57 protein-coding genes (1 of these 57 cut by a window edge) are annotated in these 55,462 nt (G+C 70.7%); 30 read left to right on the top strand and 27 right to left on the bottom strand.

Annotated elements, in window-relative coordinates:
- A protein-coding gene (locus ABZU25_RS19020; protein WP_355030713.1) for an ABC transporter ATP-binding protein crosses the window boundary here: on the bottom strand, positions 1-164 show its beginning. Its footprint begins 892 nt before the window's first position; the window shows 164 of its 1,056 coding nt (coding positions 1-164); its start codon is at positions 162-164; its stop codon lies off the left edge, out of view.
- A 278-nt stretch (positions 165-442) separates the two neighbouring features.
- On the opposite strand from ABZU25_RS19020, the gene ABZU25_RS19015 reads away from it, so the two are divergent.
- The 6 genes from ABZU25_RS19015 to ABZU25_RS18990 all read left to right on the top strand — a co-directional run bounded on the left by ABZU25_RS19015 (position 443) and on the right by ABZU25_RS18990 (position 7,976).
- Positions 443-991, top strand: a complete 549-nt coding sequence (locus tag ABZU25_RS19015; RefSeq protein ID WP_355030663.1) for a Uma2 family endonuclease — start codon at positions 443-445, stop codon at positions 989-991.
- Positions 992-1,024: 33 nt separating this feature from the next.
- A complete protein-coding gene (locus ABZU25_RS19010; protein WP_355030662.1) occupies positions 1,025-2,461 on the top strand; it encodes a TldD/PmbA family protein in 1,437 nt (478 codons plus the stop codon).
- A gap of 58 nt (positions 2,462-2,519) precedes the next feature.
- Positions 2,520-3,926, top strand: a complete 1,407-nt coding sequence (locus tag ABZU25_RS19005; protein WP_355030661.1) for a metallopeptidase TldD-related protein — start codon at positions 2,520-2,522, stop codon at positions 3,924-3,926.
- Positions 3,927-4,167: 241 nt separating this feature from the next.
- Positions 4,168-4,974, top strand: coding sequence for a hypothetical protein (locus ABZU25_RS19000; protein ID WP_355030660.1), 807 nt, complete (start codon positions 4,168-4,170; stop codon positions 4,972-4,974).
- Between the two features lie 12 nt (positions 4,975-4,986).
- Entirely contained in the window at positions 4,987-6,915 is a 1,929-nt protein-coding gene (locus ABZU25_RS18995; protein WP_355030659.1) for a fumarate reductase/succinate dehydrogenase flavoprotein subunit, read from the top strand.
- A complete protein-coding gene (locus tag ABZU25_RS18990; RefSeq protein WP_355030658.1) occupies positions 6,912-7,976 on the top strand; it encodes a succinate dehydrogenase/fumarate reductase iron-sulfur subunit in 1,065 nt (354 codons plus the stop codon). Before ABZU25_RS18995 ends, ABZU25_RS18990 begins: the two co-directional genes overlap by 4 nt.
- 219 nt (positions 7,977-8,195) lie before the next feature.
- Here the strand turns inward: ABZU25_RS18990 and ABZU25_RS18985 are convergent, their stop codons facing one another.
- Positions 8,196-8,636 carry a (deoxy)nucleoside triphosphate pyrophosphohydrolase gene (locus ABZU25_RS18985; RefSeq protein ID WP_355030657.1) on the bottom strand — a complete coding sequence of 147 codons (441 nt, stop codon included), beginning with the start codon at positions 8,634-8,636 and terminating at the stop codon, positions 8,196-8,198.
- A gap of 183 nt (positions 8,637-8,819) precedes the next feature.
- On the opposite strand from ABZU25_RS18985, the gene ABZU25_RS18980 reads away from it, so the two are divergent.
- Positions 8,820-9,128: a 4a-hydroxytetrahydrobiopterin dehydratase gene (locus ABZU25_RS18980; RefSeq protein WP_355030656.1), complete on the top strand. Its 309-nt coding sequence runs from the start codon at positions 8,820-8,822 to the stop codon at positions 9,126-9,128.
- A gap of 274 nt (positions 9,129-9,402) precedes the next feature.
- Here ABZU25_RS18980 and ABZU25_RS18975 read toward each other — a convergent pair whose 3' ends face one another.
- Positions 9,403-9,804 (bottom strand): VOC family protein, encoded by a 402-nt coding sequence (locus ABZU25_RS18975; protein ID WP_355030655.1) that lies wholly within the window; start codon positions 9,802-9,804, stop codon positions 9,403-9,405.
- A complete protein-coding gene (locus ABZU25_RS18970) occupies positions 9,801-10,154 on the bottom strand; it encodes a DUF1801 domain-containing protein (RefSeq protein ID WP_355030654.1) in 354 nt (117 codons plus the stop codon). The genes ABZU25_RS18975 and ABZU25_RS18970 overlap by 4 nt, the downstream gene beginning before the upstream one ends.
- Before the next feature lie 114 nt (positions 10,155-10,268).
- Here ABZU25_RS18970 and ABZU25_RS18965 point away from each other — a divergent pair, with 114 nt between their 5' ends.
- The 3 genes from ABZU25_RS18965 (at position 10,269) to ABZU25_RS18955 (ending at position 12,644) form a co-directional block, all read left to right on the top strand.
- Positions 10,269-11,153 (top strand): LysR family transcriptional regulator, encoded by an 885-nt coding sequence (locus ABZU25_RS18965; protein WP_355030653.1) that lies wholly within the window; start codon positions 10,269-10,271, stop codon positions 11,151-11,153.
- A 169-nt stretch (positions 11,154-11,322) separates the two neighbouring features.
- On the top strand, positions 11,323-11,685 hold the full coding sequence (locus tag ABZU25_RS18960; protein WP_355030652.1) for a PH domain-containing protein: 363 nt from the start codon (positions 11,323-11,325) through the stop codon (positions 11,683-11,685).
- Positions 11,686-11,912: 227 nt separating this feature from the next.
- Positions 11,913-12,644 (top strand): class I SAM-dependent methyltransferase, encoded by a 732-nt coding sequence (locus ABZU25_RS18955; RefSeq protein ID WP_355030651.1) that lies wholly within the window; start codon positions 11,913-11,915, stop codon positions 12,642-12,644.
- A gap of 95 nt (positions 12,645-12,739) precedes the next feature.
- Here the strand turns inward: ABZU25_RS18955 and ABZU25_RS18950 are convergent, their stop codons facing one another.
- Complete coding sequence (locus ABZU25_RS18950) at positions 12,740-13,066, bottom strand: hypothetical protein (protein ID WP_355030650.1); 327 nt, start codon at positions 13,064-13,066, stop codon at positions 12,740-12,742.
- A gap of 150 nt (positions 13,067-13,216) precedes the next feature.
- Between ABZU25_RS18950 and ABZU25_RS18945 the strand changes: the two genes are divergently transcribed.
- Entirely contained in the window at positions 13,217-14,497 is a 1,281-nt protein-coding gene (locus ABZU25_RS18945; RefSeq protein WP_355030649.1) for an MFS transporter, read from the top strand.
- Here ABZU25_RS18945 and ABZU25_RS18940 read toward each other — a convergent pair.
- The 3 genes from ABZU25_RS18940 to ABZU25_RS18930 are packed head-to-tail and all read right to left on the bottom strand — an operon-like array spanning position 14,481 to position 15,732.
- Complete coding sequence (locus tag ABZU25_RS18940) at positions 14,481-14,924, bottom strand: SRPBCC domain-containing protein (protein ID WP_355030648.1); 444 nt, start codon at positions 14,922-14,924, stop codon at positions 14,481-14,483. The two genes, ABZU25_RS18945 and ABZU25_RS18940, sit on opposite strands and share 17 nt — an antisense overlap.
- Before the next feature lie 2 nt (positions 14,925-14,926).
- Complete coding sequence (locus ABZU25_RS18935; protein WP_355030647.1) at positions 14,927-15,277, bottom strand: metalloregulator ArsR/SmtB family transcription factor; 351 nt, start codon at positions 15,275-15,277, stop codon at positions 14,927-14,929.
- Entirely contained in the window at positions 15,274-15,732 is a 459-nt protein-coding gene (locus ABZU25_RS18930; RefSeq protein WP_355030646.1) for an SRPBCC domain-containing protein, read from the bottom strand. Before ABZU25_RS18930 ends, ABZU25_RS18935 begins: the two co-directional genes overlap by 4 nt.
- Positions 15,733-15,847: 115 nt before the next feature.
- On the opposite strand from ABZU25_RS18930, the gene ABZU25_RS18925 reads away from it, so the two are divergent.
- Complete coding sequence (locus tag ABZU25_RS18925) at positions 15,848-16,222, top strand: VOC family protein (protein WP_355030645.1); 375 nt, start codon at positions 15,848-15,850, stop codon at positions 16,220-16,222.
- 56 nt (positions 16,223-16,278) lie between these two features.
- Here ABZU25_RS18925 and ABZU25_RS18920 read toward each other — a convergent pair whose 3' ends face one another.
- From ABZU25_RS18920 to ABZU25_RS18910, 3 genes are all read right to left on the bottom strand, one after another.
- Positions 16,279-17,469, bottom strand: a complete 1,191-nt coding sequence (locus ABZU25_RS18920) for a helix-turn-helix domain-containing protein (protein WP_355030644.1) — start codon at positions 17,467-17,469, stop codon at positions 16,279-16,281.
- Positions 17,459-17,626, bottom strand: coding sequence for a hypothetical protein (locus ABZU25_RS18915; protein WP_355030643.1), 168 nt, complete (start codon positions 17,624-17,626; stop codon positions 17,459-17,461). Before ABZU25_RS18915 ends, ABZU25_RS18920 begins: the two co-directional genes overlap by 11 nt.
- Positions 17,627-17,796: 170 nt before the next feature.
- Positions 17,797-18,945, bottom strand: a complete 1,149-nt coding sequence (locus ABZU25_RS18910) for a helix-turn-helix transcriptional regulator (protein ID WP_355030712.1) — start codon at positions 18,943-18,945, stop codon at positions 17,797-17,799.
- A 326-nt stretch (positions 18,946-19,271) separates the two neighbouring features.
- On the opposite strand from ABZU25_RS18910, the gene ABZU25_RS18905 reads away from it, so the two are divergent.
- Positions 19,272-20,078 carry a hypothetical protein gene (locus tag ABZU25_RS18905; protein ID WP_355030642.1) on the top strand — a complete coding sequence of 269 codons (807 nt, stop codon included), beginning with the start codon at positions 19,272-19,274 and terminating at the stop codon, positions 20,076-20,078.
- 8 nt (positions 20,079-20,086) lie between these two features.
- Here ABZU25_RS18905 and ABZU25_RS18900 read toward each other — a convergent pair whose 3' ends face one another.
- Entirely contained in the window at positions 20,087-20,857 is a 771-nt protein-coding gene (locus ABZU25_RS18900) for a class I SAM-dependent methyltransferase (protein ID WP_355030641.1), read from the bottom strand.
- Between the two features lie 55 nt (positions 20,858-20,912).
- Complete coding sequence (locus ABZU25_RS18895) at positions 20,913-21,467, bottom strand: hypothetical protein (RefSeq protein ID WP_355030640.1); 555 nt, start codon at positions 21,465-21,467, stop codon at positions 20,913-20,915.
- A 164-nt stretch (positions 21,468-21,631) separates the two neighbouring features.
- Between ABZU25_RS18895 and ABZU25_RS18890 the strand changes: the two genes are divergently transcribed.
- Entirely contained in the window at positions 21,632-22,558 is a 927-nt protein-coding gene (locus tag ABZU25_RS18890) for a phosphotransferase (protein ID WP_355030639.1), read from the top strand.
- A 117-nt stretch (positions 22,559-22,675) separates the two neighbouring features.
- Here ABZU25_RS18890 and ABZU25_RS18885 read toward each other — a convergent pair whose 3' ends face one another.
- Positions 22,676-23,275 carry a TetR/AcrR family transcriptional regulator gene (locus tag ABZU25_RS18885; RefSeq protein ID WP_355030638.1) on the bottom strand — a complete coding sequence of 200 codons (600 nt, stop codon included), beginning with the start codon at positions 23,273-23,275 and terminating at the stop codon, positions 22,676-22,678.
- Between the two features lie 93 nt (positions 23,276-23,368).
- Between ABZU25_RS18885 and ABZU25_RS18880 the strand changes: the two genes are divergently transcribed.
- Together ABZU25_RS18880 and ABZU25_RS18875 are read left to right on the top strand one after the other, a co-directional pair.
- Positions 23,369-23,770: a nuclear transport factor 2 family protein gene (locus ABZU25_RS18880; protein WP_355030637.1), complete on the top strand. Its 402-nt coding sequence runs from the start codon at positions 23,369-23,371 to the stop codon at positions 23,768-23,770.
- Between the two features lie 162 nt (positions 23,771-23,932).
- Positions 23,933-24,247, top strand: coding sequence for a hypothetical protein (locus tag ABZU25_RS18875; RefSeq protein ID WP_355030636.1), 315 nt, complete (start codon positions 23,933-23,935; stop codon positions 24,245-24,247).
- A 629-nt stretch (positions 24,248-24,876) separates the two neighbouring features.
- Here the strand turns inward: ABZU25_RS18875 and ABZU25_RS18870 are convergent.
- The 3 genes from ABZU25_RS18870 to ychF form a co-directional block, all read right to left on the bottom strand.
- On the bottom strand, positions 24,877-25,119 hold the full coding sequence (locus ABZU25_RS18870) for a hypothetical protein (protein WP_355030635.1): 243 nt from the start codon (positions 25,117-25,119) through the stop codon (positions 24,877-24,879).
- A gap of 41 nt (positions 25,120-25,160) precedes the next feature.
- Complete coding sequence (locus ABZU25_RS18865; protein WP_355030634.1) at positions 25,161-25,727, bottom strand: dihydrofolate reductase family protein; 567 nt, start codon at positions 25,725-25,727, stop codon at positions 25,161-25,163.
- 230 nt (positions 25,728-25,957) lie between these two features.
- Positions 25,958-27,043: a redox-regulated ATPase YchF gene (gene ychF, locus ABZU25_RS18860; RefSeq protein WP_355030633.1), complete on the bottom strand. Its 1,086-nt coding sequence runs from the start codon at positions 27,041-27,043 to the stop codon at positions 25,958-25,960.
- Positions 27,044-27,243: 200 nt separating this feature from the next.
- On the opposite strand from ychF, the gene ABZU25_RS18855 reads away from it, so the two are divergent.
- Positions 27,244-27,813, top strand: coding sequence for an exonuclease (locus ABZU25_RS18855; protein ID WP_355030632.1), 570 nt, complete (start codon positions 27,244-27,246; stop codon positions 27,811-27,813).
- Between the two features lie 13 nt (positions 27,814-27,826).
- Here ABZU25_RS18855 and ABZU25_RS18850 read toward each other — a convergent pair whose 3' ends face one another.
- Together ABZU25_RS18850 and ABZU25_RS18845 are read right to left on the bottom strand one after the other, a co-directional pair.
- Entirely contained in the window at positions 27,827-28,585 is a 759-nt protein-coding gene (locus tag ABZU25_RS18850; RefSeq protein ID WP_355030631.1) for a peptidase E, read from the bottom strand.
- Positions 28,586-28,728: 143 nt separating this feature from the next.
- Positions 28,729-29,235, bottom strand: a complete 507-nt coding sequence (locus ABZU25_RS18845; protein WP_355030630.1) for a hypothetical protein — start codon at positions 29,233-29,235, stop codon at positions 28,729-28,731.
- A 140-nt stretch (positions 29,236-29,375) separates the two neighbouring features.
- Here ABZU25_RS18845 and ABZU25_RS18840 point away from each other — a divergent pair, with 140 nt between their 5' ends.
- The 8 genes from ABZU25_RS18840 to valS all read left to right on the top strand — a co-directional run bounded on the left by ABZU25_RS18840 (position 29,376) and on the right by valS (position 40,645).
- On the top strand, positions 29,376-29,885 hold the full coding sequence (locus ABZU25_RS18840) for a SigE family RNA polymerase sigma factor (protein WP_355030629.1): 510 nt from the start codon (positions 29,376-29,378) through the stop codon (positions 29,883-29,885).
- A complete protein-coding gene (locus ABZU25_RS18835) occupies positions 29,882-30,466 on the top strand; it encodes a collagen-like protein (protein ID WP_355030628.1) in 585 nt (194 codons plus the stop codon). Before ABZU25_RS18840 ends, ABZU25_RS18835 begins: the two co-directional genes overlap by 4 nt.
- A gap of 274 nt (positions 30,467-30,740) precedes the next feature.
- Positions 30,741-32,174 carry an FAD-binding oxidoreductase gene (locus ABZU25_RS18830; RefSeq protein WP_355030627.1) on the top strand — a complete coding sequence of 478 codons (1,434 nt, stop codon included), beginning with the start codon at positions 30,741-30,743 and terminating at the stop codon, positions 32,172-32,174.
- Positions 32,175-32,252: 78 nt separating this feature from the next.
- Positions 32,253-33,695 (top strand): AlkA N-terminal domain-containing protein, encoded by a 1,443-nt coding sequence (locus ABZU25_RS18825; RefSeq protein WP_355030626.1) that lies wholly within the window; start codon positions 32,253-32,255, stop codon positions 33,693-33,695.
- Positions 33,692-34,201: a methylated-DNA--[protein]-cysteine S-methyltransferase gene (locus ABZU25_RS18820; RefSeq protein WP_355030625.1), complete on the top strand. Its 510-nt coding sequence runs from the start codon at positions 33,692-33,694 to the stop codon at positions 34,199-34,201. Before ABZU25_RS18825 ends, ABZU25_RS18820 begins: the two co-directional genes overlap by 4 nt.
- Before the next feature lie 36 nt (positions 34,202-34,237).
- Positions 34,238-36,094 (top strand): ABC transporter ATP-binding protein, encoded by a 1,857-nt coding sequence (locus tag ABZU25_RS18815; protein WP_355030624.1) that lies wholly within the window; start codon positions 34,238-34,240, stop codon positions 36,092-36,094.
- The gene (locus ABZU25_RS18810) at positions 36,091-37,971 is read left to right on the top strand and encodes an ABC transporter ATP-binding protein (protein WP_355030623.1); all 1,881 of its coding nucleotides are present in this window, start codon (positions 36,091-36,093) and stop codon (positions 37,969-37,971) included. The genes ABZU25_RS18815 and ABZU25_RS18810 overlap by 4 nt, the downstream gene beginning before the upstream one ends.
- A 55-nt stretch (positions 37,972-38,026) precedes the next feature.
- On the top strand, positions 38,027-40,645 hold the full coding sequence (gene valS / locus ABZU25_RS18805) for a valine--tRNA ligase (protein ID WP_355030622.1): 2,619 nt from the start codon (positions 38,027-38,029) through the stop codon (positions 40,643-40,645).
- A gap of 46 nt (positions 40,646-40,691) precedes the next feature.
- On the opposite strand, the gene ABZU25_RS18800 is transcribed toward valS, so the two are convergent.
- The 5 genes from ABZU25_RS18800 to ABZU25_RS18780 all read right to left on the bottom strand — a co-directional run bounded on the left by ABZU25_RS18800 (position 40,692) and on the right by ABZU25_RS18780 (position 44,865).
- Positions 40,692-41,336: a hypothetical protein gene (locus tag ABZU25_RS18800; RefSeq protein ID WP_355030621.1), complete on the bottom strand. Its 645-nt coding sequence runs from the start codon at positions 41,334-41,336 to the stop codon at positions 40,692-40,694.
- 93 nt (positions 41,337-41,429) lie between these two features.
- Positions 41,430-42,140 carry an ABC transporter permease subunit gene (locus tag ABZU25_RS18795; protein ID WP_355030620.1) on the bottom strand — a complete coding sequence of 237 codons (711 nt, stop codon included), beginning with the start codon at positions 42,138-42,140 and terminating at the stop codon, positions 41,430-41,432.
- A gap of 1 nt (position 42,141) precedes the next feature.
- Positions 42,142-43,053, bottom strand: coding sequence for an ABC transporter ATP-binding protein (locus ABZU25_RS18790; RefSeq protein ID WP_355030619.1), 912 nt, complete (start codon positions 43,051-43,053; stop codon positions 42,142-42,144).
- The gene (locus ABZU25_RS18785) at positions 43,053-43,958 is read right to left on the bottom strand and encodes an ABC transporter permease subunit (RefSeq protein WP_355030618.1); all 906 of its coding nucleotides are present in this window, start codon (positions 43,956-43,958) and stop codon (positions 43,053-43,055) included. Before ABZU25_RS18785 ends, ABZU25_RS18790 begins: the two co-directional genes overlap by 1 nt.
- Positions 43,951-44,865, bottom strand: coding sequence for an ABC transporter ATP-binding protein (locus tag ABZU25_RS18780; RefSeq protein ID WP_355030617.1), 915 nt, complete (start codon positions 44,863-44,865; stop codon positions 43,951-43,953). Before ABZU25_RS18780 ends, ABZU25_RS18785 begins: the two co-directional genes overlap by 8 nt.
- Before the next feature lie 385 nt (positions 44,866-45,250).
- On the opposite strand from ABZU25_RS18780, the gene cysC reads away from it, so the two are divergent.
- From cysC to galT, 3 genes are all read left to right on the top strand, one after another.
- Positions 45,251-46,780 (top strand): adenylyl-sulfate kinase, encoded by a 1,530-nt coding sequence (gene cysC, locus ABZU25_RS18775; protein WP_355030711.1) that lies wholly within the window; start codon positions 45,251-45,253, stop codon positions 46,778-46,780.
- Between the two features lie 110 nt (positions 46,781-46,890).
- On the top strand, positions 46,891-47,715 hold the full coding sequence (locus ABZU25_RS18770; protein ID WP_355030616.1) for a DeoR/GlpR family DNA-binding transcription regulator: 825 nt from the start codon (positions 46,891-46,893) through the stop codon (positions 47,713-47,715).
- Positions 47,712-48,788 carry a galactose-1-phosphate uridylyltransferase gene (gene galT, locus ABZU25_RS18765; protein WP_355030615.1) on the top strand — a complete coding sequence of 359 codons (1,077 nt, stop codon included), beginning with the start codon at positions 47,712-47,714 and terminating at the stop codon, positions 48,786-48,788. Before ABZU25_RS18770 ends, galT begins: the two co-directional genes overlap by 4 nt.
- 295 nt (positions 48,789-49,083) lie before the next feature.
- Here galT and ABZU25_RS18760 read toward each other — a convergent pair whose 3' ends face one another.
- Positions 49,084-50,301, bottom strand: coding sequence for an NADP-dependent isocitrate dehydrogenase (locus tag ABZU25_RS18760; RefSeq protein ID WP_355030614.1), 1,218 nt, complete (start codon positions 50,299-50,301; stop codon positions 49,084-49,086).
- A 136-nt stretch (positions 50,302-50,437) separates the two neighbouring features.
- Here ABZU25_RS18760 and ABZU25_RS18755 point away from each other — a divergent pair, with 136 nt between their 5' ends.
- A complete protein-coding gene (locus ABZU25_RS18755; protein WP_355030613.1) occupies positions 50,438-51,235 on the top strand; it encodes an MBL fold metallo-hydrolase in 798 nt (265 codons plus the stop codon).
- Between the two features lie 197 nt (positions 51,236-51,432).
- Here ABZU25_RS18755 and ABZU25_RS18750 read toward each other — a convergent pair whose 3' ends face one another.
- A complete protein-coding gene (locus ABZU25_RS18750) occupies positions 51,433-52,383 on the bottom strand; it encodes a malate dehydrogenase (RefSeq protein WP_355030612.1) in 951 nt (316 codons plus the stop codon).
- Positions 52,384-52,478: 95 nt separating this feature from the next.
- A complete protein-coding gene (locus tag ABZU25_RS18745; RefSeq protein ID WP_088950132.1) occupies positions 52,479-53,339 on the bottom strand; it encodes a bifunctional methylenetetrahydrofolate dehydrogenase/methenyltetrahydrofolate cyclohydrolase in 861 nt (286 codons plus the stop codon).
- Positions 53,340-53,763: 424 nt separating this feature from the next.
- Between ABZU25_RS18745 and ABZU25_RS18740 the strand changes: the two genes are divergently transcribed.
- Positions 53,764-55,365 (top strand): ABC transporter substrate-binding protein, encoded by a 1,602-nt coding sequence (locus ABZU25_RS18740; protein ID WP_355030611.1) that lies wholly within the window; start codon positions 53,764-53,766, stop codon positions 55,363-55,365.
- Positions 55,366-55,462 lie beyond the last annotated feature (97 nt).

Below are 55,462 nucleotides of genomic sequence, written 5' to 3'. Positions count from 1 at the left end.
CTCTTGCCCGAGCCGGACTCGCCGACGATGCCGAGGGTGCGGCCCCGCTCGACGGCGAACGACACCCCGTCGACCGCGCGCACCACGCCGTCCTCAGTGTCGAACCGGACCCGCAGGTCACGTACCCGCAGGTAGGCGTCCTCGTCGGAGCGCTGCGCCGGCACGGTGGGGCGGTCGTCCGGTTCCCCGGACCGCACCGGTTCCGAGCTGTCCACGGCCACCTCCCTCAGTGACGAAGAGAACTTACAGGAAAGTCCTGAGGGTGAAAATAAGCTACAAAGCCGGCACCTGTCAGCGGGCCCGAGCGTAACGAGTCCGCATCGACCCCGCACCCCCCGTCACCTCGCCATCCACCGCCGTTCATGCCGAAACCGCACCTCAAGTGCGACCATGGCGAGAGCAGCCAGCAGAGGATGTCCGTAGCGCGAGGTGGAGGTGACCCATGACCGCGGCAGTGTTCGATCACGGAGGTCCGTGGACCGAAGAGGAGTTCCTCGCCCTCGGCGAGACGCAGGATCGCGTCGAACTCTTCGACTGGAGCCTCCACGTGACCCCAGGACCCACCCCCCGGCATCAAAGAATCTCCCGCAAGCTCGGCAATATCCTCGAAGCAGCCGCGGAGGCGGCGGACCTTGAGCTGCTGGAAGCAGTGAACGTCCGGCTCCGGCCAGGTCGAATACCGATTCCCGATCTCGTCGTCACCAACGCAGTCGATCTCGACGAGCCCAACATCGAGTCGGCTGATGTGCGACTGGTCTGCGAGATCATCTCGCCGAGCAACGCGTCCACCGACAAAGTCCTCAAGATGCATTACTACGCCGCAGCCGGCATCGAGTGGTACCTGCTGGTGGAGCAGAGGACGGGTGCCATGCGCCTTTACCAGCGGCGGGGCGGCCACTACGTGGAGACGGCGACGGCGAAGCGCGGCGAGGTGTTGGAGCTGACCGAGCCGGTGCGGGCCACGATCCGGCCGGAGGATCTCGTCCCCTGACGGGTGTCGGTCGGCTGGCCTAGGGTCGGTCGCATGACCGAGTTCGACGCGGCCACCGCCGCCGTCCAGGCCGCCCTCGACGCGGGCGCCCGGTACGCCGACGCCCGGGTGATGCACCGCCGCTACGAGTCGATGACCGCGCGCAACGGCGACGTGGAGGAGTTGACCCAGGACGAGAGCATCGGGATCGGTGTCCGAGCGCTTGTCGGTGCGAGTTGGGGCTTCCACGCCGTACCCGATCTGTCGGACGCCGCCGCCCGCGACGCCGGGCGGCGCGCGACCCGGACCGCCATGGCGAGCGCACGCGTCCCCGGCCCGGCGGTCGACCTGGTTCCGGCGCAGGCGGTCACCGCGAGCTGGGCCTCCGGCTGCGAGATCGACCCGCTCGCGGTGTCCCTGTCGGACAAGGGCGACCTGCTTGTCGGCGCGACCCGCACGATGGCCGAACACGGCGCGGACCTGGCCGAGGGCCTGTACCAGATCTGGGACACCGCGAAGTGGTTCGTCTCCAGCGAGGGCCACCGGATCGACCAGCGGATCCGCGAGTGCGGCGGCGGCATTTCCGCCACCTCCATCGGTGCCGGTGAGACGCAGCGCCGGTCCTGGCCGAGCTACCGGGGGCAGTACGGGACCACCGGCTGGGAGCTGGTCGAGTCGCTCGACCTGGCCGCGCACGCCGCACAGATCGCCGAGGAGTCCCGGGCGCTGCTCACCGCGCCGCTCTGCCCGGCCGGTGAGACGGATCTGATCCTCGGCGGCGAGCAGCTGGCCCTCCAGATCCACGAGTCGGTCGGGCACGCCATCGAGCTGGACCGGATCCTCGGCTGGGAGGCCGCGTTCGCCGGCACGTCCTGGCTGGACCTGGCGCAGCTCGGTTCGCTGCGCTACGGCTCCGAGCTGATGAACATCACAATCGATCCGACCATCCCCGGCGCGCTGGGCAGCTTCGGTTACGACGACGAGGGCTCCCCGGCGGTCAAGCGGGACGCGGTCCGCGACGGGCGCTGGGTGGGGGTGCTCGCCGGCCGGGACTCCGCCGCCATGGCCAGCCTCGACTACGGCGGCAGCGTACGGGCCGACGGGTGGGCCCGGCTGCCGATGGTGCGGATGACAAACGTCGGCCTGGAACCCGGCCCGCACACCCTGGAGGAGATCATCGCGGCGACCGACGACGGCGTATTGATGGACCTCAACCGGTCCTGGTCGATTGACGACAAGCGGCTCAACTTCCAGTTCGGCTGCGAGGTCGGCTGGGAGATCAAGAAGGGTCGGCGGGGGCGGATGCTGCGCAATCCCACGTACACCGGGATCGGTCCGCTCTTCTGGCGCTCGATGGACATGCTCTCCGGCGAGACGGTCTCCTGGGGCACGCCGAACTGCGGCAAGGGCCAGCCCGGCCAGATCGGGCACACCGGCCACCCGGCCGCGCCGGCCCGCTTCCGCAACGTCCGGGTGGGAGTGTCCGCGTGAGCGCGAGGAGTGAGCCGGTTTTGCGAGCCCCGCAGTCGCGAACGAAAGGTGACCCCGCGTGAGCGCGAGGAGCGAGTCGGAGCTGGCTGGGCAGGTCATCGAGCTGGTCCGCCGCCTCGGTGGGCCGGGGGCGCAGGCCGAGGTGGTGGTGACGCGGGCGGACCTGGCGCTCACCCGGTTCGCCAACTCGGCCATCCACCAGAACGTCGCGGAGTCGACCGTCGGGGTCCGGCTACGGCTGCACGTCGACGGTCGGACCGCCGCCGGCAGCGGCAGCGTGGTCACCGCCGACGGGCTGGGCGCACTGGTCGCGCGCACGCTGGCCGCGGCGCGACTCTGCCCGCGCGACCCGGGCTGGCCGGGGCTGGCCCCGCCGGTGCCCGCGCCGGCCGCGCCGGGAGTCGACGAGGCCACCGCGCACGCCGAGCCGGATCAGCGGGCCGACCGGGTCGGCGCTTTCGTGGCCGCCGCCGGGGGCCTCAGCACGGCCGGCTACTGCCGCACCGCGCACCGCTCGTCGGCGTTCGCCAACTCGGCCGGGCACACGGCGGCCGGCCGCTCGGCCGAGGCGGCGATGGACGGCATCGCGCGTCGCGACGGCGCGGACGGGGTGGCCCGACGCCACGCCGACCGACTCTCCGACCTCGACGGCGCCGAGCTGGGCGCGCAGGCGGCGGCGAAGGCCCAGGCCGCGGCCGACCCGGTCGAGCTGCCACCGGGACGCTACGAGGTGGTGTTCGAGCCGGCCGCCGTGGCGGACCTGTTGCAGAACCTGTCCTTCTACGGCTTCAACGGCAAGCGGTACGCCGAGCGGCAGTCGTTCGCCGAGCCGGGCACCGCCCAGTTCGACCGGGCGGTGACCCTGGTGGACGACCCGCAGGGCGCGTCGGGGTTGCCGTTCGACGCGGAGGGCACCGGTCGACGGGCGCTGACCCTGGTCGAGGCGGGCACCACCCGGGCGGTGGCGCACGACCGGCGGACGGCCGACGCGGCTGGCGCGCAGTCCACCGGGCACGCGGTCGCGGGTGGCGCCACCTGGGGGCCGATGGCCCGCAACCTGCGGCTGTCCGGCGCGACGGCCGGCCCGGTCAGCGCGACCGGCCGGAGCACCACCGGTGGGGCGGCCGGCGCGGTGGTCGACGCGGACACCGCGGCGCTGGTCGCCGACGTACGCCGAGGGTTGCTGGTCACCGACCTCTGGTACACCCGGGTGCTCGACCCGAAGAGCCTCGTCGTCACCGGACTGACTCGCAACGGCGTCTGGCTCATCGAGGACGGCACTGTCGTGCGGGCGGTACGTGACCTGCGGTTCACCGAGTCGTACCCGCGGGCGCTCGGGCCCGGGGCGGTGCTCGGGCTGGGCGCTCGGGCGGCGCGCCAACCGGATCGGGTGGACGGTGTGTGGTGGGCGGCCCCCTCGCTGCGACTGGCGTCCTGGCACTTCACCGGAGGTGCCTCGGGATGACCGCCGCGGTCCGCCGTCGACCGGCGTACCAAGGCTTTTCCGCAGGCCAGACACACGGGACACTCCCTTGCGCGGACGGCCCGCAGAGATCGGCGTAACGTGTGTCACTTAGCTGCGTCGGTCGATCCGGCGTGGTCGTTGGTGTGCGCAGGACGTGGCAGCGGGTGCGGGTTCGCCGGTCCGCGTGCCGACCGGAGAAAGATCAGCCCGCCCGTACGGGCCCGTCGAGGAGACGACTCGAATGACTTCAACGGCAACGAAGCCGCGGGGAGCGCGGGCGCGCGCCGCGATCGCGGCGAAGACGTTGCGTACCGACCGCTGGTGGTTCGCTCCGCTGATCACCGTGATCGGCCTCAGCGCCTGGGTCGCGTACGCGACGGTCCGGGTGTTCATGCACGACTTCTACTGGGTCGCGGACTACCACTACCTGACCCCGTTCTACTCGCCCTGCGTCACGGAGCGGTGTGTCGAGGGCGCCTCGCACTTCGGCCGGTTCCTGCCCGGCTGGTGGATCATTCCGGACGCGGCGCTGACCCTGCCGTTCCTGCTGCTGTTCCGGCTCACCTGCTACTACTACCGCAAGGCCTACTACCGGTCGTTCTGGCTGTCGCCGCCGGCCTGCGCCGTGCCGGACGGCCACAAGGAGTACGCCGGTGAGACCCGCTTCCCGCTGCTCGGTCAGAACCTGCACCGCTACTTCTTCTACGCCGCCGCGATCATCTCGCTGATCAACACCTGGGACGCGATCCTCGCCTTCCACTCGCCAAAGGGCTTCGGCTTCGGGCTCGGCAACATCATCCTGCTGCTCAACGTGGTGATGCTCTGGGCGTACACAATTTCTTGCCACTCCTGCCGGCACATCATCGGCGGCCGGCTCAAGCACTTCTCCAAGCACCCGGTGCGGTACAAGGCCTGGACGGTCGTCTCGGCGTTGAACGTCCGGCACATGCAGCTCGCCTGGATCACCCTCGGCACCCTGGCGCTGGCCGACTTCTACATCATGGCGCTCGCGGCCGGCTGGTTCTCCGACCTGCGGTTCATCAACTAAAGGGCCCCTGACATGACCACTACCACTCGCATCGAACGACACCACTACGACGTCGTCGTCATCGGGGCCGGCGGCGCCGGTCTGCGCGCGGCGATCGAGGCCCGGCTCGCCGGCAAGAAGACCGCGATCATCTCCAAGTCGCTCTTCGGCAAGGCGCACACGGTGATGGCCGAGGGCGGCGCGGCAGCCGCCATGGGCAACGTGAACAGCCGGGACAACTGGCAGGTGCACTTCCGCGACACCATGCGCGGCGGGAAGTTCCTCAACAACTTCCGGATGGCCGAGCTGCACGCGAAGGAGTCGCCGCAGCGGATCTGGGAGTTGGAGACGTACGGCGCGCTCTTCGACCGCACCAAGGACGGCAAGATCTCGCAGCGCAACTTCGGCGGCCACGAGTACCCGCGCCTGGCGCACGTCGGCGACCGGACCGGCCTGGAGCTGATCCGCACCCTCCAGCAGAAGATCGTCTCGCTTCAGCAGGAGGACCAGCGGGAGTTCGGCTCGTACGACGCCCGGATCAAGGTGTTCTCCGAGACCACCATCACCGAGCTGCTGCTCGACGGTGACCGGGTCGCCGGCGCGTTCGGCTACTACCGCGAGTCGGGCGAGTTCATCCTCTTCGAGGCGCCGGCCGTCGTGCTGGCCACCGGCGGTGTCGGGCGGTCCTACAAGGTCACCTCGAACTCCTGGGAGTACACCGGGGACGGGCACGCGTTGGCGCTGCGCGCCGGGGCGACGCTGATCAACATGGAGTTCCTCCAGTTCCACCCGACCGGCATGGTCTGGCCGCCCTCGGTGAAGGGCATCCTGGTCACCGAGTCGGTGCGTGGTGACGGTGGCGTCCTGAAGAACTCCGAAGGCAAGCGGTTCATGTTCGACTACGTCCCCGACGTCTTCCGCAAGCAGTACGCGGAGACCGAGGAGGAGGCGGACCGCTGGTACACCGACCCGGACAACAACCGGCGTCCGCCGGAGCTGCTGCCCCGTGACGAGGTGGCCCGCGCGATCAACAGCGAGGTCAAGGCCGGTCGGGGCTCCCCCGCCGGTGGCGTCTTCCTGGACATCGCGAGCCGGCGTTCGGCCGACGAGATCCGCCGGCGACTGCCGTCGATGTACCACCAGTTCAAGGAGCTGGCCGACGTCGACATCACCGCCGAGCCGATGGAGGTCGGGCCGACCTGCCACTACGTGATGGGCGGCGTGGAGGTGGACCCGGACTCGGGTGCCGCCTTCGGCCACGTACGCGGACTGTTCGCCGCCGGTGAGGTCTCCGGCGGTATGCACGGCTCCAACCGGCTGGGCGGCAACTCCCTGTCCGACCTGCTGGTCTTCGGCAAGCGGGCGGGCGGGCACGCGGCCAGCTACGCCGACGGGCTCGCCGCCCGACCGAAGGTGGCAGTGGACGCGGTAGAGGCCGCCGTGGAGACCGCCCTGGCCCCGCTCCAACGGGACACCGGCGAGAGCCCGTACACCCTCCAGCAGGACCTCCAGGCGGTCATGGGGGACCTGGTCGGCATCATCCGCCGGGAGGGCGAGCTGGCCGACGCGTTGAGCAGGCTGGCCGAGCTGCGCGAGCGGGTCGCCAAGGTGAGCGCGTTCGGCGGCCGGCGCTACAACCCGGGCTGGCACCTCGCCCTGGACCTGCGCAACATGCTTGTGGTCTCGGAGTGCACCGCGAAGGCGGCGCTGGAGCGGCAGGAGTCGCGCGGCGGGCACACCCGGGAGGACTATCCGGCGATGGAGCCGAAGTGGCGGCAGGTCAACCTGGTCTGCTCGCTGGACGGCGACAGCGTACGGCTCACCCGTAAGCCACTGCCGAAGATGCGGCCGGAGCTGATCGGTCTCTTCGACCGTGCGGAGCTTTCCAAGTACCTCACCGACGAGGAGCTGGCCGACTTCGACGCCCTCCTCGCCGACGCTGGAGAGGCGGACAACCGATGAGCGCGAAGCGTCAGTTCCGGATCTGGCGGGGCGACGAGACCGGCGGAGACCTGCAGGACTACATGGTGGAGGTGAACGAGGGCGAGGTGGTCCTGGACGTCATCCACCGTCTCCAGGCCACCGACGCGCCCGACCTGGCCTGCCGGTGGAACTGCAAGGCCGGCAAGTGCGGCTCCTGCTCCATGGAGATCAACGGCAAGCCGCGGCTGGGCTGCATGACCCGGATGTCGACCTTCGGCGACGAGGAGACCGTGACGGTCACCCCGCTGCGGACCTTCCCGGTCATCCGGGACCTGGTCACCGACGTCTCGTTCAACTACGAGAAGGCCCGGGAGACCCCGGCGTTCGCCCCACCGGCGGACGTGGCCCCGGGCGACTACCGGATGCAGCAGGTCGACGTCGAGCGCTCGCAGGAGTTCCGCAAGTGCATCGAGTGCTTCCTGTGCCAGACGGTCTGCCACGTGATCCGTGACCACGACGAGAACAAGCAGGCGTTCTCCGGCCCCCGGTACTTCATCCGGGCGGCCGAGTTGGACATGCACCCGCTGGACAGCCGGACGGACCGCAAGGAGTACGCGCAGGCCGAACAGGGCCTTGGTTTCTGCAACATCACCAAGTGCTGCACCGAGGTCTGCCCCGAGCACATCAAGATCACTGACAACGGGATCATCCCCATGAAGGAACGGGTCGTCGACCGCAGGTACGATCCCCTTGTGTGGCTTGGTAGCAAGATCTTCCGTCGGGGCGAGACTCCCCAGACCAGCGTGACCACCGCCCGTCAGGGCTCGACGACGTCGGGCTCGGCCCAGGGTGGGTTGCACTCGCACGCGGGTGGTTCCCACGACCCGCGGGCCGAGGCACAGGCGCAGAGTGGCGTGAACTGGGACCGGGAGGTGCCCCACCCGACCGCTCCGGCGGTGGACGACCGGGGCAGGCTGCCGCTGACCGAGCTCACGTTCGACCGGGCCGCCGCGCCGTCGCCGTTCGGTGACGACGTGACCTTCCCGCTGCCTCCGGAGCACCTCAACTTCGCGCACCCGGACCAGGACAAGCAGCACTAGACACCGCGACGAAGGCGGGGGCCGTGGCGATCGCCACGGCCCCCGCCCCCTTTCCCCCACCCCTTTCCCCCACCCCTTTCCCCCACCCAGCCCGCCGTCCCTGCTCCGATGATCAAGAGGTTTGCGTCACGACACGCCGCGCCGCATGACGCAAAGCTCTTGATCACCGGAGATCGGGCGGGGGCAGGGCAGGGTGGGGTGGGGTGGGGTGGGGTGGGGTTAGGGGGTTTTCAGGAGGGGGCGGAGGGCGGCCACGATGGGGGCGTCGGCGGGGAGCCAGGTGACCGAGTCCAGTTCGTCCGCCGCGAGCCAGCGCAGCGCGGAGTGCTCCAGCGCCTGCGGCAGGTCGCCGCCGAGCAGGCGGGCCGCGTACACCTTGAGCACCGAACGGCCGTGCGCCATCCGTACGTTGCGGCCGACCCGATCGCCGATCTCGACGCGTACGGCCAACTCCTCGGCGCACTCTCGGACCAGCGCGTCGGTCTCAGCCTCCCCCGGCTCGACCTTCCCGCCGGGAAACTCCCACATTCCGGCCACCTCGGGCGGGGCGGCACGCGCACAGGCCAGCACCCGCCCGTCCCGGATGATCGCCGCACCGACGACCACCTTCAGGTCCCGTCGTTCGGTCTGCCCGCCGCCATTCGCCCGTTCGGTCCGCACGGGCGTCCAGGGTGCCAGATCAATCGGCGGTTTGGGTACCGTAGCCGTCCGCTAGGCCAACAGAACACGGAAGTGTGGGCGTGGACACCCCTTCCGAGCGGCGACAGACTAGGGGACACCGACAAGACACGGGATGGCGACGATTTGGCCACGAGCCGACAACGGCGCTTGGGAGGTGCGGTGATGCGCGTGCTGTTCAGCAGCAGGGCCAAGCAGGACTACCTCTCCGACGCGTTGACCTTGCTAGCTGGTTGGACGCGCGAAGGCGAGCAGATCCGGCGGACGCTCGCGATCGACGATACCCAACACGCCGCCCTGACTGAACGGGTCAAGGTCGTCGCCGACGCGCTGCACCTGCGCCCCGAGATCAGCCGCCTGCCCGACCGCACCCAGATCCGGGTCGGGCACGGCAACGGCGAGCCGTTGACCGAGGGTGAGGTCCTGTTGGCCGCCCGCATCGAGGACGCGTACCGAGCGGTCACCGAGTCCTGAGCCCGCACTGAAATTCTTGTGAAGACCTGAGGTTTTCCTGCCGTCGGCGACGGTGCCGCGAACGACGGCGGTGACTACTTCGCCGCCGACAAGGCCTGGTGGTACATCACCCTGCTCACCATCGGCTACCTGGTGAGCCGGGGTCTGGCCAAGGCCGGCAGCCGCAGCACGGACCACGACCCGCGCAGCGACCACTGACGCATCGCCGAAGCCCCGCGCCTGCCCGCCTTCAGTGGGGGTGCGGGGCTTTCGCATGTGGCCAGGTAACTCGGGCTCACCGGTCGGCTGCGGCGTCCTGCGGGTACCAGCGCAGCTCCACCGAATTGCCGTCCGGGTCGCGGACGTAGATCGAGGTCGCCGAACCGCGGGCACCGAACCGGTCGACCGGCCCGGTCAGCACTGTGAAGACCCCCGACTCGATCACCTGCGCCCAGTCCAGCGGTGCCACCACCAGGCAGAAGTGGTCGACGTTCGTGCCCTGCCGCTCGCCTCGAACGAGGTCGATGATGCACTCGGGACCGACCCGCACCGACGGAAACGGCACCGCGCCGGCCCGCCACTCGTCGACCCGGACCGGTGACAGCCCGAGCCGGCCGCAGTAGAAGTCCAGGGCGCGCTCCACGTCGGCGACGGTCAACACCAGGTGGTCGAAGCCGGTTACCCGCACCGCGCTCACTTCGCATCCAGGTCGGCCGCCGCGCGCAGCCAGTCGGTGAACAGCGCCGGGTCGATGTCCGCGACACTGCGCAGCTTCACCGCCGCCATCGCCCGCGCACCGGGTGTCAGCCGCCCGGACGCGTCGACGATCTCCTGCCCGCGCCACAGCCCGAAGGTGACGTACGACCCGTACGCCTTGACCAGGCAGACCGGCCGCTCGCCGGGTCGGGCGCCCAGACCCCAGACCGGGTGGCCGTGCCACATCGCGCCGGTCGCCCCGGGCAGGGCCGCCGCGATGATCGGCGTCAGCTTCTCGCCGATCTCCCGCAGTGGGCCGGCCAGGCCGGCCAGGTAGTCGTCAATGCTCATGTCTCAGCCCTTCACTCGGTGCTCCCTGCCGCGTTCACGATCCCGGGACGGGGCACACCGACCAAGACCTGATGCCGCTACGATCGTTGCCCACAGGTCAACGGTGGGAGCGATGTGCTGGAGCGGTACGAGGTCGAGACGTTCCTGACGCTCGCGGAGGAACTGCACTTCGGCCGGACCGCCGAGCGGCTGGCCGTCAGCACCGGTCGGGTCAGCCACATCGTGAAGAAGTTGGAGCGCCAGGTCGGCGCGCCGCTGTTCGCCCGCACCAGCCGGGTCGTCCGGCTCACCCCGATCGGCCGGCAACTCGCCGACGAGCTGGCCCCACTCGTTGCCGGAATGGACGAGGCCGTGCGCCGCGCGGTGGACGCCGGCCGAGGCGTCATCGGGACGCTACGGGTGGCGTTCCTCGGCGAGTGGACGGCGCCCGTGCTGCTCCGGGCCGTGGCCCTGTTCGGCGAACGGCACCCCGACTGCCGGGTGGAGGTGCACGAGGCACAGCTGTCCAACACCCGGTCCGGGCTGCTCGACGGCTCGACGGATGTGTTGATCGCCTCGTTCCCGTTCGACGGCATGGCCACCGGCACGGCGCTGCTCTCCGAGGATCGGGCGCTGGCGGTGGCGGCGGATCACCCGCTCGCCCGAGAACGTTCGGTGTCGCTGGAGGTGCTCGCCGACCACCCGGTGGTGCAGTACCCGACCGTGACCTCGGTGGAGTTCAAGCGGGACCGCACTCCGGAGCGCACCCCGGCCGGCCGACCGGTTCCCAAGGGACCCGCCGGGAACACCTTCTCCGAGATGTTGTCCCTTGTCGCACTGGGCCGAGGCGTACTGCCGGTGGGCGAGCACACGCGGCGTTACTACCCACGCCCCGACGTGGCGTACGTGCCAATCCACGACGCGCCGCCAATCGAACGAGGGCCGGTCTGGCTACCCAGCAACAGCACCACCCGGGTACGCGAGTTCGTCCGCGCCGCGACCGACGCGAACGCCCGATGAGGCACGGGGAGTTCCGCCACCACTGCCACACCGTCACCGCTGCCACCGCGTCCCTGGCCGACGCCCGCGCCAGACCGGTTGGCACCACGAGCCTGTCGGCCACGGCGACGGCAAATCCGTGGTCCTCGCCCGCGCGGCACGCTGGCATCGGCTTTCTAGCCTTGGACGTATGGCGAACATCGCGTATGACCGCAAAGAGCAGGTCCAGCAGATCGAGAGTGGCCTCCTCGACGGTGAGCAGATCATCGCCGTCTACGACGCGGTCGGCACCGGCACCGGGTTCATCGGGCTGACGGACCGTCGCGTGATCATCCAGGACCGCTCCTTCGTCGGGAAGCGGTTTGCGATCACCAGCATCCCGTACTCGAAGATCACCAGCGTGAGTGTGGTCAGCAACAAGTCCTGGGGTGGCTCGTTCTTCTCCACCAGAGCGATCGCCATCCACGTGGGGACGCACACCTACGAGGTGGAGTTCCGTGGCGCGCAGAAGAGCCACCACGTGCACAACGTGATCCTGCACCACATCTCCTGACCGCCCGACCGCCGCGGCCCGGCTGGCATATATGCCTTGCCGGGCCGCGGCCGTGTCTGGTCTCCTCGGTCCACAGCCGCGCGAAGGGAGCAGCCACCATGCCCGCCACGACGAAGTCCCCCCGACCGAACGTCATCCGACCTGAGGAATCGAGACTTCGTGAGCAGTTCAGCTCCCCTGACCACGGCGCGGCTGCGCGCCACTGACACCAACCCCGGAGGCCGCTGATGTCGGTCTTCGACGATCCCGGCCTCTTCGGCCGGCTGTGGGCCGCCGGCTACGACGGCCCGGGCAACCCCGACCCGGCGCCGGCGGTGGACTTCCTGGCCGATCTGGCCGACGGGGGTCCGGTTCTCGAACTGGCGATCGGCACCGGCCGGGTCGCACTGCCACTGGCCGAGCGCGGTCTCACCGTGCACGGTGTCGAGGCGTCCGAGGAGATGCTGGCGCAGTTGCGGGCCAAGCCCGGCGGCGACCAGATCCCGGTGGTCGTCGCCGACATGGCGGACGTACCGGTGTCCGGTGAGTTCCGGCTCGCGTACCTGGTCTTCAACACGCTGTTCAACCTGGTCGACGCCGAGCGGCAGGCGGACTGTTTCCGCAACGTCGCCCGGGTGCTGTCGCCCGGCGGGGCGTTCGTCATCGAGACGTTCGTGCCCGACCCACGCGACTTCGACGCCGACGAGCAGGTGCAGGTCCGTGCCGTCACCGAGGACTCCGCGACGATCCGGCTGCACAGGTACGACCGGCCGGCGCAGCGGTTCATCCGGCAGACGATCACCTTCGACGCCGAGGGTGTGCACCTGAAGCCGTTCGCCATGCGGTACGCCTGGCCCCACCAGATCGACGAGATGGCGCAACAGGCAGGGCTTCGGCTCACCGAGCGGTACGCGGACTGGCACCGGCGACCGTTCGACGCGGCCAGCAGGGCGCACATCTCCGTCTACCGGGCGGAGTAGCGGCGGTTGATCGGCTCCGGTTCCAGCAGGTCAGGGGCACCTACACCCCGCCGTCAAGGAACCGGAGCCGATCTCGTGCGGAACCCTCACGAGGATCAGCCGAGCGGATCGGGAAGTGGCCCCTCTCCCCTCATCGCCTTCTCCACCAACTCGACGCGCTGCCGGTGCAGGACATGGCCGTTCAGCGGTCTGCCCGGCACATTGATGCAGCGCTGGCCGGGCACCGCGTCGCAGGCCGGACATCGAAGGAACAGACCACCGGCCGGCACCAGTTCGACGCCCTGAGCCAGCGCCGCTCTGCCAATCTTGACGAGCGCCCGGTAGAGATCGTCATCCTGATGCCGTGTCGCGGCGGCAGCCACGTCATGCATCCCTTCCCAGAACTGCTCGACGGCCCTCGGCTCGTTGATATCGACGCGCACGGTCACAGATCCCCGCCCGCGGAACCGGCAAACCTTCGGCCGGCGCGGCGCCTGCCGCCCTGCTCCATCGACGCTGACTACGCTCTGGGCGGATTCTGCTGATGGCAGCGTTTGTTGATGCGCGGGGTCCGCGCCGGGTCAGCTGTCCCCATGCGACACGACACCGCACGTTTTCCGCGCTCCTCGCCGTACTGGCCGGTGGTCAGTCACCCACAGCTGCGGCGTGTCCTGCCCGGGCTCGCCGTCTCCGCGTTGGGCGACGGCATGGCCGTGGTCGCGGTGCCGTGGCTGGCCATCCAACTCGCCCCGCACGATCAGCGCAACACCTGGTTCGCCGTGGCCATGGCGGCGTACACCCTGCCCAGCGCGGCCGGGACTGTCGTCTTCGGCCGGTTGCTGCGCGGGCGCGGCGGCGCCCAGCTCGCCGGGTGGGACGCGATCCTGCGGGCCTCCGCACTCGCGGCGATCCCCCTGGCCCACCTCGCCGGTGTGCTCACCATCGGGCTGTACGTGGTCCTGCTGGCCGCGTCGGCGCTTCTGCACTCGTGGGGTTCGGCCGGCCGGTTCACCCTGATCGCCGAACTGCTGCCGCAACGACACCACCTGCCCGCCAACGCGGTGCTCGGCACCATCGCCGGGTTCGCCACCATCGTCGGCCCGCCACTGGCGGGCATTCTGATCAGCTGGGCGGGGCCGGTGTGGGTCATCGCCATAGACGCCGCCACCTTCGCCGCGCTGGCCCTCACGTACCGCCTCGCCCTTCCCACCAGCGGCGGACCCGCACGGTCCGAGGGCAGCGCTTCGCGAACGGCCGGCTTCGCGGTCATCCGCCGCGACCCGGCCCTGCTGGGCCTGCTGGTGCTGAGTCTCGGGTTCTTCTTCCTCTTCGGCCCGGTGTACGTGGCGATGCCGATCCACGTCAAAGACGACCTGCACGCCTCCGCGACGCTGCTCGGCGCCTACTACGCCGCGTTCGGCGTCGGCGGTCTCGCCGGAGGTCTGGCCGCCGGTTACCTGCGCCGCTGGCCACTGCGGGTCACCACCATCGGCATCGTCGTCGGGTTCGGGATCACCATGCTGCCGCTCGGCCTGGGCGTACCCGTCGGCGTGTCGTTGCCGGCGTTCGCCCTGGCGGGCCTGATCTGGGCGCCGTACATGTCCACGTCGATGGCGCTGTTCCAGCGCAGCACGTCGACCGAGCAACTCCCGGCGGTGCTCGCCGCGAACGGTGCCGTCCTCGTGCTGGCGGTGCCCCTGGGCACCATGCTGGGTGGGCCACTGGTGGGTGCCATCGGCCCCCGCCCGACGCTGCTGCTCTGCGCCGTGGCGATCGTGGCCCTCGGCCTGGTCGCCGGGGGGTTCGCGATCTCTCGTCGGAGCGTGCGAACCCCCGGCGATCCGGCCGTCACCGAGGTCAGTGCCCGTCGCTGATCTGGACGTCGTCCGGTGCCGGCCGGCCGCGCCCGGTCTCCACAAGCGCCTTGAGGCTCAGCAGGAACGTCGCCCACTTGGTGCTGCACTGGTGCATCAGGTCGGTCGGTTCGCGCCAGCCCTCGTGCGTGAACTGGACGATGGTGAAATCGCCGCGCTGGTCGAGCCGCCAGTTGATCTCGGTGCCAATCCATTCCGTCGGGCCGTCGGCGACCCGCCACCGCACCCGGCCGGTCGGGTCCAGCTGAAGGATCTCCAGGTCGAATCCGGGGTCGTCGCCGAACCGGACGGCCAACCGGCCGCCGACCTCGCTCTTGCCGGTCGTGTCGACCGACCACCAGCCGGCAACACCCTCGGGAGTTGCCACCGCTCGGTAGACGTCGTCGAGCGGAGCGACGACGCCGACCTGATGCAGAATGTTGACCATTGTCATTCCCCTTCGTCGTGGTGGCGGTTGTGCTCGATCGCCTCGGCGATCCGCTTGATCCGGCGGAGCCGGGCGTCCCAGGTGGAGCCCACCGCCGACAACTGCGCGACGGCGCGGGCGAGCTGCGCCTCGTCGACCTGGTAATGACGCTCGCGACCGGCCGACTCGGCGTGGATCAGCCCGACCCGGTCCAGGACGGCCAGGTGCTTCGAGACGGCCTGCCGGGTGACGGGTAGCCGCCTGCTCAGCGACGTCGCGGTGCCCGGCCCGTCGGAGAGCAGAAGATCGATCATCGTACGACGGGTGGGGTCACCGATCGCCGACCACAGCTCGTCGTCGACAGCGGTGCTCATGGCGTGGCGACCAGCCGTGCGACGTACCCGCCCAGCCTGGGCAGGTAGTGGTCCCAACCGTTCTCGTGGTCCTGGTACTGCGCCTCCAGGACGGCGATCTCCCAGCCCATCTCGCGGAACCCGGTCTCGGTCATCCGGATCTGCGTCCCCGTGCCGCTGGGGATCAGGTCGAAGGTGACGAGCAGCGCCGGCCCACTCCGGCCCGGCTCGGTGAAACACCACCGGAAGGAGAATCGCTTCGGCGGGTCGACCTCGACGACGGCCAGCGCGACGGTCGTCGTCTCGCCGGTGTCGGCGTTGCGCCACACCAGTTCGCCGGGTGCGCCCGCAACCGACTCGAACCGCGCGTCGTCGGGCCACCACTCCCGCATGTGCTCGGGCTGACTGACCACCTCGAAGACCACCTCGGGTGACGCGTCGACGTGGATGTCGCGTTCGATCGTTCCCTGCTCCATGTGCCCCAACCTTTCGCAACCTTTGGTTGCACTCAACCTACGACAGCCCTCGCCCTCGCGCAACCTTTCGTTGCATGTTGCGGTCCTGTCGTACCCGGGGCGCACAATGCCCTGCATGTCTGAGCCATCGCCGCACCGGCACCACGCCATCGACTACCTCGAGTTCACGGTGACCAACCTCGCCGAGGCCAAGCGCTTCTACACCGACGCGTTCGGCTGGCAGTTCAACGACTACGGCCCCGGGTACGCGGGCATCCGCAGCCCGCACGGCGACTCCGCCCCCGAGGTCGGCGGCCTCCGCCTGGACCAGGACGTCCCGGCGGGCGGCCCGCTGGTGCTGCTCTACTCAACCGACCTGGACCGGTCCGTGCAGGCCGTGAAGGAGGCCGGCGGCCAGGTGATGAAGGGGCCCTACGAGTTCCCCGGTGGCCGCCGGTTCCACTTCACCGACCCCAGCGGCAACGAGCTGGGCGTCTGGGCCGAGCGCTGATCGCATGCACACGTTGGTGGTAGCCGTGCATCCCGAGCCCGGGTCCCGCACGCCTCTCAAACGACTCTGAGGTCGCTGGCGAGGTGGGTGATCGTCGTCGGCGCGTCCGGGTCGCGGGCCACCTGTGCGACCACGTCCCGGGCCGCCGGCCGGTGCCGTACCTCGGCGGGCGCGATGCTGTCGGCCCGCACCAGGACCCGGGCCGCGTTGGCGGGGTCGTCGACCAGTAGGTAGGCGCGGGCCGCGTCGAGCAGGTGCGCGGCGCGGTGTTCGGCGGGCAACCACCGCCAGCCTTCCCGCCTGGTCGCCACCTCGTGCAGCGCCACCGCATCGCGTCCGTTGCCCAGGTCGACAGCAGCGGCGACCCGGGCCAGCTCGACTGCCGTCGGTCCGAAGGCGGTCCGGTGGTAGTCGTGTCCGTCGCCCACCCGAGCAGCCGTCTCGGCAGCCTCGTCCAGCAGCTCGGCGGCGGCCCGGTCGTCGCCGGACCTTGCCGCCATCAACGCCGCCTGGATCAACAGCGACCCACACAGCGACAGCTCCTCCCGCGCGCTCTCAGCACAATCATCAGGAGCGATCCGGTACGCAGCGGCAAGCAACACCGACCGTGCCCGCTTCGATGCCCGCAGCACCTGGCCGAGCTGCACCGCCGCGGCGGCCACGAGCACCCGGTCACCGGTCGCGGCGGCCATCGCCCGGTCGGCGGCCAACCAACCAAGGCTCACCTCATCCAGCTTCATCAGCACCGACGCCGTCACCCGGTACGCCTCCACCAACGCCGTCCGGCCAGCCTCCGGATCCTGGACATGCGCACGCTGGACATCAACCAACAGCCTCGGCAACAGGTCGACCACCTGCGGATACCGCGCATGCTGAAAGCTGGTCCAGGCATGCCCCACCTGCTGCGCGAGACGATCAGCCGGCATGACGTCGGGGCACGCCGTCGAAGGGCCAAGCGCCATCGCGTACGTCGACAGCGCGGTCCGAATCCGTACGATGCCCTCGGTCCGCCCGGCCCCGTCGGCTGGTTGAGCAGCACGCCCGAGCAACGCTGCGGCGTCAACCCGCAGGACGGCGGCGATGTCCCGGATCGTCGACACCCGCTCCAGCGACCGGACTCCGCGCTCGACCTTGTCCACCCAACTCTTCGACTTCCCGAGCCGGTCAGCGAAGGTCTGCTGCGACAGCCTCCGCCGGACACGCAGGTAGGCGACCCGCCGCCCGATTGGCAGGTGGTCACCGCTCACGGCTCCACCGCCGATCCGGCACCGCCCGAGTCGTGTCCTCGACCGGTATCCGCTCCGCCTCGGCCTGAGCGAGGAGGCGTTCCTTCGCCGCCTCCCGCTCGGCCGCCTCCACCTGCTCACCCTGGCTGGACCCTGGATCACGCTGCGTACCGCCCACCTGCACCCCTCCGCTCAGTGGCGCGGGCGGTGTGCTCCGAAAGGATCACGACCGCCGCGCCGGACTCAGGGCGCGCGGCGGCTGCCGTACGAAGCAGCCCGCACCCCTGTAATGGGGACGCTACGGACAGCACAGGCGATGACCGGAACATCTACGCACCACTACCGCTGCTACTGGACGGTCAGGCTCATTCGTTCGCAGAGGCCCCGCAACTCCGGTGAGGTAACCCTCTTGCGCAGCAGCGCCCGCGCGGTCTCCCGCGCCGCCGCTGACGAACGGGCATGTTGCGGACCGACCCGCTCGGCGGTGAGCATCATCCGCACCGCATCCCGATCCCGACCCACCGCCTCGGCGGCCCGGCCCATGTCGAGCCAGAAATACACCTGCCGCACCGCTGGCAGCCCCGCCAGCTCGACACCCGCAGCCGTCTCCAACGCCGCTTCCGGGCGGCCGGTGTCGAGTTGGAAAGCCATCCGCCACAGCGCCACATTCCGTGGCCCCCAGGCGAGATCCCAGCTCTCCGTCTCACCGGTACACGTGGCGATCCGCGCGGCCTCGGTGAGATGCCCCTCGGCGCTTGCGTAGTCGCGCAGGCCGGCGAGATGAAGCGCCCGCGCCAAGTGTAGGAAGCCGAGTACGTCCAAAGCGCCATCCATCGCGCTGCCCGCCAGGTCGGCGGCGGCCACATCGCAGAGCATTCGCGCCGACCCGAAAGCCCCGGAGTACGCGGACACCCGGGCGCGATTGGCAGCCGCAACCCCGGCGGCCACCGGATCGTCGAGCAGACCCGCCGCCTCGGCGCAGCGCTCCGCAGCCAGCCACGCGTGAGCAGGAAAGCTGACGTTCAGGAGCGAACCCATCGCCACGCCATATACCGGCACCATCTCGGCGAGCGCTGCACGCCGATCGGTGAGACTGTGCATCGCCGGCACCAGATCGACCAGTCGGCGCAGGGCACCCGCATAGTCACACCGCCCGTACAAGCCACGCACGAGAGCCGCCTCACGCTGCACCTGCTCGGTAGATGCCGCGCTGTCGGCACGCCCATTCATCGGCGTGTCCATCATGATTCGCCACACCCGCTCCGCATCGATGCGAGCAGCATCGAGCTGCCGGTCGGCCGGCGTGTACGCCTGCCCGGTCAGATCGGCCACCGAGCATTCGAGAGCGGCGGCCAGGTCCACCGCCATGTACCGGTCGGTGCGCTGCTGCCCGCGCTCGATCCGGGACCAGGAAGTGTGCGAGATACCGGCGCGGCTGGCCGCATATCGCACGCTCCAGCCACGCAATTCGCGGCGAACACGAATGCGGTCACCGATCGACGGATCGTCAGGTATCGGGCGGCGAGGCATCAGCGGCACTCCCGGGTGGTGAACTGCTGGCACTTTGGACGGTACACCGAAGAAACATCCTCCCAGTGACCGCGCGACTACACCTGGATGGGCCGCCGACAATCTCCGCTCCCCCCGATCGACCTGCCGCACCTACGCGACATCCCCCGGCCAGCTCAGCGATGTCCCCACCATCTGGCGCGCCAAGTTCGTCTGGTTGCCACGCAACTGGCCGACGCTCCCCCAGGCGCCCTGAGGGGGCCGTGCGTGGAGAGCCCTCCGCCGAAGATCACCTGCTCCGGCAGAGTGATGCCATGACCGGAAGAGGATTGACCGTCGACGGCTCGATCGCGCGCGAAGGTGCGTTGAGTCGGGTCCCACCGGAATTCGCCGGTGTTGTCGACGCGGCGCGTACCCGGATAGTCGAGGCTTTCGGCGGGGGCCGACTGCACAGCGCCTACCTCTACGGCAGCATTCCGCATGGCACCGCCGTACCCGGAGTTTCCGATCTTGATCTGTTGCTCGCTCTGCACGCCGAGCCGACGGAGGCCGACCGCCTGAATGCCACGCGGATCGAGCAAGCCCTCGACAAGTCCTTCGACGAGATCGATGGCGTGGGCATCCTGCTGTACAGCGCCCGCACCCTGCTCAGCGAGCTTGAACGCCACGATCTCGGCTTCTTCGTCGCGTGCCTGTGCACTCCCCTGCTGGGCGACGACCTCGCCGACCAACTCCCCGGCTACCGGCCCACTCCCCTGCTCGCCCGCGAGACAAACGGCGACCTGTCAATCGCGCTTCCAGACTGGCGAAGGCAAGCGGCCGAGGCGATCACCGACAACCAACGTAAGGGCCTCTGTCGGCTCGTCGCTCGTCGCATCGTCAGGACGGGATTTACTCTGATCATGCCTCGATGGGGAGGCTGGACAAGCGACCTCATCGAGTCCGCAGAGGCGTTCGGTCTCTACTATCCGGAACGCGCCGAGCAGATGCGCGCAGCTGCCATGAGCGGGCGCGCGCCCTCGGCGGATCCGGGTGTACTACACCACCTCATCGACGACCTGGGGCCATGGCTCGCGGTGGAGTACGCAGCCGTGCATGGTGAAAAGGCGGCTCGTCCCTGACCGGGTGGTCACCTGCGCTGTACGCGCAGCACACCGGTCAGCATCGGCAGGGTGAACTCGCCCTGCGCGGTCTCGGGCCGGGTCCGAAGGAAGGCGCGGATCCGGCCGAGGGCGGCGTCGCGCTCCTCTTCTGCCATGACCAGCATCCCCGCCCGGGTCGCGAGTGTCGCGACGAGGGAGTCGGCGGTCCGGCGCTGTCCGTGCGGAAACTCGACCTGCTCCGATGCGCCGAACCGGCCGTCCAGGCCGGTGCTCGCAACGAGCAGATCCGCCGTCGCCGCGCGCCAACTGCTCAGCGTGTCACGGGGGCCGATGGCCGCACTTCCGCTGACCCGTTCGAGTGCGGAAACCCAGTCGATCCGGTCGTCCATGACGTTCCACAGCCCAGCCAGAATGCCGCCAGGCGCGAGGATCCTGGCAATTTCCTCCCCCGCGACGGTCATGTCGAACCAGTGCAGGGCGTTGCCAGCCAGGACGGCATCGAGGGACGCGTCCGGCAGCGGAATCGACTCGGCGCTACCGGGCAGGGCACGGACAGCCGGCAGCGCGCGGCGTAGCTCGGTGAGCATCGCCGGGTCGGGTTCGACGGCGACAACGTCCGCACCCAGCTCGACCAGCGTGGCGGACAGTTTGCCGGTGCCGGCACCAAGGTCGAGCACCCGTGGGCCGGGCGCAGACTCAAGCGCCCAACGCACCGCCGCCGGCGCGTAATCCGGGCGGTGCTCGGCGTACGCGGTCGCCGCCGCGCCGAAGGATGATCTGAGCCGGCGGTCTTCCATGCGGTCACCGTAGCGCCGCGCCACTCCCGTGTGAACCGACCACGACGCTCGTTCCTTACCGGGAGTTGTCGGCGCCGAGCGTCGTTGTCCCCTGTCCCTCCTTCTCGCCGAGGGGCCGGTAGCTGTGCACGTCGGGGTCCGGGTCTCCGGCGATCCCCAGGTCCTTACGCATCAGCTCACGAAGGGCGGCATTAGCGGCCCAGAGGTTGTTGCGCGCGTTGATGTAACGATCGCTCGACACATCGGCCTCATGACTGAGGACCTCGCACACACCCTCCAGGCATCGCGCGGCGGTGACCACTTCGTGCATGAGTTTCCGCGAGCCGATCAGCGAGATGCTTTGACGCAGACGCCAGACTCCTGATGCGTCGAGGGCTTCCAGTAGTGCGTGAGATCGCTCGACCGGAGAGAATTCGCTGCGGAACGCGACGGACCGCATATCGGAATGGGCTTTGCTGAGAGCAGCCAGAAAGTCGACGTAAACCTGTTGCCGTGCTTGCAGTAGGCGACTCTTCTCCTCGCGTCGCCAACGAAGATGATCTGCCAGGAACACTGACATGAGTCCGACCATGGCACCTACGATCGTGCCCAAAATCGTCGACCATTCCATTCGCTCACGATAGGCCGCCAGCACAAGCAGAGAGCGCACCGTCTGCTGTGGAGGCGATGGTGCGTCTGGACCGAGTGCCCGGTCGGCGGCGCGAGCTGTGGCAGGGGATCTCGCGCGCCAGTGGCAGACACTGCGCGGATGGTCACGTCGGTTATCGTCGGGCCGTGGTGGATCCGGTTCCCCTGGCGTCGGGGCGAGACGCCGACGTCTTCGCCATCGACGATCGACGTGTCCTTCGCCGCTATCGCAAGGGTGGAGACGTGGCCGCTGAGGCGGCAGTCATGGCGTACGTGGGGAGTCTGGGTTTTCCGGTACCCGCTGTCTACGAGGCGCGCGGGACCGATCTCGTCATGGAGCGCCTGGACGGGCGCACCATGCTGTCGGCGCTCATCGCCGGTGAGCTCGATGCCCTAGCGGCGGCCGACTGTCTGGCGGATCTGCATCGCCGACTCCACGCGTTGCCACCCCGGCTCGGCGAACGCGACGGCGACGGCGACGGCGACGGCGACGGCGACCGGATCCTGCACCTCGACCTGCACCCGGACAACGTCATGCTGACGTCACGGGGGCCGGTCCTCATTGACTGGCGCAACGCCACCGAGGGACCGGCAGACCTCGATGTCGCGCTGTCCGCGGTGATCCTCGCCCAGGTGGCTGTCGATCGTGAGCATCCCCTGGCGCCGCCGGCCGCAACGCTGTTGGATGCCTTCCTGGACCGCGTCGGCGGCGGCCTGCTGACCGTCTGGACCGCGCCCTGGCGGCACGCCGGAACGATCCGGCACTCACCACAGGTGAGCGGGATCAGCTCGACGCCGCTGCCGTCCTCATCGCCGGTCACTGGTAAGGCCCCAGCGGGGTTGGCCGGCGTGGTCGACGCCGTCGGCGACGGCGCGGACCCGGGCCGGGCCGGGTCGGGTCGGGTCGGGTCGGGTCGGGTCGGGTCGGGTCGGGTCGGTCAGCGTGTCTGGCTGTTCATGGCCGCCGCCGGGCGGCCCACCGGCACCGCCGCCGAGTTCACCGTCGTACCCGCCGCGCACCGAGCGGTGGAAACCGGTGCGGTCGGCAAGGTACTTGTGGACGTCACGCCCTGACGGTCAGTTGGCCGCCGCGGATCCGCAGCACCGAACGCGAGTCCGCTCCTCCGCATCGAGCCTTCCGAGCAACGGACCGCACCACCTGATCACTCAACGCGACAGGGCACGTTCGCCTCAGCTGACAGCGCCGTCCCTGTCCACCTCGACACCGCTGCGCAGCAGTCCAACGAGCCGCTGGGCGTGTGCCGCGTCGGTGCCGCTGAGAGCGGCACCGCTGGCGATGGCGAGCAGATCAGTCACGGTGAGGTCGGGCCGCACGGCGTCGACGTCCTGCGCCCGGCGCAGCAGCTTGGTCGCGGTGGAGCGCATCGACTCATGCCACTTGTCGAACATCCGGGTCCGGTGGGCGCCGGGGCCTTCGGTGGCGGCAAGGGCGAGCGCGCGTTTCGTCGCGACGTGGACGACGAATGCGTCCAGCCAGGTGAAGAGCGCGTCTGCCGGCGACGGGTCGCCGAGCAGGTCGACGCCCTGGCGGCACAGTGCCGCCACTTCGTCGGCATAGACGGCGACGAGCAGGTCACCCCGGGTCGGGAAGTGCCGGTAGAGGGTTGCGTTGCCGACGCCCGCCTTTCGCGCCACCTCGTCGAGGACGACCTCAGACCCGGACCTGTCGACGAGTTCCCGCGCTGCGGCGAGCAGCCGCTCGACGTTGCGTGCGGCGTCCGCCCTGCGCCCACGCCCAGAAATCGTCGGATTGTCCGCGTTCAACGCCATCCAGCGCTCCAAGTCTTGCCAATCGGGGAGTTCCCCGCTTAATGTACCAAGCCTAACCGGGGAACTCCCCGATTGGAGCCAGTGGAGGATGCGATGACACTGACCGCCAAGGACCGCGCGGCGATCACGGACCTGATCAACCGGCACGGCCACCTGACCGACAGCGGCGAGTTCGACCGGATGCAGGAACTGTTTACCGCCGACGCGGCCTATGACGTCACGGACCTTGGCGGCGGCGTGCTCACCGGGCTCGCGACGCTGAAGGACGCCGCGCTTGCCCTGGGTGAGGGGAACCCCGTCGCTCACCACGTCACCAACATCGTGCTCACCGGAGTAGCCGACGACCGCGTCCACGCACTGTCGAAAGGCATCGGCATCCACGCGGACGGCACCGCCGGCAGCGTGACCTATGAGGACACGATCCTGCGCGGCGACGACGGGTGGCGCATCAGCCACCGCACGGTCCGCGCCCGGCGGGTCCCTCTGACGCGCTGACCTCTCCCCCCGACCGGTTCGGCCTGGCCGGGCCGGCGGAGGCTGCTGGCGTTCTACGGTGTTCTGCGCCCTCTGCGTGCGCCCGCAAAACCCTTATCCATGTACCGAAGGAGGCAGCTAGGCTCCGGTCGAGGTATGTCAGAAGGGCCTGGGGGAACGGCAATGATAATTGTGAAGTTCGACGAGAGTCGAGAATGGTACATCCAGGGAGGCGTCTTCGAAGACATCGTCGATTCCGCACCCGCTGGAGTGCTCCACGACGATGATCTGGCCGAGTACCTGTGGCCCGGCCGAGCGATGGGTTGGCTGAATGTGCGCGACATGGAGCCGGATCGAGCGCGGCGCATCATCGCCGCCTTGAGTGCGGGTGTGGTCGGCCAAATGCGGACGGTCGACCAGAGCAACAACAAGCTTGTCGAGTTCTACGAAGGTCTACTGAAGACCGCCGCCGACGCCCGCGGGAGCTTCCCAGCGTGAACAAAGGGGGGGCGAGCCTGAGCCTTGACCGGCTACGCAACGATGACTCTGAGCAGCAGCCGCCGGCACGGCGTGGTCAGCAGTGGCACCCACATCCCACCGCGAGGGGTCTGACGTGGCGTTGACCAAGAAGGGCTCTCGGCTCATCACGGTCGACGACGTCGTCTACAGGTGGCGAGTGCGCGGAAAACCAACCTACGCCCAAGCGCTCGTTGAGCAACCGCTGTCCCTCTCCGTCGAACACGCTTGCTGCAAAGGCACCGTGCTGCTGGTAACCACGCCCCAGGACCACCCGAGCAACTGGTTCGGTGGTCCGTCGATCCCTGTCCTTCCATCCATGGTCGCCGCAGTCATCCGCAAGGCGCTGCATGAGGGATGGCAACCGACCCGACGAGTGAAGGCCTTCCGGACGGCTACGCCCAGCACGTCCCAACAGCCTCGGACTCCCTGACACCCGGGCAACCAACGCGGATCGGTGACCAGCGCTTCCACCGGCCCTGAGCTGCCGGATGGGTGTCCATGCTCGTCCGTCAACGTCCAACCCGACTGTCACCCGGCCGGTCACTCAGCTGGGTTGGGGTCGTCCCCTACCTTGCCACCACGTCAAGCACGCCGAGGCGGTGTCGCCGCTACGGTCGCGCGTCCGACTGCTGCGCTTCGCCGCGCCGTCGCAGTTCGACACGTGTCAGCCAAGCAAGCCCGCCGAGCGATGCAAGCACGATCCAGCCGGCGGGGTTCGTCGGGGCGATCGCCAAGGCGGTGATAGCGCCTACCGCACCGAATGCGCCAAAGAGCCACATCTTGCGGAGCGGCATCTCCCGAGACGGCTGCGGCTCACGCTCAGCAGGCACGTCTGAGCCATCGGCGGTCATGCGCTGATCTTTGCTGTAGCCGTGTGCCTCGTCAAACGCACTCAGGTGCCGAGGCCCGCGCGCCGATAGTGCATGGCCACCGCGCCGTTGCGGAGCGGCTCCGCCGAGAGCAGCTCGAGCTGGCGCGTGCCGGGCAGCCCGCCCTGGTACAGCGTCGGACCGTGGCCGGCGATCCTGGGATGGACGAGCAGCTTGTACTCGTCGATCAGGTCCAGCCGGTCGAGCTCTGTCGCGAGCTTGCCGCTTCCGAGAAGGACCCCGGCCGGGGTCGCGTCCTTGATCTTCTGCACGCCCTCGCGCAGATCGCCGGCGACGTGGTGGCTGTTGGTCCACGGGAAGTCCGTGCGCGTCGACGACACCACGTACTTGGGTTTGGCCTCCAGGTTGACCGCCCACTCGCGCATGGCCGGCGGCGCCTCCACGTCGCCGCGGGCGACGGCCGGCCAGTGGCTCTCCATCATCTCGTAGGTGACGCGACCCCACAGCATTGCCCCACCCTCGTCCATGAGACGGGTGAAGAAGGCGTGCGTCTCGTCGTCGGCGATCCCCTCCTGGTGGTCGACGCAACCGTCCAGGGTGAGGTTGAGGCTGAAGGTGAGGAGTCCCATGGCCGGCGAGTCTAACGCCACCACGGCGTCGTCACGGAGGGCTCGCTGAGCCATCCCGTCGCCCTCGACCCGCCCAGCGTGGGAGCGGGGCACCGCCGGCGCCCGCCGCGTCAAGACGGCCTTGACACTGGGCACCAGGCCGGTGGGCGCCGCCGATGACGCGTGGGGTTGTGCCCCGACGTGCCCCACGGCGACGATACAGCCGTCTGAACTGCGGGAGCAGGCCCGATTCAGACGTTGAACCGGAACTCCACCACGTCGCCGTCCTGCATGACGTACTCCTTGCCCTCGATGCGGACCCGGCCCGCCGCCTTGGCCGCCGCCATCGAACCGTGCTCGACCAGGTCGTGGTAGGAGACCACCTCGGCCTTGATGAAGCCGCGCTGGAAGTCACTGTGGATGACACCCGCGGCCTCCGGCGCGGTGGCGCCGACCGAGACGGTCCAGGCGCGCGCTTCCTTGGGGCCGGCCGTGAGGTACGTCTGGAGGCCGAGCGTGCGGAAGCCGACCCGGACGAGCTGGTTGAGGCCGGGCTCGTTCTGCCCGATCGACTCCAGCAGCTCGCGGGCCTCGTCGTCGGGGAGGTCCACCAGCTCGGATTCGATCTTCGCGTCCATGAAGACGGCCTCGGCGGGGGCGACCAGGGCGCGCAGCTCGTCGAGGAACGCCTCGTTGGCCAGCTCGGCCTCGTCGACGTTGAAGACGTACAGGAAGGGCTTGGTGGTGAGCAGGTGCAGCTCGCGCAGGTGCTCCAGCTCGATCTTGGCGGCGGCGGCCCCGGAGTAGAGGGTGGTGCCGCCGTCGAGGACCTCGATGGCGGCCTTCGCGGCGGCGACCGCGGCGGCCCGGTCCTTGCGGAGCTTGGCTTCCTTCTCCAACCGGGGCAGCGCCTTGTCCAGGGTTTGCAGGTCGGCGAGGATCAGCTCGGTGTTGATCGTCTCGATGTCGTCGGCCGGGGAGATCTTGCCGTCGACGTGCACCACGTTCGGGTCGGAGAAGGCCCGGACCACCTGGCAGATCGCCGAGGCGTCCCGGATGTTGGCCAGGAAGGCGTTGCCCCGGCCCTGCCCCTTCGACGCGCCGCGGACCAGGCCGGCGATGTCGACGAACGACACCGGAGCCGGCAGCACCTTCTGCGAGGAGAAGATCTCGGCCAGCTTGCCCAGCCGCTCGTCAGGGAGCCCGACCACGCCGACGTTGGGCTCGATGGTGGCGAACGGGTAGTTCGCCGCCAGCACGTCGTTCTTGGTCAACGCGTTGAACAGCGTGCTCTTGCCGACGTTGGGCAGGCCGACGATGCCGATGGAGAGACTCACGACCAGCCAGCTTACGCGGGTGCCGACCGGGCCGGCCCACGCGGTCCACGGTGATGCCAAGGAATCGCCCCAGGCACCGGAACTGTCTTCCGTCGGCGTTCCAGGTACGCCTCTGGGCGCGGGTCGAGCGGTTTATGTCGCGACGGGATCCGCAGGCGTTGCTACCGTGCCGAGTTCGATGTCTCGCTGCTGGAGGTGGAATGACCTCGACGTTGCCCGAGCTGTACATCGCCGTCGATGTGGAGGCGGACGGGCCGATCCCCGGGCCGTACAGCATGATCTCGTTGGGCATGGCCGTGGCCGGCCACCCGGACCTGTCCTTCTACACCGAACTGCGCCCCATCTCCGACGACTTCGTGCCGGCGGCACTGGCCGTCTCCGGTCTGGACCGGGGCCGCCTGCTGCGGGAGGCGCCCACCGCACAGGAGGCGATGTCCGCCGCGGCGGCCTGGGTCAACGGGCTGCGCCGGATCGGCCGCCCGGTCTTCCTCGCCGCCCCCGCCGTCTGGGACGGCATGTTCGTGCACTGGTACTTCGTCCGCTTCGTCGGCCACAGCCCGTTCGGTGCCACCGGCTCGGGTGTCGATCTGCGCAGCTACTGGATGGGGGTGACCGGCAGCGAGTGGGTTCAGACCCGCAAGGGCAAGATCAAGCACGAGCTGGGCCTGCACGACGTGCCGCACACGCACCACGCCGGGGAGGACGCCGCCGAACTGGCGCAGGTCTTCGACGCGGTGCTCCGCCGCCGCCGATCCGGTGAGCAGCCGTGACCCGCGCCGGCGCTCATCCGAGCAGGCGCGGGGCGATCACCGCCTCCCGGACGCTGCCGTCCGCGCCCCGGCTGACCTCGTACGCCGAGGCGCCCTCGCGGTCCGCGATCGCCTCGACCAGCCGGGTGCCCCGGTAGACCAGGCCGACCCCGTCGTCGGTGCAGTGGCTGGTCGGCAGCGTCCCGTTGCCGACCAGCTCGTGCATGAGCGGACGCCGCTGCCCCTCGCTGTCGTGACGCCGCTGCCCCTCGCTGTCGTAGTGCACCCCGTTGCCGTACGGCAGCCAGGCCAGGCCGTCGGTGAAGCCGCGCAGCCGAGGGCCGAAGCTGTCGGTGGCGCCGCCGACATGCCAGCAGATCGAGCCCGCGGAAACCCCGGCCAGCACCACGCCGGCCTGCCAGCACTCGCGCAGGATCTCGTCGAGCCCGTGCACCCGCCAGAGCGCTACCAGGTTGGCCACGCTCCCGCCGCCGACCCAGACCACGTCCTGGGCGAGCAGGTGGGCGCGGACGTCCTCGACGTTCGGCATCGGAAACAGCGCGAGGTGCGACAGCCGGAACCGGGTGCCGGCGAACGCGCCGTAGACGGCGGTCAGTGCGGTGGGCTGATCCCCGACGGCCTGCCCGAGGTAGCAGACCCGCGGCTGCGGACCGGCGTCGGCCAGCTCGGCCGCCAACTCGAAGACCGGGCCGGGGCGCAGGTCGGCCGGGCCCCGGTCACCCCGCACGAAACCCATGCTGGTGGCGAGGATGGTCGGTGCGCTGGCGGGCATCGGGCGTCCTTCCGTCTGGGTGCGGCGTCCATCCTGCCGCAGCCGGCCCGCGGCATACCGTCAACCCCGGTGCGGCCAGCCGGCCCACGCGGTCAGCCGGCCCACGCGGTCAGCCGGCCCACGCGGTCAGCCGGCCCACGCAGTCAGTTGGCCTGGCGCTGGCGGGGCACCTGGGCCTCGGGCCAGAGGCCCGGGGGCAGCTCGTCGAGCGGCCGATCGGCCGGGGGCAGTTGGGCCGCGGCGGCCCGGGGCAGGGTGAACCGGTCGGCGGCGGCCGGACCAGCCGAGATCGACTCGCGCAGCATCCAGCGCACCTCGTCGGCCGTCCAGCCCAGCCCCGGCCGAGCGGCGATCTCGCGAACCAACCGCCGGCCGACCCGGGTGTCGTCGTCGTAGAAGCGCATGCACCAGTGGTGTGTCCACATGCCGAGCGCCCGCAGGCCCGCGTCGTCCAGCGAGCCGGCCAACCGGCCGCAGGCGGTGTCGGCGAAAGCCTGCTCGGGGTCGGTCGCCCGGTCCCGGTCGATGGCGCCGCGGGCGGCGGGCGCGACGGCCCGCATCCGGCGGTAGAAGGACTGCGCCACCGCGCGGGGCAGCGGTGGGAATGTGCCCGGTGTCGACGCCGCCGCCCAACCCGCCACGCTCGCCATTCGCCGCACCCCTTCTTGAGTTGGTGGCCGGACGTTACCCGTCACGACCGACACTTCCGGGCCGGAGAAATCCGTCGGATCGTGGATAGCGACGATGACCTGGGGCGTCTGTATGGGTGACAACGAAACGGGGGTGGTGGGTGGACGAGGACGAGCGGGCTCGGCTGGCCGAGTTCGTCGCCAGCCGGACGCCGGCCCTGATGCGGGTCGCGTACCTGTTGACCGGGGACCGCACCGCCGCCGAGGACCTGTTCCAGTCGGCGCTGGCACGAACCATCCCGAAGTGGGGATCCATCCGGCACGCCGATCCCGAGGGGTATCTCCGTGTGGTGATGTACCGCGAGCAGGTCAGCTGGTGGCGACGACTGCGCCGTTGGCGGGAGACGCCGCTCAACCCGGCGGACGAACCGGTCGGCGCCGACCCGAGCGGCGGCTCCGACGTCCGGTTGGCGATGCGCGCCGCGCTGCGCCACCTGCCACCGGCACAGCGGACGGTGGTGGTCCTGCGCTACTACGAGGATCTGCCCGAAGCCCGGGTGGCCGAGCTGCTCGGCTGTTCCGTGGGCACGGTACGCAGCCGTAGCCACCGGGCGGTCACGCGCCTGCGCGAGCTGCTGCCGGAGGTCGAAATGCTGGAGGTACGGCGATGACCGATCCCTTCGAGCACCTCATCCGCTCCACCCTCACCGACCTCGCCGAGGAGGCACCGATCGTGCATGACCAGTTGAACCGAGCGGAACGGCGGGTACGCAACCGGCGCCGCGCCACAGTGACGATGGGGGCGGTCGGCACCCTCGCGGCGATCCTGATCGCCACCCCGCTCGCTCTCGCCTCGTCCGGTTCGGAGGAGGCTCCACCGGCCGCCCCCAGCCCGGCGGCTCCGGCGGCGGTGCCCGACCCGCCCGCGCCGACAGTGGCGCCGACGGCCGTACCAAGCCCTGGCGGCGGGAAACAGGACCCGTTCACGCGGAGGGACGCGCCCGGGGTGCCCGGCAAACCTGGTGCGACTGGTGATACCCCTGGTGCCTCCGGTGCGCCCGGTGCGCCCGGTGCGCCCGGTGAGCCAGCGGTGCCCGGTGAGCCAGCGGTGCCCGGTGAGCCAGGGGTGCCGGGGGTGCCCGGTGAGCCGGGGGTGCCCGGTGAGCCGGGGGTGCCCGGTGAGCCGGGGGTGCCCGGTGCTCCCGGTGACCCGTCGCCGCTGAACCCACCCGGCGTGCCGAGCAGCAGATGAGCACATCGACTGTGTCGCGCTGAGCAGAACCGGTCGGGCCGGCGGCCCCCCGCCCGGCCTGACCGGCCAGCCTCCGGCGGCAGCGCTGGAGCGAGGTGGCGGGCCGACCGGAGATACCGGTCACCTCCAGGCGGACTTCCCCGCACCGGCGAGCGCCGCGCGCCCCCGCGAACAGCGGACACCGGCCCACCGGGTTTGCCGAGGCCGGCAAGCCTGCCCATCCTTGGGCCATGACCGATCCCGGACACCCGACGGGCGACCTGCGGCGGCGACGATGAGCACCACCATGCCCCGGGTGCCCACCTCACTCGCCGGGCAGATCGTCACACCAGGAGACCGCCGGTACGCGCAACTGCGCTCCACGTACACCACCACGGCGTCGCCGGCCGCCGTCCTGCTGCCGAAGACCACCGCGCAGGTGACCGACGCGCTGCGCTACGCGCGGGAGCAGCGGCTGCCGATCGCCGTCCGCAGCGGCGGGCACGGCTTCTCCGGGGCCTCCTCCAACAACGGTGGTGTGGTCATCGACCTGTCCATGCTCAACCGGGTGCAGGTGCTCGACGAGCGCGCCGGGCTGGTCCGGGTCGAGGCCGGTGCCCGCTGGGCGAACGTCGCGAAGGCGTTGGCACCGTACGGCCTGGTGATCAGCTCGGGTGACTACGGGGGCGTCGGCGTCGGCGGCCTGGCCACCGGCGGCGGTGTGGGCTGGCTGGTCCGCGCCCACGGCCTCACCCTCGACCGCGTCCGCGCGGTCGAGGTGGTGCTCGCCGACGGGACGCTGGTCCGCGCGGACGCCGCGCACGAGCCGGAACTGTTCTGGCTGGTCCGGGGTGCCGGAGCTGGTGCGGGGATCGTGGTGGCCTTCGAGATCGAGGCGGTCGAGCAGCGCAACGTCGGCGTGACGCAGCTGGTCGTCGAGGCGCATCCGGACGGGCGCACCATCCGGGAGTGGACGGCCTACCTCGCGCAGGCCCCCCGGGAGTTGTCCGCGGCGGCCGTGGTGTTCGCGGAGGGCCGCTCGGCCCTCATGTCCATCACCGCCGTGGTGGCCGCCGAGAGCCTGCGCCGCGCCCGGCCCGCGGTGGAGCCGCTGCTCGCCATCGGCAAGGTGCTCGAACACCGCACCGACCTGCTGGCCTACCCGACCCTGGTGCCGACCGCGCACCTGAACCCCAACGTCGGGCAGCAGCGCGGCACCACCACAAACGGTCTGTTCACCGGGCTGGACGACGCCGGCGCGCGCGCCGTGCAGCGGGCGGTGACCGGGCCGGGGCGGGCCGTGGTCCAGCTCCGCTCGCTGGGAGGCGCGGTCAACGACGTGGCACCCGACGCGACCGCGTACGCCCATCGCCACCAGGACACACTGGTCATCGCCTCGGTCTTCCCACCACAGGGTGGGGCGGCGTTGGACGCCGCCTGGCGGACCGTCGGAGCGCGAGCCGACGGCGCGTACGTCAACTTCGAGAGCCGACCCGGCCCGGCCGCGTTCGCCCGGATCTACCCGGGCGAGACCGGGGTCCGGGTGCGGCGGCTGTGGAAGCGGTACGACCCGGACGGCGTCTTCCGGTCGGCCCTGCTGACCGGTCAGCCCCACGGCACCATCCAGCCGAGCCGGTCCGGCCAGCCGCACCGCGCCGCCCAGCCCACCGGGTCCGGTCAACCCACCGGGTCCGGTCAGCCGCATCGACGACGCCGCCGCCCCCGTTGACGGGGCCCCTGCTCACCGGCACACCAAGGTCCGATTCCCGCCAGCCGACGGCGGGTCGAGCGGGGCATCATCTGTGACATGGAGCTGGACTTCGAGCGGTGTTACCGGGCCGTGGACAGTCGTGACCAGCGGTTCGACGGCTGGTTCTACACCGGCGTGACGTCCACCGGCATCTACTGCCGGCCGTCCTGCCCTGCGATCACACCCAAGCGGCAGAACGTCCGGTTCTTTCCGTCCGCCGCCGCCGCGCAGGGTGTCGGGCTGCGCGCCTGCCGCCGCTGCCGGCCGGACGCCGCGCCGGGCTCACCCCTGTGGGACGTCCGCGCGGACGTGGTCGGCCGGGCGATGCGGCTGATCGCCGACGGCGTGGTCGACCGGGACGGCGTACCCGGGTTGGCCTCCCGGCTGGGCTACACCGAGCGGCACCTGCACCGGATGCTGAGCGCCGAGATGGGTGCCGGACCGCTCGCGCTGGCCCGTGCCCAGCGGGCACAGACCGCCCGGATCCTGATCGAGACCACCGACCTCGGGATGGCTGAGATCGCGTTCGCGGCCGGCTTCGGCAGTGTCCGGCAGTTCAACGACACGCTCCGCGAGGTGTACGCGAGCGCCCCGTCCGACCTGCGGACGGCGCGCGGCGGTCAGCGGACGCCGGCCGGTGCGGGGACCCTCGCGCTCCGGCTGGCGTACCGTCCGCCGCTGCACGCCCAGGCGCTACTGGACTTCTTCGCGGTGCGGGCGCTGCCCGGTGTGGACGAGGTCCGCGAGGGGACGTACCACCGGGGTCTGCGGTTGCCCCACGGCACCGGCGAGGTGGCGCTGACCCCGGCGGCCGGGCACGTGGCGGCGACGCTGCGGTTGACCGACCTGCGCGACCTGGCACCCGCGGTGGCCCGGTGTCGCCGGCTGCTCGACCTGGACGCGGACCCGACTGCCATCGACGCGACGCTCGCCGCCGACCCGGCGCTCGCCCCCGCGGTCGCCGCCGAACCCGGCATCCGGGTGCCCCGGGCGGTCGACGGCTTCGAGATGGCCGTCCGCGCCATCATCGGCCAACAGGTCTCGGTGGCGGCCGCCCAGAAGACCCTCACCCGCCTCCTCGCCCACCGAGCCGATCATGAGGTTGACGAGACCGAGCCAGGGCTGCGGGGGTTCCTGAGCGCGGAGGAGGTGTTGGCCGTCCCGGACGTGGGGTTCGGGATGCCGGTGGGGCGGCGGGAGACCGTGCGCGGGCTGGCACGGGCGGTGGTCGACGGGTCGGTGGACCTGGCGGCCGGGGTGGATCGGGAGGAGGCCGTTCGCGGGCTGCTCGCGCTGCCCGGCATCGGCCCGTGGACCGCCAACTACCTGGCCATGCGCGCCTTCGGCGACCCGGACATCCTGCTCAGCACCGACCTCGCGGTCCGGCGCGGCGCCGCCGCCCTCGGCCTGCCCGACAGCCCGACAACCCTCGACGGGTACGCCGACCGTTGGCGTCCCTGGCGGTCCTACGCAACGATGAGACTCTGGAGAGCGGCATGAGCATCGACAGCACCGTACTCAGCACGCCAGCCGGCCCGTTGAGCATCCTCGCCGGCCCGGACGGCGACGTACGGGCGGCGGGCTTCACCCCGGACCCGGCGGCGCTGCTGCCCCTGATCCACCCGACCCTGCGGGCGCCGCTGCGCCAACGGGCCGACCTCGGTCCGGTCACCGCGGCGGTCCACTCCTACCTGGACGGTGACCTCGACGCCATCGACGCGGTGCCGGTCCGTCAGCGCACCGGCGGGGAGTTCATGGCGCACGCCTGGCAGGTGCTGCGCGAGGTGCCGCCCGGCACCCCGGTCACCTACACCGGGTACGCCGCGCTGGCCGGTCGACCACCGGCGGTGCGGGCCGCCGCGGCTGCCTGCGCTCGGAACGCGGCGGCACTGTTCGTGCCCTGCCACCGGGTGCTGCGTACCGATGGCACGCTCGGTGGCTACCGCTGGGGGCTGGACGTGAAGAGGTGGCTTCTCGGTCATGAGCGGCGCCTGACAGCAAGCTGACACCGGCGTCGTCTGCCATTGACGCTACCGTCTGGTATGCCTGTGGAAAGCGACGGCAACCCGGCCAGCCGGGTTGCCGCGCCCCGGCACCCACTGCACAACCTCTGGCGGCTGCGCCCCTACCTTCGTCCGTACGCCGCCGAGTTCGCCTGGCTGCTCGTCGCGGGCCTCGCGGGCACGGCGGCCGGGATCGCCGTACCGCTGGTGGTGCAGCGGGTGGTGGACGGGCCGGTGGCCCAGCACGAACCGGGCGGGCTGTTCCAACTCGGCGGCCTGGCGCTGCTGCTCGGCGTGGTCGAGGCGGTGCTCATCTTCATCCGCCGGTGGGTGCAGTCCTCCTCGGCGGTGGGCATGGAGGCGGCGCTACGCGCCGACGTCTACGCCCACCTGCAACGGTTGCCGACCAGCTTCCACGACCGCTGGCAGTCCGGCCAGCTGCTCTCCAGGATCACCAGCGACCTGTCGGTGATCCGCCGGTTCCTCTCCTTCGGCGTGTTCTTCCTGGTGCTCAACGTGACCACCTACGTGGTCGTGGTCGTGCTGCTTGTCAACCTGCATCCGATGCTCGGTGCGCTGGTCGCGGCCAGCTCGGTGCCGCTGCTGCTGATCAGCCGCCGGTTCGGGCGGCACTACCATGCCGCGTCCCGGCGGATGCAGGACCAGCAGGGCGACGTGGCGACCCTGGTCGAGGAGACCGCGCAGGGCCTGCGCACCATGAAGGCGTACGGCCGGGGGCCGGAGCTGGCTGCCCGCTTCGGCGTCGGGGCCCAGCGGCTGCACGACACGGGCGTCGGCAAGGCGCGGCTGCTGGCCAACACCTCGGCGTTGCTCGACCTGGTGCCCAACGTGACACTGGGCGTGGTGCTGGTGGCCGGTGCGGCCGCCGCCGCGAAGGGCACGCTCACCATCGGCGGGCTTGTCGCGTTCGTCAGCCTCCAACTGATGCTCATCTGGCCGGTGCAGTCACTGGGGTGGATCATCGCCAACGGTCAGGAGGCCGCCACCGCCGCCGACCGGCTCCAGGAGGTGCTGGACACCCCACCCCAGATCGTGGATGCCCCCGGCGCGCTCGCGCTGCCCCGCGACGCCGTGCACGGTCAGCTCCGCATCGAACGGGTCTCGTTCAGCTACCCGGGCGCCACCGCACCGGTGCTGCGCGAGATCGACCTGGTCATCGAGCCGGGTGAGACGCTCGCCCTGGTCGGCGCCACCGGCTCCGGCAAGAGCACGCTGCTCTCGCTGGTGCCCCGGCTGCACGAGGTGACCGCCGGCCGGATCACCCTGGACGGGTACGACCTGCGCGAACTACGGCTGGCCTCGCTGCGCCGACTGGTCGGGGTGGCGTTCGAGGAGCCCACGCTCTTCTCCATGTCGGTGCGGGAGAACCTCACCCTGGGGCACCCGGACGCCGGCGACGACGACGTCCGCGCGGCCCTCGCGCTGGCCCAGGCCGGCTTCGCGTACGAGCTGCCGTGGGGGTTGGCCACCCGGGTCGGTGAGCAGGGGATTTCCCTCTCCGGCGGGCAACGTCAGCGGCTCGCGTTGGCGCGGGCCGTGCTCGGCCGACCGGCGGTGCTGGTGCTCGACGACCCGCTGTCCGCTCTCGACGTGCACACCGAGGCGCTGGTCGAGGCGGCACTGCGACAGGTCCTGCGCGACAGCACCGCGCTGCTGGTGGTGCACCGGCCGTCGACGATCGCCCTGGCCGACCGGGTCGCCCTGCTCGAAGACGGGCGGATCACCGCGGTGGGCCGGCACTCCGACCTGCTGGCCACCGTTCCGGCGTACCGGGCGCTGCTGGCCGCCGACCCACCCCCCGGGCATCCACCGACGGCGGAAGCCGCCGACCCGAGCCCGTTCCCCTCCGACGGGTGGGGGCTGGTGCGCTCGTGACAGTGCCGAAGCAGGCCGAACCACCGCCCGAGGAGGAACCGGAACTGGCCCGCTGGCGCGGGACCGCCACGGACCCGGAGGCGGACCGGAGCCGAGCCGAGGACACCGCACCCGAGGCGGTGGCCCGGCTGCGCCGGCTCAGCCGGGCCCTGCTCGCCGACCAGCTCCGACCACACCGGGGACGACTCGCCGCCGCGGTCGGCCTGCTGCTGACCCAGAACGCCGCCGCGATGGCCGGCCCGTACCTGGTCATGATCGGCATCGACCGGGCCATCGCGCCGCTGCGCGCCGGCGACGCCGGCCCGCTGGTCGCCGTCGCCGGGGCGTTCGTGGTCGCCTCGCTGACCGAGTACGCGGCCCGGCGCGGGTTCCTCACCCTCTCCGCCCGGATCGGCCAGGCCGTCCTGCTCGACCTGCGGCAGCGGGTGTTCGGGCACTTCCTGCGGCTCTCCGTGGGCTTCCACGAGCGGTACACCTCGGGCCGGATGGTCTCCCGGCTCACCAGTGACCTGGACTCGATCGCCGAACTGGTCGACGGTGGGATCGACAACCTGGTGATGGCCGGGCTGTCGATGCTGTCGGTGGCCGCCATCCTGCTCTGGCTCGACCAGCCGCTGGCCGCCGTGACGCTGCTCGCCTTCCCGTTCCTGTTCTTCCTCTCCCGCTGGTTCGCCCGGTCGTCGGCCAGCGCGTACCGGCGGACCCGGGACGCGGTCGCGCTGGTCATCGTGCACTTCGTCGAGTCGATGCGGGGCATCCGGGCGGTGCAGGCGTTCCGCCGGGAGCCGCGCAACCAACGGATCTTCGTGGCGCTCGGCGACGACTACCGACGGACCAGCCTGCACGCGTTCCGACTGATCGCCACGTACTCGCCGGCGATCAAGCTGATCGGCAACGTCACAGTGGCGGCGGTGCTCTGCTACGGCGGGTGGCGGGTGCTCGACGGACAGACCGAGGTCGGCGTGCTCGCCGCGTTCCTGCTCTACCTGCGTCGCTTCTTCGAGCCGATGCAGGAGCTGAGCCAGTTCTACAACTCCCTCCAGTCGGCCACCGCGGCGCTGGAGAAGCTGGCCGGGGTGCTCGACGAACGGCCCGCCGTCGCCGAGCCGGCCCGCCCCACACCGCTGCCGACCGGGCCCGGTCGCGGTCAGTTGACCTTCCGGGCGGTTTCCTTCGGTTACCGTGCCGACACCCCGATCCTCGGCGGGCTGGAGCTGACCGTGTCGGCCGGACAGACGGTGGCGCTGATCGGGCCGACCGGCGCGGGCAAGTCGACAATCGCCAAACTGGTCGCCCGGTTCCACGACCCGGACACCGGCGCCGTCCGGCTCGACGGGGTCGACCTGCGCGAGGTGAGCGACGCCGACCTGCGCCGTGCCGTGGTGTTGGTGACGCAGGAGAACCACCTGTTCAGTGGGACCGTCGCGGAGAACATCCGGTTCGGTCGCCCGAGCGCGGACGACGAAACGGTCCAGGCCGCGGCGCGGGCGATCGGCGCGCACGACTTCATCGCCGCCCTGCCCGAGGGGTACGCCACCCAGGTGCACCGCCGTGGCGGCCGGCTCTCCGCCGGGCAGCGCCAACTTGTCGCGTTCGCGCGGGCGTTCCTGGCCGACCCGACCGTGCTGATCCTCGACGAGGCGACGTCGTCGCTGGACGTGCCGACCGAACGGCTGGTGCAGCGGGCGCTCGGCACCATCCTGCGCGATCGCACCGCGCTGGTGATCGCGCACCGACTCTCCACGGTGGAGATCGCCGACCGGGTGCTCGTCCTCGACGACGGGAAGGTCGTCGAGGACGGCCCACCCGCCGTGCTGGCCGAGGCCGGCGGCCGGTACGCGGCCCTGCACCGGCAGTGGCGCGACTCGCTGATCTGAACCAGCGATCCGCAACTACGTGGCCCGACCCTCCGGCGGTGCCTACGATCGCATGATGACCGATACGGCGAGGACGGCCCGCGCCGGCGTCCCCGAGCGTCCCACCCTGGACGGGCTCGAGGAGAGCTGGGCACGCCACTGGCAGGAGGAGGGCACGTACGCGTTCGACCGCTCGAAACAGCGGAGGGACGTGTACGCGATCGACACCCCGCCGCCGACCGTATCGGGCGAACTGCACATGGGGCACGTGTTCTCGTACACGCACACCGACATCGTCGCGCGGTACCAGCGGATGCGCGGCAAGACGGTGTTCTACCCGATGGGCTGGGACGACAACGGCCTACCCACCGAGCGCCGCGTGCAGAACGTCTACGGGGTGCGCTGCGACCCGGCGCTGGCGTACGACCCGGTGTGGCGGCCACCGGCGACTCCGGTCGACGACGCGGCCCGCCGCGACCCCACCCCGCTCTCCCGGCGCAACTTCATCGAGCTGTGCGAACGGCTGACGGTCATCGACGAGCAGGCCTTCGAGTCGCTGTGGCGACGGCTCGGGCTCTCGGTGGACTGGTCGTTGACCTACACGACGATCGGCCGGATCGCCCGGACCACCAGTCAGCGGGCGTTCGTGCGCAACCTGCTGCGCGGCGAGGCGTACCAGTCGGAGGCGCCGACGCTCTGGGACGTCGGCTTCGCCACCGCCGTCGCCCAGGCGGAGTTGGAGGACCGGGAGCGCCCCGGCGCCTACCACCGGCTGCGGTTCGCCGGGCCGGACGGGCGCGAGGTGCAGATCGACACCACCCGACCGGAGCTGTTGCCCGCCTGTGTGGCGTTGGTCTGTCACCCCGACGACGAGCGGTACGCCGACCTCGTGGGCACGACAGTGCGCAGCCCGCTGTTCGACGTCGAGGTGCCGGTGCACGCCCACCCGCTCGCCGAACCGGGCAAGGGCACCGGCATCGCGATGGTCTGCACGTTCGGCGACCTGAGCGACGTGACCTGGTGGCGGGATCTCGAACTCGACACCCGGGTGGTCATCGGCCGCGACGGGCGGCTGCTTCCGGAGCCGCCGGCCGGGGTGCCGGCACAGCCGTACGCGGCGCTGGCCGGGCAGACCGTCAACGGCGCCCGGCGGGAGATCGTCGGGATGCTGGCCGACGCGGGTGACCTGATCGGCGAGCCACGCCCGATCACCCATCCGGTCAAGTTCTACGAGCGCGGCGACCGCCCACTGGAGATCGTCTCGACTCGACAGTGGTATCTCCGCAACGGGGGCCGGGACGCCAACCTGCGGGCCACGCTGCTGGCCCGGGGCGGGGAGCTGCACTGGGTGCCGGCGCACATGAAGCACCGCTACGACAACTGGGTGGGCGGCCTGACCGGAGACTGGCTGGTCAGTCGGCAGCGCTTCTTCGGGGTGCCGGTGCCGGTGTGGTACCGGCTCGACAGCACTGGCGAGCCGGACTGGTCCCACCCTCTCACGGCGGACGAGTCCGCGCTGCCAGTCGACCCATCCAGTGACCCGGCGCCCGGGTACGACGAGTCGCAGCGTGGCCAACCGGGCGGTTTCATCGGTGACCCGGACGTGCTGGACACCTGGGCCACCTCGTCGCTGACCCCGCAGATCGTCGGTGGCTGGGAGACCGACCCGGAGCTGTTCGCGCAGGTCTTTCCGATGAACCTCCGCCCGCAGGGGCAGGAGATCATCCGGACCTGGCTCTTCGACACAGTGGTCCGTTCGCACTTCGAGCACGGGGTGCTGCCCTGGCGGGACACCGTGCTCTCGGGCTGGATCCTCGACCCGGACCGCAAGAAGATGGCCAAGTCCAAGGGCAACGTGGTCACCCCGCTGGCCCTGTTGGAGCAGCACGGCTCGGACGCGGTGCGCTACTGGGCGGCCAGCGGCAAGCCCGGCATGGACCTGGCCTTCGACCCGGCGCAGATCAAGATCGGCCGCCGGCTGGCCACCAAACTGCTCAACGCGTCCAAGTTCGCGCTGGGGCTGGGGGCGGCGGACGCGCTGCGTGCCCCGTACGACAACTCCAGCTCGGCGCGTCTGACGCCGCGCCGCGACCTGGAGCTGTCGGCAACCACCCCACTGGACCGGGCCATGCTCGCCGAGCTGACCACCGTGGTCACCGCCGCGAGCACCGCCCTCGACGCGTACGACCACACTGCCGCGTTGCAGGCGACCGAGGCGTTCTTCTGGCGGTTCTGCGACGACTACATCGAGTTGGTGAAGGAGCGGGCGTACGGCACCGGCGCGGGCGCCGACTCGGCGCGGGCGGCGCTGGCCTCGGCACTCTCGGTGCAGCTACGACTGTTCGCCCCGGTGCTGCCCTACGTGACCGAGGAAATCTGGTCGTGGTGGCGGTACGGTTCGGTGCACCGCGCGCCGTGGCCCACCACCCACGAGGTGGCCCGGTCGATCGAGGGATCGGGTGACCCGGCGCTGCTGCGGCTCGCCGGCGACGCGTTGAGCCAGGTGCGGCGGGCCAAGTCGGAGCGAAAGCTGTCGATGAGGGCGGAGGTGCCGCTGGCCGAGGCGCTCGGCCCGGCGGCCCTTCTGGAGCAGCTCACCCTGGTCGCCGACGACCTACGGGCGGCCGGCCGGATCGGCAAACTCGACCTGCTCCCCGACCGCACCCCGGAACTCGTCATCGCCTGCGCCTTCTGACCCGCGTCCGCCGCCGCCACCCCCCGGGGCGGCGGCGGACCGGCCGTCACCAGCCGCGCAGGAAGCGCAGCCCGAGCAGGAACGCGACAACGGAGGGACCGACCAGCAGGGTGATCGCCTGGAGGCGGTACGGCATCCGGTGCCGGGTCAGCTCGCCCGCATTGCCCAGCACGATGGCCCCGGCCAGCATCAGGAACGCGCCCCACCAGCCGTTCTCCAACTGGATCAGGTCCACCCGGATCAGTTGCAGGGCCAGCCCGAGCAACGCGCCGGTCAGCGCGAGCAGGGCCACCGCCCGGTGCAGGCCGCGGGCCAGCGGGTGGGCCGCCCGCCAACCGTAGGTGCCGGCGACCGCCAGGCAGGGCAGCACCACAAGCAACGGCCAACCCCGCCCCATGACGCCGAACATCAGCAGCGCGCCCACCGCGAACACCAGGGTGCCGACGCAGGCGAGCATGTACCCGGCGAAGGCCCGGCCGCCGCCCCGAGCCAGCAACGGGCCGCCGCTGGCCGCGATCAACGCGGCCGGGATCAGGATGAACACGGCCCACCAGTGGAACTGGCCGCTGCCCTGGGCAGCCGTCGCGACAGTGGCGCAGGCCAGCCCGGCAACTGCCAGGCTGGTCAGCCACGGCCGACTGCTCCGGGAGTACGGCTCAGCCAACGACGTCCGCTCCGCTTCGACGCTCACGCCCAACAGCCTGGCCCGACGGGGGCCTACCGGTCCATCCGGCCAGCCCTACCGCCGGAGGGTGGCTGGCCGGAGCACCGTTTCGCACTGCTCTCAGCTCGTCTCGCCGGCCACGCTGAACGAGCGCAGACGGTCGATGGCCAGCACTGTGAAGCCGACGCTGACAAGCGCGGTCATCACCGAGGCCACCGGCACCGACACGGTGGTCTCCAACAGCCCGGTGGGGGCGATCCGGTCGGTGAGGGCGATCACGTACTGCTGGATGGAGAGCACCTTGGTGCCGCTGACGAAGTTGCCAAGCAGCCCCTCCCAGATCAGCACGTAGACCAGGCCGAGCAGCACCGGCCGCCTGGTGACCAGGCTGAGCGCGAGGAACAACGCCGAGTACGCCAGCGCGCCGAGCGTCGCCGCGACCGCCAACCCCAGTCCGAGGCGTACCGAATCGGCAAGCACTCCCGCGACGTAGAGCGGCAGCGCGACGGTGGCCGCGGTGACCCCGGCGGCGACAGCGAGCTTCGGCAGCACGATCTGCCAGCGCGGCAGCGGCTTGGTCAGGATGTGCACGACGGTGCCGTCGTCGATCTCGGCGCCCAACACACCCGTGCCGATGATCAGCGCTACCACCGGCAGCACCACGGCCAGCCCGAGGCCGACAAGCACCGGCGGCCCCCACTCGCCCGGGTCCACCCCCAGCGACCGGCAGAGCACGGCCAGCCCGAGCAGCACCAACGGCAGCGGAAGCAGCAGCAGGAACCGACGCCGGCCGAACAGCCCGCGCGCGGTGATCCAGGTAATTGTCGACATGTCAGGCCTCCACCAGGTAGGAGAAGACGCTCTCCAGAGACTCGTCGGACGGCACCAGCTGGCGCACCCGGATGCCTTGCTTGAGCGCGATCCGGGGTAGCGCCCGGGTGAAGGCGCCGTAGTCACCGGCCCGCACGGTCAGGCCGGTGGGGTCCAACTCGACGCCACTGACGGACGGTTCGGCGATCAACGCGACGGCCAGCGCCCTGTCGTTCGTGGAACGCACCGCGAAGACGTGCGGGCGATTGGTCATCAACCGACGGATGGTCCGGAAGTCGCCGGAGGCCGCCAACCGCCCGGCCACCATCACCTGCACCGTCCCGGAGACCTGCTCGACCTCCTCCAGGATGTGCGAGCTGAACAGAATGGTCCGGCCGGCGTCGCCCAGGGTGTGCAGCAACTGCATCATGTGCAGGCGCTGGCGCGGGTCCATCCCGTTGAACGGCTCGTCGAGCAGCAGCACCTGCGGGTCGTGCACCAACGCGGCGGCCACCCGGGCCCGCTGGCGCATGCCCTTGGAGTACGTGCCGATCCGGCGGCCCTGCGCCGACTCCAGCTCGACCAGGTCGATCGCCCGTCGGGCGGCAGCCGCCGGATCGGCCAGCCGGTGCAGCTTCGCGCTGGCCAGCACGAACTCGTACGCGGTGAGGAAGCCCTGCACCGCCTCCCGTTCGCTGACCAGCCCCAACCGCCGGTAGACGTCCGGGTTGCGCCAGGTCGGCTCGTCGTCGAGGGTGACAGTGCCGCGCGACGGGGCGAGGAACCCGGCCATCATGTGCAGCAGGGTGGTCTTGCCGGCGCCGTTCGGGCCGAGCAGCCCCGTCACGCCCGGCCCCAGGGCCATGCTGATGTCGTTGACCGCGACCACGTTGCCGTACCACCGGGACACACCGGTCAGACTCAGCGTGCTCATCAGGAGGCGACCTTCCGGTAGCGGACCAGCAGGAGGACTGTCGCGCCGGCGACCAGCAGCACCGCGGCCAGGGCGTAGACCGGGCCGAACCCGCCGATCGACATTTCACCCGGATCGCCCTCGACCAGCAGGTCGCCGAGCGACCAGATGCCCACTCCCTGCACCAGCGTGGAGGGCGAGGCGAGCCCGGCCAACTCGTTGGCCGCGCGCGACGGCAGGATGCTCAGCACCCCCACGATCGGCGTGGTCATCAGGAAGACGGCGACCACGCCACCGGCGGCGAAGGCGCGCTTGCCGGTCAGCGAGGCGACAAGCAGCCCGATGGAGGCGAAGACCACCGCCCAGAGCCCGGCGTAGAGCAGCCCGGGGAGCAGGTCGAGCAGCTCGTTCCAGACCCCGCGCATGCCCTGCTTGGTGGTGAACGCGGCACCCAGGAACATCACCAGTTGCGGCCCACCGAGCAGTAGCCAGAGGGCGGTGACGAGCGCCAGCAGCTTGGCCAGCGCGTAGTCGCTGCGCGGCAGCGGTCGGGAGAAGTAGAGCGGCAGGACGCCGCTGCGCAGATCACGGGAGACCAGCTCCGGCGCGGCCACCGCGACGAAGAAGATGACCAGCCAGCTCATCGCGTCGGCGAACTGGGCGTAGGTGGCGACCGGCTCGCCGATCTGGCTGCGGATCGCGGCGAGCGCCGCCGCGACCAGGGTGACGATGCCGATCACCAGCCAGGGGAAGATCTTGGCCTTGGCGCTGCGCCCGAGACCGAACACGGTACGCAGCCCGTGCAGGTAGAGGGCGCCGAAGACGTGGCGGCGGCCCAGCCTCGGGCCGCGGTAGCGCTGGTAGCCGATGTCGTGGATGACACCGGTCGGCGCGGGACGCACGGCAGCTGCTGACGGTTCAGGCATGGGTGAGCTCCCTCGCGGCGAAGAGTTCGGCCACCCGGTGCCGGCGCTGGTCGAGTCGGTGCAGTGGCAGGTCAAGTTCGGCGACCGCGCCGAGGATCAGATCGTAGGTGCCGTCGTCGGCGAGTGGCACGAGGAGCAGTCGCCCGTCCCGCGCCACCGGCAGCTTGAGCTCGGCGAGCCGGGCGGCGAGTTCCTCGGTGCCCTCGCTGACCTCGACGGCGAGCACGTCGGTGGCCGAGGTCATCGCCGAGATGTGGTCGGCGCGCAGCAGCTTGCCGCCGTCGATGGCGATCAGCGTGTCGCAGATCCGCTCCACCTCGCCGAGCAGGTGCGAGCAGACCAGCACGGAGATGCCGAACTCGGTGCCGATCCGGTGCACCAGCGCCAGCATGGCGTCCCGGCCGGCCGGGTCCAGGCCGTTTGTCGGCTCGTCGAGCAGCAGCAGGTCGGGGTCGTGCACCAGCGCCTGGGCCAGCTTGACGCGCTGCTTCATGCCGGTGGAGTAGCCGCCCACCGGGCGGTAACGCTCCTCGTAGAGCCCGACGTGCCGCAACGCCTCCGAGGCCCGCTCGCGGGCGGCGGTGCGGGGCAGACCGCTCATCCGGCCGAGGTGGGTGACCAGCTCGGCGGCGGACAGGTCGGGCGGGAGGCAGTCGTGCTCGGGCATGTACCCGACGCGGGCACGGACCGCCGCCGAGTCGGCGGACGGGTCGATGCCGAGCACCGAGACCTGACCGCTGGTCGGGGCGATAAGGCCGAGCAGGATCTTGATCAACGTGGATTTTCCGGCGCCGTTCGCGCCCACCAGGCCGATGATCCCGGGCTCGACGGCGACGGTGAGGTCGGCGAGCGCGGTGACCCGACCTCCGTACGTCTTGGTGAGCGACTGGGTCGCGATCAGTGTCACGCTGCCAGCGTAGGGAGTCGACGCCCACCGCGGACACCGGCGCGCCCCCGGCGCTCCCCTGATCCTTGCCCCGACGGACCCCTAAGGTCCCCCGCCGGGGGCGCCGGGACCGTTGTCGCCGGTGGCGTGTCCGGCGCGACCCCGCCTCGGGAAACGCCGATCCGGGGTGACACCATTCACCTCCCGGCCGGCGGGGAGTCGCGCCCGCGTCACCTGGACATCGAGCACGTCCGTCACGACGACCGGTTCGAGGTGGAGTCGGATGCGGTCGGCGATGGCCGGCGGCCCCGGTGCTGATCCGCCCGACCGGGTCGTGGAGTGGCGGCCTCGACCGATCGGCGGTCGGCTGCGAAACTGTGTGCCGGTCAGCGAGTGGGGGGTGTGGATGAGCAACGGCTGGGTGCTGCCCGACGAGGTGCTGCGGGACGCACCGGCGTACACGCCGCGTCCCGGTGAGCTCGCTGATCTGGAGCTGCTGCTGACCGGTGCGTACGCCCCCCTGACTGGTTTCATGACCCGTGCCGACCTGGTGTCGGTCAGCCGGCGCGGCCAACTGGCCGACGGCACTCCGTGGCAGGTAGCGGTGACCCTCCAGGTGCCGGCCGCGCTGGCCCAGGGCTTCGATCCGCGCGACCCGGCCCGCCGGGCGCTGGTGCTGACCGACGGCGAGGGCGCGCCGGCGGCGGCAGTGGACGTGGCCGACGTCTGGCCGGTACGCGAGGGCGTGGCCGGGGTTGGCGGTCAGGTCCGGCGGCTGGGCGACGGTGGCCACGGCCCGTTCCAGCGACTGCGCCGCAGTCCGGAGGAGGTCCGCGCACTGCTGCCCCCGGGCCGGGTGCTCGGTGTGATCGCCGACCGGCCGCTGCACCGTCCACAGCTCGCTCAGATCGCCCACGCCGCCCGCACCCTGGCCGCGCACCTGCTCGTGATGATCCCGGTCGGTGAGGGTGGTGTCGGCGGGCTCCCGCCAGAGGCACTGGTGCGCATCATCTTCGCTGCCCGGGACCGGATGCCGCCCGCCACCGTGATCGCGGTGCCGCTGTCGCATCGACGGGAGGAGATCAGCGACGCGCTGCTACGCGCCCGGGTGTCCGCCGCGTACGGGGTCACCCACCTGCTCTCCACCGGGGAGATGCTCTCCGGCGCCGGGTTGCGGGTGCTGGTGCCGCGCGAGCTCGCCTACGACAACAGGGACGGGCAGTGGCGCTGGCGGGAGGACATCCCACCGCGCAACCGTCGGCTCGCGCTGACCCAGCAGGAGATCGACGACCTGCTGGATCGAGGCTTCCCCCTGCCGGAGTGGCACACCCCGCCGGCCGTGGCGAGGGAGCTGGCCCAGGCCCGGCCACCGCGCCGGCACCGAGGGCTGGTGGTCTTGCTGACCGGCCTCTCCGGCTCCGGCAAGTCGACAATCGCCCGCGGGCTGGCGGACGCGTTGCGGGAGAGCGGCGATCGCACTGTGACCCTGCTCGACGGTGATGTGGTGCGCCGGGAGCTCACCGCCGGGCTGGGCTTCGGCAAGGCCGACCGGGACATGAACGTCCGGCGGATCGGGTGGGTGGCCGCCGAGATCGCCCGGCACCGGGGGGTGGGCATCTGCTGCCCGATCGCCCCGTACGCGGCGGCCCGTGCCACCGCCCGCGAGATGGCCCTGGCCGCGGGGGCGGGTTTCGTGCTGGTGCACGTCGCCACTCCGCTGGAGGTGTGTGAGCGCCGGGACCGCAAGGGCCTGTACGCGCGGGCGCGAGCCGGCCTGCTCACCGGGATGACCGGCATCGACGACCCGTACGAGGAGCCGACCGACGCCGACCTGGTGCTGGACACCACCGATCTCAGCGTCGCGGACGCGGTTCAGGCCGTGCTGCACCAGCTGACCGAGACCGGTTGGGTGGAGCTGAAGATCGCTTCTTCCTGAGGCGTTTCCGGAGCCGCTGTCCGGCCACCGCTCATTACGCGCTAGTGTTCGTCTTTGTTGGAACACGTTTGACCGCGTGAGAGTACGGGGACCCTCGGGAGGCACGGCGAATGCTCGCTCAGCAGCGGCAGGCGGCCATTCTGGAGCGGGTCCGGTCCACCGGCGGCGTCCGGGTGAGTGAGTTGGCGGGCGAGTTCGGCGTCTCCGACATGACCATCCGCCGTGACCTGGAGGCCCTGCACGAACGTGGCCTGCTGGCCAAGGTGCACGGCGGCGCCACGGCAGCCGGGCCGAGTTCGACAGACGAGCCGGGCTTTCACGCCAAGTCGGTCCGCCAACTGGCGGAGAAGGCCGCCATCGCGGACCGGGCGGCCCAACTGGTCCGGCCGGGCGCGGCGGTCGCGCTCTCCGCCGGCACCACCACCGCCGAACTGGCCCGCAGGCTGGTGGACGTGCCCGGCCTGACCGTGGTGACCAACTCGCTGCCGGTGGCCGAGATCCTGCACGCCGGTGGTCGACCGGACCAGACGGTGGTGCTCACCGGTGGCGTACGCACGCCGTCGGACGCGCTTGTCGGCCCGCTCGCGGTCGGGGCCGTCCGGGCACTGCACCTGGATCTGCTCTTCCTGGGCGTGCACGGCATCACCGAGCGGACCGGCTTCACCACTCCGAACCTCATGGAGGCGGAGACCGACCGGGCGCTCGTGGCCGCGGCGGACCGGTTGGTGGTGCTCGCCGACCACACCAAGTGGGGCACCGTGGGCATCTCCTCGATCGTCGAGCTGGCGGCAGCCCACGTACTGGTCAGCGACGACCGGTTGCCTCCGTCCGCACGACGGGTACTCGGCGAACAGGTGGGCGAATTGATCATGGTAGAAGCGACAGGGGCGGGCCGCGCGACGCGCACGCCGACGAGTGAGGGGGCGGCGCAGTGAAACGCACCGCGATCGACCTGGCCGACGGCCGGGAACTGATTTACTTCGACGAGCGCGACGACGCGGTCCGCGACCAGCCGGACCGCCGCGACCTGCCGCCGCCGCCCCCCGCGTCCCAACTGCGCTACGACCCGCTGACCGACGAGTGGGTGGCGGTGGCCGTGCATCGGCAGACCCGCACCTTCCTCCCACCGGCGAACGAGTGCCCCCTCGACCCGTCGGTGGGCGACCGGCTGACCGAGGTCCCCGCACCCGACTACGACGTGGTGGTCTTCGAGAACCGGTTCCCGTCGCTCAGTGGCCGGGTCGCCGAGGAGCCCGGCGAGATCACCCCGTTCACGCCCGTTCGACCGGGGCTTGGCCGGTGCGAGGTGGTCTGCTTCACCTCGGACCACAACGCCTCCTTCGCCAGCCTGCCGCCGCGCCGGGTCCGCACCGTCCTGGACGCGCTCGCCGACCGCACCGAGGTGCTCGGCGAGCTGCCCGGCGTGGAGCAGATCTTCTGCTTCGAGAACCGGGGCGTCGAGATCGGCGTCACGCTGCACCACCCGCACGGGCAGATCTACGCGTACCCCTTCGTGACGCCGCGCACCCGCGCGCTGCTGGCCGCGGCACGCCGGCACGCGGAACGGACCGGCGGCGGCAACCTGTACGCGGACGTGCTGGCCGCCGAGCGCGCGACCGGCGACCGGGTGGTCGCCGAGAACGAGCACTGGACGGCGTTCGTTCCGGCGGCTGCCCGCTGGCCGTTCGAGGTGCACGTCGCGCCGCACCGGGTGGTACCGGACATTCCGGCGCTCAGCGACAGCGAGCGGGACGCTTTCGGGCCGCTCTACCTGGATCTGCTGCGCCGCTTCGACTGTCTTTTCGACATGCCGATGCCGTACATCTCGGCGTGGCACCAGGCGCCGGTGCGGATCGACCGCGAGTTGGGCCACCTGCACCTACAGCTGTTCAGCATCCGGCGGGCCAAGGACAAGCTGAAGTATCTGGCGGGCTCCGAATCCGGGATGGGCGTCTTCATCAACGACATCTCCCCGGAGCGCGCCGCCGACCTGCTGCGGGCCGCCTGAGTCGGGGCGGCGCTGCCAGAGCGTGAGCGAAAACAGGGCGCGGGGGGCCCGGGACAGGGCCCCCCGCAGGGAAGGGACGGCTGGCTGTGCACGGCACAGCCGGGAAGGCTGGCTGATCGGCGCACGGGTGCCGCGGGTCGACAGTGGTCAACCTTCCTCGGACGCGACTGGCATCTCGTCCATCCTGGTCAACGAGGCGCGCCGACGGCGGTGACGCCAACCGGCGCGTCAGCGCCGGGCACGCCGAAGCCCGCCGGCTGGTGCCGGCGGGCTCCGATGAAGCGGTACGCCTGGATCAGGCGGCGATCTTGCGGGCCAGGTTCTCGTCGAGCGCGTTCATGAACTCGTCGGTGGTCAGCCACGGGGCGTCACGCGAGATGAGCAGCGAGAGGTCCTTGGTCATCTGGCCGCCCTCGACGGTGTCGACGATGACCTGCTCCAGCGTGTTGGCGAACTCGGTGACCGCCGGGGTGTCGTCCAGCTTGCCCCGGTGGGCCAGACCCCGGGTCCAGGCGTAGATGGACGCGATCGGGTTCGTCGACGTCTTCTCGCCCTTCTGCCACTGCCGGTAGTGCCGGGTGACAGTGCCGTGCGCGGCCTCGGCCTCGACGGTCCGGCCGTCCGGGGAGAGCAGGACGGAGGTCATCAGACCCAGCGAGCCGAAGCCCTGCGCGACGGTGTCGGACTGCACGTCACCGTCGTAGTTCTTGCAGGCCCAGACGTAGCCACCCTCCCACTTGAGCGCGGCGGCGACCATGTCGTCGATGAGCCGGTGCTCGTAGGTGATGCCGGCGGCGGCGAACTCGTCCTTGAACTCGGTCTCGAACACCTCCGCGAAGATGTCCTTGAACCGGCCGTCGTAGGCCTTGAGAATGGTGTTCTTGGTGGACAGGTAGACCGGGTAGTTGCGGTCCAGGCCGTACCGGAACGACGCCCGGGCGAAGTCCCGGATCGACTCGTCGTAGTTGTACATGCCCATGGCGATGCCGCCGCCGGGGAAGTTGGCGACCTCCATCTCCATCGGGGCGCCGCCGTCGGCCGGGGTGTAGGTGATGGTCACCGTGCCCGGGCCGGGGACGACGAAGTCGGTGGCCTTGTACTGGTCACCGTGGGCGTGCCGGCCGATGATGATCGGCTTGGTCCAGCCGGGGACCAGCCGCGGCACGTTGGACATGATGATCGGCTCGCGGAAGACGACGCCGCCGAGGATGTTGCGGATCGTGCCGTTGGGCGACCGCCACATCTTCTTCAGGCCGAACTCCTCAACCCGGGCCTCGTCCGGGGTGATGGTCGCGCACTTGACGCCGACGCCGTGCTCCTTGATGGCGTTGGCGGCGTCAACGGTGACCTGGTCGTCGGTCTCGTCGCGGTGCTGGATCGACAGGTCGTAGTAGTGCAGGTCGACGTCGAGGTAGGGCAGGATCAGCTGCTCCCGGATCTGCTTCCAGATGATCCGGGTCATCTCGTCGCCGTCGAGCTCCACGACCGGGTTGTTTACCTTGATCTTCGCCATCGGCCGGCGCTCCTCTCGGGGGACACGTGCTCTAGCAGTACGAGCGTACTGCAATTGGACCGGCAGCCCTCACCCGGCCTCGCTCGGCCGGCGGAAACGGGCTGCACGGCACAGGATTCCCTGGCACCATCGCCCGATGCCACTGAGCCGCACCCTCGGGTCTATCACGGTCACCGCGCTCACCGACGGCGAGGGGGCCTTCTTCCAACCCCGTGCGGAGGCGTTCCCGCAGGCCACGGCGGCACACTGGGCGGAGGCCGACCGGCGCGACCCCGCCTCGGTCACGGCCGACGGGCAGTGGTGGCTGCCGTTTCGCAGCTTCGCGATCCGCACCGGCGACGGGCCGGTCACCCTTGTCGACGCGGGGATCGGCCCGGCCGACTCACTGGCCCCGGGCTGGGCACCCGTACCGGGACGGCTGCCCGCCGAGCTGGCCGCCGCCGGCATCGACCCCGCGGACGTCGAGACCGTCGTGCTCACCCACCTGCACACCGACCACATCGGCTGGGCCGTCACCGGCACGCCGGGCAGGCCGTACTTCCCGAACGCGAGCTATCTGGTGCAGCGAGCCGACCTCGACGCTGCGCAGACGCTCAACCCGGCACTGCCGGCCGGCCTGATCGCGCCGTTGCGCGCCGCCGGCCAGCTCCGGGTGGTCGACGGCGAGAGCAGCCTCACCCCAGCGGTACGTCTGCTGCCCACCCCCGGGCACACCCCCGGTCACCAGTCGGTGCTGCTGACCGCTGCCGACGAGCGTCTGCTGCTCACCGGCGACCTGCTGGTGCACGCCGTGCAACTCGTCGACCCCGAGCTGTCCTACGCCCACGAGGTGGACCCGGAGCAGGCCCGCCAGTCCCGGCTGGCCGCTCTCCGCACACACTCCCCCACCCTGCTGGCCACCCCCCACCTGTCCGCGCCCTTCACCACCCCTTAACCCACCCGCCGGCCAGGTCAAGTTCACCCCGACAGCTCCCGACCCAACCGAGCCCAAGATCCGCGCAACATCAGCGAAAATGCTGCCTCCAGCGCCCCGGAGGCAGCAACATCCCCGAACTTGCGCGCGTCTCTTACCGCGGCGAAGGGCGCGCCGGCAAAGCCGGCGCGCCCTTCGCTGAAGCGGTATTTCGGAGATCACATGCTGGAGATGTCGCCCTGCTTGGCGCGGACGGCTTCGGCGGCCGCCAGGAGGCTGGCGCGCTCGTCGGCGTCCAGGTCGGTCTCGACGACCCGCTTGACGCCCTCGGCGCCGATCTCGGCCTCGACACCGAGGTAGACACCGGAGATGCCGTACTCACCGTCGACCCACGCGCAGACCGGCATGACCTCGCCGGAGTCCTCGGCGACGGCCTTCGCCATCCGGGCCGCGGCGGCGGACGGGGCGTAGTACGCCGAACCCGTCTTGAGCAGCGCGACCACCTCGGCGCCACCGTTGCGGGTCTTGACGACCAGTTCCTCGATCTGCTCGGCCGGCATCGCGTCACGCAGCGGCTTGCCGTTGACGGTGCTCTTCGACGGGACCGGGACCATGGTGTCGCCGTGCGAACCCAGGGTCAGCGTGCGTACCGATGCCACCGGCACGTTCAGTGCCTCGGCGACGAAGTTGCTAAACCGGGCGGTGTCGAGCATGCCGGCCTGGCCGAGCACCCGGTTCTTCGGGAACTGGGTGGCGAGCTGCGCCAGCGCGGTCATCTCGTCCAGCGGATTGGAGACCACGATGACGACGGCGCTCGGCGCGTACTTGGCGACGTTCTCGGCGACCTGCCGGACGATCTTGGCGTTGGTCTCCAGCAGGTCCATCCGGCTCATGCCGGGCTTGCGCGGCAGACCTGCGGTGATCACGACGACGTCGGAGCCCTCGATGGCCTCGTAGCCCGCACCATCGCGGCCGGTGGTGACACCGACCACCTTGGTCTCGAAGCCCTCGATGGCCCGCGACTGGTTGAGGTCGAGCGCGAGACCCGCGGGCTTGCCCTCCACGATGTCGGTGATCACTACGGTGTCGAAGACGTCGTACTCGGCCAGGCGCTGTGCGGTGGTGGAGCCGTAGAAGCCAGCCCCGACGACAGTGACCTTCTTACCCATGGTCGTCCCACTCCCTGATGCCAGTCGGTTTTCCGGACCGTATCAGTCATCCTGGCACCGATCGGGTCAGGGGCGGACGGTTACGGCCCTACACCTCAGCCGCGCTCCGCGCGCTCCACGACGTTGGTGAGCAGCATGGCCCGGGTCATCGGACCCACGCCGCCCGGCATGGGGACCAACGCGCCGGCCGTCTCGGCCACCTCCGGGTCCACGTCACCGGTGTAGCGGCCCTTGCCGTCCGCGCCGATCACCCGCGTGATGCCGACGTCGACCACCACCGCACCCGGGTTGATCATGTCGGCGGTGAGCAGGCCCGGTACGCCGGCCGCGACGATGACGATGTCGGCGGCCCGGGTGTGCGAGGCGAGGTCGAGGGTGCCGGTGTGGCACAGGGTGACAGTGGCGTTCTCGCTGCGGCGGGTGAGCAGCAGGCCGAGCGGTCGACCGACGGTGTTGCCCCGACCGACCACGGCCACTGTGGCGCCGCGCAGGGCCACGTCGTGGCGGCGGAGCAGCTCGACGATGCCGCGCGGAGTGCAGGGCAGCGGGCCGTCGTAGCCGAGCACGAGCCGGCCCAGGTTGACCGGGTGCAGGCCGTCGGCGTCCTTGTCCGGGTCGATCAACTCCAGCACCCGCTGGGTGTCGAGGTGGGCCGGCAGCGGCAGTTGGACGATGTAACCGTGGCACGCCGGGTCGGCGTTCAGCTCGGCCAGCACGTCGTCGACCTGCTGCTGGGTGGCGTCGGCGGGCAACTCCCGCCGGATCGAGGCGATGCCCACCTCGGCGCAGTCGCGGTGCTTGCCGTTGACGTACGCCTGGCTGCCCGGATCCGCCCCGACCAGGACCGTGCCCAGCCCGGGGGTGATGCCACGTTCCGCGAGTGCCTTCACCCGTATCCGCAGCTCGTCCTTGATCTCCGCCGCGGTTGCCTTGCCGTCCAGAAGCGTCGCCGTCACCACCAGATCGTCTCACGGTCGTCGTCCGGCGTTCGGACGACCGCACGTGGCGGGACCGTGCGTGACTTTCCGTTACGTGGCGCTAGTCACTCTCAGTCACAGATCGTGGATTCGGTCACCGTCGAACCAGACAGGACGGCGGAGTGCGGCAGGGACCGGACGGCGGGCCGAGAGTGCGCCTCGGTGGCCGGTGCTGGCACAACAGGCGCTTCGCCTTGCCGAATATTTGCAGCTCGTAGACGTCTGGACCGGATTCCGCTAGCAGATCGGCCGGCCTCCAGCAAGCCGGCAGGGTACCGGACCGTTACCCACCCGCAACCGCCTCGTTGCCGAAGGCCGGTCGCCGACCTACCGTTGCCGCTTGTTGCGCAGCGTAACCCAGCGTCGGGCCTGACTGCGCAGCGTGAGGAGATGAGGAGGCTCAATGCGAGTTCGTAGACTCGCCGCCTGGACCGCCCTCCCGCTCGCGGTGACGCTGGGCCTCGCGGCCTGCGGCAGCGGCGGAGACGGTGGATCCGGCGGCAGCGGCACGTCGGCGGTCAGTATTCAGATCGCCGAGCCGAAGCACCTGGTGCCCACCAACACCACCGAGACGTCCGGGTCGCAGGTGCTCGCCGGCCTGTTCAGCCCGCTCGTCGACTACGACGCCCAGAACAAGCCGTACGAGGTGGCCGCGCAGTCGGTGACCTCGTCCGACAACAAGGTCTGGACGATCAAGCTCAAGGACGGCTTCACCTTCCACAACGGTGAGAAGGTCACGTCCCAGAACTACATCAACGCCTGGAACTACGGCGCGTACGCCCCCAACGGCCAGGACACCAACGCCTTCTTCGACAAGGTCGCCGGTTACGCGGACCTGCAGGGCAAGGCGCCGAAGGCCAAGGAGATGTCCGGGCTGAAGAAGGTCGACGACGCCACGTTCACAGTGACGTTGTCGGAGCCGTACATCGACTTCAAGACCACGCTGGGCTACAACGCGTTCTTCCCGCTGCCGGACGCCGCGTTCTCGGCTCCGGGTGTGCTCAAGGACGGCTACGAGCAGGCGCCGATCGGGCAGGGCCCCTTCAAGATGAAGGGCACCTGGCAGCACGACAGCAAGATCGACGTTGAGCGCTACGACGCGTTCCCGGGCGAGAAGCCCAAGGTCAAGGACATCGAGTTCCGGATCTACCAGCAGCTCACCGCGGCCTACGCGGACGTTCAGGCGGACAACCTGGACGTGCTGCCGACAATCCCGACCGAGAGCCTGAGCACCGCGCCGAGCGACCTGGGCGACCGGTACCAGACCAGCCCGATGTCGTCGTTCCAGTTCCTCGCGTTCCCGACGTTCGACAAGGACTACAGCAAGCCGGACGTGCGTAAGGCCATCTCGATGGCGATCGACCGTGACGAGATCACCAAGTCGGTCTTCAAGGGCTCGCAGACGCCGGCGCGCTCCTTCGTCTCGCCGGTCCTGCCGGGCTACCGGGAGAACACCACTGGCACGGCGGGCGAGTTCAACCCGACCGAGGCCAAGAAGCTCTACCAGGCCGCGGGCGGCCCGGCGAAGATCGTCATCTCGTACAACGGCGACGGCGGTCACAAGGACTGGGTCGACGCCACTGTCAACCAGCTCAAGGCCAACCTGGGTGTCGACGCCGTCGGCGTGGCCGAGCCGAAGTTCGCCGACCTGCTGACCAAGGTCGAGAAGAAGACGCCGGTGGGTGCGTTCCGGATGGGTTGGGTCATGGACTACCCGACCATGGAGGACTACCTCGGCCCGCTGTACAGCACCAACGGCTCGTCGAACTACTACGGCTACAGCAACCCGGAGTTCGACAAGCTGGTCAAGGAGGGTGCCGCCGCCAAGACGCCGGACGAGGCGATCGCCAAGTACCAGCAGGCGGAGGACATCCTGGCCAAGGACATGCCGGTGATCCCGCTCCGCTTCGGCGAGAACGTGTTCGGCCACTCGTCCAAGGTCAAGAACGTGGAGATGGACCTGTTCCAGCGGGTCAACCTCGTCAAGATCGAAGCGGCCAGCTGAGCTGACCATGGTGCGGGCCACCCCGCCGAGGGCATGGCCGCGCTGCCCCGGGCCATCGCCGACCCGCTCCCCGCCGACCTGCTCGACCTGGACACCC

This window comes from Micromonospora sp. NPDC005215 (assembly GCF_040607915.1).
Taxonomy (GTDB): Bacteria; Actinomycetota; Actinomycetes; order Mycobacteriales; family Micromonosporaceae; genus Micromonospora.
The sequence above is the reverse complement of the archived record's forward strand: the minus strand, read 5'-3'. Positions and strand labels throughout refer to the sequence as shown.

Excerpts from the sequence above, each read along its gene's own strand:
- ABZU25_RS19015 (WP_355030663.1), top strand. The coding sequence starts at position 443 with ATGACCGCGGCAGTGTTCGATCACGGAGGTCCGTGGACCGAAGAGGAG.
- ABZU25_RS19010 (WP_355030662.1), top strand. The coding sequence starts at position 1,025 with ATGACCGAGTTCGACGCGGCCACCGCCGCCGTCCAGGCCGCCCTCGAC.
- ABZU25_RS19000 (WP_355030660.1), top strand. The coding sequence starts at position 4,168 with ATGACTTCAACGGCAACGAAGCCGCGGGGAGCGCGGGCGCGCGCCGCG.
- ABZU25_RS18995 (WP_355030659.1), top strand. The coding sequence starts at position 4,987 with ATGACCACTACCACTCGCATCGAACGACACCACTACGACGTCGTCGTC.
- ABZU25_RS18990 (WP_355030658.1), top strand. The coding sequence starts at position 6,912 with ATGAGCGCGAAGCGTCAGTTCCGGATCTGGCGGGGCGACGAGACCGGC.
- ABZU25_RS18980 (WP_355030656.1), top strand. The coding sequence starts at position 8,820 with ATGCGCGTGCTGTTCAGCAGCAGGGCCAAGCAGGACTACCTCTCCGAC.
- ABZU25_RS18970 (WP_355030654.1), bottom strand. The coding sequence starts at position 10,154 with ATGAGCATTGACGACTACCTGGCCGGCCTGGCCGGCCCACTGCGGGAG.
- ABZU25_RS18960 (WP_355030652.1), top strand. The coding sequence starts at position 11,323 with ATGGCGAACATCGCGTATGACCGCAAAGAGCAGGTCCAGCAGATCGAG.
- ABZU25_RS18955 (WP_355030651.1), top strand. The coding sequence starts at position 11,913 with ATGTCGGTCTTCGACGATCCCGGCCTCTTCGGCCGGCTGTGGGCCGCC.
- ABZU25_RS18945 (WP_355030649.1), top strand. The coding sequence starts at position 13,217 with ATGCGACACGACACCGCACGTTTTCCGCGCTCCTCGCCGTACTGGCCG.
- ABZU25_RS18940 (WP_355030648.1), bottom strand. The coding sequence starts at position 14,924 with ATGGTCAACATTCTGCATCAGGTCGGCGTCGTCGCTCCGCTCGACGAC.
- ABZU25_RS18935 (WP_355030647.1), bottom strand. The coding sequence starts at position 15,277 with ATGAGCACCGCTGTCGACGACGAGCTGTGGTCGGCGATCGGTGACCCC.
- ABZU25_RS18930 (WP_355030646.1), bottom strand. The coding sequence starts at position 15,732 with ATGGAGCAGGGAACGATCGAACGCGACATCCACGTCGACGCGTCACCC.
- ABZU25_RS18925 (WP_355030645.1), top strand. The coding sequence starts at position 15,848 with ATGTCTGAGCCATCGCCGCACCGGCACCACGCCATCGACTACCTCGAG.
- ABZU25_RS18905 (WP_355030642.1), top strand. The coding sequence starts at position 19,272 with ATGACCGGAAGAGGATTGACCGTCGACGGCTCGATCGCGCGCGAAGGT.
- ABZU25_RS18900 (WP_355030641.1), bottom strand. The coding sequence starts at position 20,857 with ATGGAAGACCGCCGGCTCAGATCATCCTTCGGCGCGGCGGCGACCGCG.
- ABZU25_RS18895 (WP_355030640.1), bottom strand. The coding sequence starts at position 21,467 with ATGGAATGGTCGACGATTTTGGGCACGATCGTAGGTGCCATGGTCGGA.
- ABZU25_RS18885 (WP_355030638.1), bottom strand. The coding sequence starts at position 23,275 with ATGGCGTTGAACGCGGACAATCCGACGATTTCTGGGCGTGGGCGCAGG.
- ABZU25_RS18880 (WP_355030637.1), top strand. The coding sequence starts at position 23,369 with ATGACACTGACCGCCAAGGACCGCGCGGCGATCACGGACCTGATCAAC.
- ABZU25_RS18875 (WP_355030636.1), top strand. The coding sequence starts at position 23,933 with ATGATAATTGTGAAGTTCGACGAGAGTCGAGAATGGTACATCCAGGGA.
- ABZU25_RS18870 (WP_355030635.1), bottom strand. The coding sequence starts at position 25,119 with ATGACCGCCGATGGCTCAGACGTGCCTGCTGAGCGTGAGCCGCAGCCG.
- ABZU25_RS18865 (WP_355030634.1), bottom strand. The coding sequence starts at position 25,727 with ATGGGACTCCTCACCTTCAGCCTCAACCTCACCCTGGACGGTTGCGTC.
- ABZU25_RS18855 (WP_355030632.1), top strand. The coding sequence starts at position 27,244 with ATGACCTCGACGTTGCCCGAGCTGTACATCGCCGTCGATGTGGAGGCG.
- ABZU25_RS18850 (WP_355030631.1), bottom strand. The coding sequence starts at position 28,585 with ATGCCCGCCAGCGCACCGACCATCCTCGCCACCAGCATGGGTTTCGTG.
- ABZU25_RS18845 (WP_355030630.1), bottom strand. The coding sequence starts at position 29,235 with ATGGCGAGCGTGGCGGGTTGGGCGGCGGCGTCGACACCGGGCACATTC.
- ABZU25_RS18835 (WP_355030628.1), top strand. The coding sequence starts at position 29,882 with ATGACCGATCCCTTCGAGCACCTCATCCGCTCCACCCTCACCGACCTC.
- ABZU25_RS18830 (WP_355030627.1), top strand. The coding sequence starts at position 30,741 with ATGAGCACCACCATGCCCCGGGTGCCCACCTCACTCGCCGGGCAGATC.
- ABZU25_RS18825 (WP_355030626.1), top strand. The coding sequence starts at position 32,253 with ATGGAGCTGGACTTCGAGCGGTGTTACCGGGCCGTGGACAGTCGTGAC.
- ABZU25_RS18820 (WP_355030625.1), top strand. The coding sequence starts at position 33,692 with ATGAGCATCGACAGCACCGTACTCAGCACGCCAGCCGGCCCGTTGAGC.
- ABZU25_RS18815 (WP_355030624.1), top strand. The coding sequence starts at position 34,238 with ATGCCTGTGGAAAGCGACGGCAACCCGGCCAGCCGGGTTGCCGCGCCC.
- valS (WP_355030622.1), top strand. The coding sequence starts at position 38,027 with ATGACCGATACGGCGAGGACGGCCCGCGCCGGCGTCCCCGAGCGTCCC.
- ABZU25_RS18795 (WP_355030620.1), bottom strand. The coding sequence starts at position 42,140 with ATGTCGACAATTACCTGGATCACCGCGCGCGGGCTGTTCGGCCGGCGT.
- ABZU25_RS18790 (WP_355030619.1), bottom strand. The coding sequence starts at position 43,053 with ATGAGCACGCTGAGTCTGACCGGTGTGTCCCGGTGGTACGGCAACGTG.
- ABZU25_RS18785 (WP_355030618.1), bottom strand. The coding sequence starts at position 43,958 with ATGCCTGAACCGTCAGCAGCTGCCGTGCGTCCCGCGCCGACCGGTGTC.
- cysC (WP_355030711.1), top strand. The coding sequence starts at position 45,251 with ATGAGCAACGGCTGGGTGCTGCCCGACGAGGTGCTGCGGGACGCACCG.
- ABZU25_RS18770 (WP_355030616.1), top strand. The coding sequence starts at position 46,891 with ATGCTCGCTCAGCAGCGGCAGGCGGCCATTCTGGAGCGGGTCCGGTCC.
- ABZU25_RS18760 (WP_355030614.1), bottom strand. The coding sequence starts at position 50,301 with ATGGCGAAGATCAAGGTAAACAACCCGGTCGTGGAGCTCGACGGCGAC.
- ABZU25_RS18755 (WP_355030613.1), top strand. The coding sequence starts at position 50,438 with ATGCCACTGAGCCGCACCCTCGGGTCTATCACGGTCACCGCGCTCACC.
- ABZU25_RS18750 (WP_355030612.1), bottom strand. The coding sequence starts at position 52,383 with ATGGGTAAGAAGGTCACTGTCGTCGGGGCTGGCTTCTACGGCTCCACC.
- ABZU25_RS18740 (WP_355030611.1), top strand. The coding sequence starts at position 53,764 with ATGCGAGTTCGTAGACTCGCCGCCTGGACCGCCCTCCCGCTCGCGGTG.